Below are 56567 nucleotides of genomic sequence, written 5' to 3'. Positions count from 1 at the left end.
GGCGATCGGGCACAGTTATGGTTCGTTCACGGTGGGCCAGGCAGCTCAGCGCGAGGGAGGAATCCCTGCCGACGACATCATCCTCGTAGGAAGTCCAGGCACGGGAGCACAGAAGGCCGAGGACCTTGGGGTCGGCGCGGACCATGTGTGGGTGGGAGCGGCTGATAGCGATCCTGTCACCCATGCACCTTCCAAAATCGAATCAAGTTTTGGCGTCATAGCTCACCTTGCCGACCCGCATGAATTGTGGTTCGGACAGGATCCAGCCAGCAAGGAGTTCGGCGGAAATCGATTCGGTGTCGCATTCGGAAACCCAGGGGACTCTCATTCTAATTACTTTAAACCCGAGGGTGGCGACTCCTTGGACAATATGGGCGCAATCGTGACCGGTCATCCAGAAAAGGTCACCTTGCAAGGGGAGCGCTGAAACATGATGACTCGACGAAGGTTTCCCGTATCGACTGCTAGCACGATCCTTGCAACCAGCCTCCTTGGAGGTTGTTCGGCCCTACCAGGAGATACCCCCGAGCCAACCATTAATGTGAATCAGGCCGTCAAGCAAGTCAACTCCGTCCTAGATGGAACTGTCGACGCAGTCCGCCCTCAACTCAAGTGGCGAGACGGCCCGGCTCAAATATCGGAGCGCAGGAACTCGTTTACGAATAAGGCAAATGGCCAAGTAGACGTTGGCAGGTATCGGTATGTGCGCACAAAGATCTCACAAAAGAAATTGACCGAGCTGCTTGCAACGGTCACCAAGCATTGGCGCAAGGAGGGGTTCAAGATTGCCGCATCGAACCCCCGAGAGCCTTCAATTTCCGGCAAGACAGCGGATGACCGATTTGCAAAATTCTCGGTGAGCAGCTTCGGCGACGTCGAACTCTACGCCAGCGTTGGCGCCCTGTCTTCCGAGCGCAGTGGTGACGTAAAAGGAGAGGAAGGCGACCACTTTCCTGGGGCACCCAACGGAGGTCCGGACTACACCCCAGATGTGCGGGACCCCTACTGGTCCAAGTGACGTCGACGCCCGGTGTGCATGCGGATGTCGTACACACGGGGGTCGACGGTTGGGTCGTCCGCGTCGCGGCAATCTGAACAGGACATAAAGGCGGCCTGATACCTGAAGATAGCCGTATGTCTTACGCGCGAAACGCCGCAGAGCCGGCCGGTCAAGGGGAGCCGACCACATGAGGGAAGATCAGCGACCGTCCCGTGGTGCCGCACGGGGCTCCATTCTCCGCTCCCTCTGGTCGCGTGCGCGCGGCCAAGCCGAGAAGGACACCGAGGCTGACCGGGCCATCGTGATGCCCCTGCAAGGCGTACGGCCGCCGCTCCGGCAGGTCATGCGACGCCTTGTCATGGCCCTCGTGGTTCTGGTGATCACGACGTTCGTCGTGTGGGCGGACCGCGACGGGTACCACGACAACGCCGGCGGGTCCGTTGGCTTGCTCGAAGCGGCGTACTACGCGACCGTGACACTCTCCACCACGGGATACGGCGACATCACACCAGTCAGCGACGGTGCGCGACTGACCAACATCCTGGTCATCACGCCGCTCCGCGTGCTGTTCCTGATCATTCTGGTCGGTACCACGCTGGAGGTGCTGACCGAACGCACTCGGCATCAGGTCCGGGTCCATCGCTGGCGGTCCCGGCTTCGAAACCACGTCGTCGTCATCGGGTACGGCACCAAGGGCCGTCGCACCGCTCAGACCTTGGTGGGCCAGGGCGTGTCCAAGCACAAGATCGTGGTGGTCGACCCCAAGAAGCAGATGGTGGACGTGGCCAGCAGTGACGGGTTCGTGGGTGTGCTCGGCGACGCGACCCGTTCCGACATCCTGCGCCAGGCCGAGCTGCATCGGGCCGCAAAGGTGGTCATCGCCACCCAACGGGACGAGACCGCCGCCCTGGTAACGCTCACCGCACGCCAACTCAACAAACAGGCCGCCATCGTGGTGGCGGTCCGGGAAGACGAGAACATCCCGTTGTTGAAGCAGAGCGGTGCCGACTCCGTCATCACGAGTTCCAGCTCCGCGGGTCGGCTGCTCGGCATGTCGATGGCCAGCCCAAGCGCGAGCACGGTCCTGGAAGACCTGTTGACCTTCGGCAGCGGGCTGGACATCACTGAACGGGCGGTTACGGAAAGCGAGGTGGGGCGGTCCCCGCGCGAGTCCAGTGACCTGGTCGTGGCCGTCCTACGCGGGGGCAGGGTGCTGGACTACGCCGAGCCGGAGGTGGCGGAGCTTCGACCGACGGACCGGATCATCACCATTCAGCGGGCCGTGGCCAACGGCCATGACGCCTGAAACGTTGTGGTGCATCCGGCGAAGTGTTGACTCCAGCGTTTCAATTGCCACTGCTCGCGGGTGCGTTCGGTCAGCACCTCCAGCGTGGTGCCGACCAGGATGATCAGGAACAGCACACGGAGCGGGGTCACCAGCAGGATGTTGGTCAGCCGGGCACCGGAGCTGTAGGGGACGATGTCGCCGTATCCCGTGGTGGAGAGCGTGACGGTGGCGTAGTAGAAGCAGTCGAGCAGGTCGAGGGGGCCGCCGGCGTTGTCGTGGTACCCCTCGCGGTCGATCCAGACGATGAAGACCGTGGCGACGAGGACCAGCAGGGCCATCAGCAGCCGGCGGGCGACCTGCCGTATCGGGGCCTTCGGGGCGCGGCGGGGCAGCAGCACCCGGTGGGAGCGGTCCTGGGGGATCTCGCGCGCCGCGGCGTCGTGGGACGGGAGCTTCACGCGGTGCCTCCGGCGGGGGCCGCGGGGTCGTACGGGGTGCCGGGGGTCGGCGAGGTGGCCGACCAGCCGGCGGGCCAGGGGAGTTCGAGGAGCTCCACCTCCGTGCCGCGCTCCGCGCCGCCCGGCGGGATGACCGCCAACGCGTCGGCGGCGGCGATCCCGCGCAGCATGGCGGGCCCGTGGAAGTGCAGCGGCGCGGCCGTCTGCCCGCGCCGGGCGTCGTCGCGGTAGGCGACCGGGACGAGCCGGGTGTCGTGCGGGTGCCCCTGAACGGTGGCCGCCAGCGGCAGGCGGCAGGGCGTGGCGGGGCAGCGGGCGGCGAGCGTGCGGAGCAGCGGTTCGGCGAGGGTGAGCAGGCCGGAGACCGCGGCCAGCGGGTTGCCGGGGAGGCCGACGAGGTGGCGGCGCGGGGCGAGGCGGGCCAGCAGCATGGGGTGGCCGGGCCGCACCGCCACGCCGTCCACCAGCAGTTCCGCGCCGAGCCGGCGGAGGGTGGGGTGCACGTGGTCGACCGGGCCGGACGCGGTGCCGCCGGTGGTGACGATCAGGTCGGCGGTGGAGGCGGCGAGGGCGTCGTGCAGCGCCTCGGCGTCGTCGCCGAGGTGCCGGGGGGCCGCCGCCTCGGCGCCCAGCGCCCGCAGCCACGGGACCAGCATCGGGCCGAGCGCATCGCGGATCCGGCCGCCCTCCGGCAGCCCGCTGCGCAGCAGTTCGTCGCCGAGGACGAGCACCTCGACGCGGGGCCGGGGGTGGACGGACAGCTCGTCGTAGCCGGCCGCGGCGGCCAGGCCGAGGACGGCGGGGGTCACCGGCGTGCCGGCGGCCAGCAGATGGTCGCCGGCCCGGCACTCCTGGCCGCGCGGGCGGATGTCCTGGCCCGGGGGCACCGGCCGCGGCGCGTACAACCGGGCTCGGCCGTCGGGGAGTTCGAGGACCTCGCCGTGTTCGCTGCGCAGCACCGCGGTGGCGCCGGCCGGGATGCGGGCGCCGGTGGCGATGGGGACCGCATGGCCGTCGGGGAGCGCCAGGGTGGTGGCGTGGCCGGCGAGGATGCCGGCGCCCCGGCCACGGTCGGCGTCGTCGGACGCGGTGGCGTCGACGCGCCACGGGCCGGGGCCGGCGACCGCCCAGCCGTCCATCGCCGAGGTGTCGAACGACGGCAGGTCGGTGAGGGCGGTGAGGGGGACGGCGAGCGTGCGTCCGAGCGCGTCGGCGAGGTCGGCCGTCCCGGGGGCGGGCGGCTGGCGCACGGCGCGTTCGGCCTGCTCACGGGCCGCGGGCCAGGGCGTATGGGGGTGGTCGGAGGGCCGCGCGCCGGGGTGGGGCGGGGTGGCCGCGGACGGCGCGGGGGCGCCCGGCGCGGTGTGCCCCGCCTCGTGGGGGCCGGTGGGGCGGTCCGGGTCCGGGTCGCCTGCGGAGGCGCCGGGCGGCCGGTCGGCGCGGCCGGACCGTTGGTGGGCCACCGCGGTGTCGTTGGCCAGCGCGAGCGCGTCGGCGAACTCGTCGCTGTACTCCCGTCCGGTCATTGCGCGGGCTTCGCTTCGTCATCCGGGGCGCCGGCGCCGGCCGCCCGGGCCTCCTCGGCCGCGGCCTCGGCGGCCCAACGGTCGGCCAGCGCGGAGGCCCGCCGCGCCAGTTCCGCCACGTCGCCGCCCTGCCGGCCCGCCGCGTAACCGATCAGGAAGGTCGTCAGCGGCGCGGCCGGGCGGGCCACGCCGTGGGCCGCGTCCCGCGCGAGGTCGAGGAGTGCCGCCGTGTCGACATCGAGGTCGATGCCGAGTTCGGCCTTGACTGCCGTGATCCATTCGTCCAACACGTGTCCATGCTCCCTGATCCGGGCACGTGCCGTACCGATGTCCTCCCAGGTGTCGCAGTCGAAGGACGCGGCGGAGGCGGTGTCCGGGACGCGGGCGAGCGCCAGTACGGACAGCAGGGGGCGCAGCGGCAGGCCGCCGAGGGTCCCGTCGTGGGCGGCGCGCAGCCGGTCCAGCGCGCGGCGCAGCGGGGCCGAGCGGTAGGCGGCGACCAGCGGCTGGTCCCGTCCTTCCGCGTCGCGCAGCAGCGCGCCGTCGCGGTGCGAAGTGCCGTCGCCGGCCGCCGCGTTGAGGAGGTCGCGCACGGTCGCGGACGTCAGGAACGGCAGGTCGGCGGAGAGGACCAGCACCGTGGGGGCGGTGGTGTGCCGCAGCCCGGCGTCCAGCGCGGCGAGCGGGCCGCCGCCGGGCGGGTCTTCGAGGGCCTGGACCACCGGGCGGGCGGTCGGGCGCGCGGGGCCGACGACGACGGTGGTCGCGGCGTCGGGGCAGGCGGCCAGGACCCGGTCCAGGAGGGCCCGGCCGCCGACCGGCAGGGCGGGCTTGTCCGCCCCGCCGAGCCGCCGGGCCGCGCCGCCGGCCAGCACGATCGCGTCATGGTCGGTGTGGTCGCTCACCCCTTGAGTATTGCCGGGACGGCGGGCTCGTACCGCCGTCCCGTCGCCCGACGGTCACAGTGCGCGCAGCAGCAGGGCGGGACGCTCCACGCAGTCGGCGACATGGCGCAGGAAGCCGCCGGCGGTGCCGCCGTCGCACACCCGGTGGTCGAAGGTGAACGAGAGCTGGACCACCTGCCGCACCGCCAACTCGCCCTCGTGCACCCAGGGTTTGGCGGCTATGCGGCCGACGCCGAGCATCGCCGCCTCCGGGTGGTTGAGGATCGGGGTGGAGCCGTCGACGCCGAAGACGCCGTAGTTGTTCAGCGTGAACGTGCCGTGCGAGAGCTCGGCGGGGGACAGCTTCCCGGCGCGGGCGGCCTCGGTGAGCCGGGCCATCTCGGCGGAGAGCTGCTCGACCGTGCGCTCCTGGGCGTCCCGCACCACCGGCACCACCAGGCCGCGGTCGGTCTGGGCGGCGAAGCCCAGGTGGACGGCGGGGAGCCGGACGATCTCCTGGGCGTCGGTGTCGATGGTGGCGTTGAGCTCCGGATAGCGGGCGAGCGCGGCGGTGCAGATGCGGGCCAGCAGCGCCAGCAGCGACACCTTGGGGGCGCCGGGGACGTTCATCGCGGCGCGGGCGGCGAGGAGTTCGGTGGCATCGGCGTCCACCCAGCAGGTGGCGTCCGGGATTTCGCGGCGACTGCGGCTGAACTTCTCGGCCGCGGCGCCGCGCAGGCCCTTGAGCGGGATCCGCTCCTCTCCGGGGACGGGGGCTGCCGCCGTACCCGTGGGGCGGGCGGGGCCGGCCGGAGCGGGCTCCCGTTCGCCCAGGGTCCGGATCGCGGACTCCACGTCCGTACGGAGGATCAGGCCGTCCCGCCCGGTGCCCCGGATGGCGCGCAGGTCCAGGCCGTGCTCCCGGGCGATGCGACGCACCAGGGGCGAAATGACGGCCGTGGTGCGGGCGTTGTCGTCCTGCGTGATACGGGAGGGGGCGTTCGCCGTGGTGAGCGCGGGTGTGGCGGGCCGCGCCGCGGGGGCCTCCGGGCCCGCGGGCAGGATCCGGCGCCGCCGGCCGGCGGATTCGCTCGTCCCGTAGCCGACCAGGACGTTCCCCGAACCGGCGTCCGCCGGCGCGGCGCGCTCCGCCTCGGGGCCGGAGGGCGGCGGCTGCGGGGCGATGGCCGGGCCGCCGCCGGTGGCGTTCCCGGCGAGGTCGTTGGGTGCCGCGCCGACCGCGACCGTCACCAGGGGCGCTCCCACGGGGACTTCGGCCCCCGCCTCGCCGAAGCGGGCGGTGACCACCCCGCCGTACGGGCACGGCACCTCGACCATCGCCTTGGCAGTCTCGACCTCCACCACCGGCTGATCGACGGCGACCACCTCGCCGACCTCGACCAACCACTGCACGATCACCGCTTCGGTGAGGCCCTCCCCCAGGTCGGGCAAGGTGAACTCGCGTACCACGGCCATCACGCACCACGCCCTTCGGTCCACCGCGACTCCCACTGGAGGCGGGCGACGGTATCCAGGATCCGGTCCACGCCGGGGAGGTGGTGCCGCTCCAACATGGGCGGCGGGTAGGGGATGTCGAAGCCGGCGACGCGCAGCACCGGCGCCTCCAGGTAGTGGAAGCAGCGCTCGGTGATACGGGCGGCGATCTCGCCGCCGGGGCCGCCGAAGCCGTTGGACTCGTGCACGACCACGGCCCGCCCGGTGCGCCGCACGGACTCGCACACCGTGTCGTCGTCGAACGGCACCAGCGTGCGCAGGTCGAGGACCTCCAGGTCCCAGCCCTCGGCGCGGGCGGCCTCGGCGGCCTCCAGGCAGACGGGCAGCGACGGGCCGTAGGTGAGGAGGGTGGCGCTGCTGCCGCGGCGGCGGATCTCGGCGCGGCCTATCGGGGCCACCGGCGTGGGCGCGTCCGGTGACCAGTCGGCCTTGCTCCAGTACAGACGCTTGGGTTCGAGGAAGACCACCGGGTCGTCGGAGGCGATGGCGGCGCGCAGCAGCCCGTAGGCGTCCTCGACGGTCGCGGGGGTGACCACCTGGAGGCCGGGGGTGGCGAGGTAGTACGCCTCGGAGGAGTCGCTGTGGTGCTCGACGCCGCCGATGCCGCCGCCGTAGGGGATGCGGATGGTCAGCGGCATGGCGACCGCACCGCGGGTGCGGTTGCGCATCTTGGCGACGTGGCTGGCCAGTTGCTCGAACGCCGGGTAGGCGAAGGCGTCGAACTGCATCTCCACGACCGGCCGCAGCCCGTACATCGCCATGCCGACGGCGGTGCCCAGGATGCCGGCCTCGGCGAGGGGGGTGTCGCTGCACCGGTCCTCGCCGAACTCCTGGGACAGGCCGTCGGTGACCCGGAAGACGCCGCCCAGGGCGCCGACGTCCTCGCCCATCACATGGACGGCGGGGTCCTCGGCCATGGCGTCGCGCAGCGCGCGGGTGAGCGCCTGGGCCATGGTGGCCGGCTTGCGCGCGGTCGGTGCGGCGGTGGTCGTCATGGCCTGGCCTCCTGGGCGGGCGTCGCGGCGCCGGCGGCGGTCTCGGGGTGTCCATCGGCCTCGGCGTCCAACTCGGCGCGCAACTGGGCGGCCTGTTCCCGTAGTTGACCGGTCTGCCGGGTGAAGACGTGGTCGAAGAGGTCCATCGGGTCCAGCGGCGGTTCGGCGTGCATCCGCTCCCGGAGGGCGGCGGCGAGCTGCTCGGCGTCGTCCCGGGTGGCGGCCGCGAACTCCTCGGTGAGCAGACCGCGTTCGGTCAGCGTGCGCTCCAGAAGGGCTATCGGGTCGTGCGCCCGCCAGCTCTCGACCTCGGAGTCGGTGCGGTAACGGGTGGCGTCGTCGGCGTTGGTGTGGGCGTCGAGGCGGTAGGTGATGGCCTCGATGAGGGTGGGGCCGCCGCCCTCGCGGGCCCGGCGGACCGCGTCGGTGAGGACCTCGTGCAGCGCGGGGGCGTCGTTGCCGTCCACCAGGCGGCCGGGCATGCCGTAGCCGACCGCCTTGTGGGCGAGGGACGGGGCGGCGGTCTGCTTGTCCAGCGGCACGGAGATCGCGAAGCCGTTGTTCTGCACCAGGAAGACGACCGGGGCCTGCCAGACGGCGGCGAAGTTGAGCGCCTCGTGGAAGTCGCCCTCGCTCGTGCCGCCGTCGCCGACCAGCGCCAGCGCAACCACCTCGTCGCCCTTGAGGCGGGCGGCGTGCGCCAGGCCCACGGCGTGCGGGAGTTGGGTGGCCAGCGGGGTGCACAGGGGGGCGATGCGGTGCTCGTACGGGTCGTACCCGGTGTGCCAGTCGCCCCGGAGGAGGGTTAGTGCCTGCACGGGATCGAGGCCGCGGGCGACGGCGGCGAGGGTGTCGCGGTAGCTGGGGAAGAGCCAGTCCCGCTCCTCCAGGGCGAGGGCCGCGGCGACCTGGCAGGCTTCCTGGCCCGTGGACGACGGGTAGACCGCCAGGCGACCCTGTCGCGTCAGGGCGGTGGCCTGGGTGTTGTACCGACGGCCGCGCACCAGCTCGGCGTAGAGCCGCTTCAGCAGGTGCGGGTCGAGCCGGGCGGCGGCGTCCGTGCCCAGAAGGCGGTAGGGCTCGGGGTCGGGCAGCAGGGGCGTGGGATCGACGCGCGGACGCCAGGCGGGCGGCGGGCCGGTCGGGCCACTGGTGTGCCTGCTGCTGCCGGGCTGCTCAAGGACCGTCATGACGGGCACCTCCTCGTCATCGAAGGGGTGGCGCGATGCGCCTCACGGGCGGACTGGGCTGCCTCCCCCGCGGTGTCTGGGGAGGTCGGGCATGGCGCGGATGTCGGGCGGGTGAGCCCTTCCCTACCGATTGTTCGGTCGCTGATGCATTTTGGCTACAGGCGGGTTCAGCCTGTGGACAAACGGTTCTCCACAGCTTCTGATGAAGGCAGAGAGTCCACAAAGGGGAGGCGGGACGACATGCCGGACGAACAGATGGTCAATCCGGGCGGACCCTCCCGGCGGCCCCCGCCCCCGCGCCCCCGGCCGCCCGCCCCCTCGACACCATCGACCGCGCCATCCTCCGGCTGCTGCGGACCGACGGCCGGGCCTCGATACGCTCCGTCGCCGAGCAGGTGCACGTCTCCCGGGCGAACGCCTACGCACGGATCAACCGGCTGCTCGACGACGGCGTCATCCGCGGCTTCAGCGCCCTCGTCGACCAGGAAAGGGCAGGCCAAGGCGCTTCCGCCTACATCACGTTGAAGATCGTGCAGAACTCCTGGCGGACCGTGCGCAGGCAACTCACCGCGCTGCCCGGAGCCGCCCACATCGCGCTGGTCAGCGGCGACTTCGACGTGCTGCTCCTGGTGCACACCAGGGACAACCGCGAGCTGCGCGAACTGGTCCTGACCCGGATCCAGTCCATACCGGAGGTGCTGAGCACCCGCACGCTGCTGGTCTTCGAGGAAACGGACCTGGGGCTGGAGGAGGAGGGGTGAGGTGGGGGTGGGGGTGGGGGTGGGGAGGCGGCTTTGGGCTCGGCGGGGCCGGGGCTCTCCCCCGCCCCCTCCCCCCTCTCCCCCTTCGGGGGAGGGGGCGGGGGTGGGTTCGGGGGTGGGAGGGGGAGGCCGCCGCCACGCAACCCGCCCACCCAACAACCCCAGTTCAGCGCCCCCGCCCCTCAGTCCTCCCCAGCCCCTCAGATCTTCCGCAGCCCCGCGAACGCCGTCTGCACCACGGCCTCCGCGACCTCATCGCGGCTCGCGGCGCCGCCCCGTCCCGGCCGGTACCACTCGACGATCGAATTGATCATGCCGAAGAGGAGACGCGTGGCCAGCCGGACGTCCAGGTCGTCCCGGAGGTCCCCCTCGGCGGCGGCCTCCTTGAGCAACTCGGCGACCCGGTTGTCGAACTCGCGGCGCCGCTCCACGGCCCACCGCTCGGTGTCGGTGTTCCCCCGCACCCGCAAGAGCAGCGTCACATACGGCAGTTCGTCCATCAGCACCTCGGCCTCCCGCCGGGTGACGTACTCCAGCCGCTCGATCGCCCGCCCCTCCTGGGCGCCCGGTTCCGCCAGCACGCCGAACAGCCCGTCCAGGGCGCGGCTTATCGCGCGGCGGAGCAGCTCTTCCTTGCTGCGCACGTGGTGGTAGATCGACGACTTGGAGATGCCGGCCGCTTTGGAGAGGTGCTCCATGGACGTGCCGTCGTAGCCGCGCTCGATGAACACCTCGACGGAGACCGCGAGCAGCGAATCGGGCGTGTAGGCGTCGCGCTTGGCCATGGTCATGATTAGAGCACCAATTCCTAGAGGTCCGCACGGCGCCGCAGCGCCCGGGACGGTACGTAGCGTCCTCCGGCATTCTGTCCGTGCAGGGAGTCCAGCACCCCACAGACCCAGGGGGCACCGAGTCGATCGGCCCATTCCATGGGGCCGCCGGGGTAGTTCACCCCGAGCCGCATCGCCGTGTCGATGTCCTCGGGTGTCGCGACGCCCCGGGCGGCGGCGTCCACGGCGAAGTCGATGACCATCGCGACGGTCCGGGCGACGATCATGCCGGGGACGTCGTCGATCACGCTGACCCGTTTACCGAGCGCCTGGAAGAGGCCCGCGGCCTCGGCGAGATCCGCCGCGGAGGCGCGCGCCGAGGGGGCGAGCGCGACCCGGGTCGCGGCCCGGTAGTCGAGCGAGAGGTCGAAGCGGATGACCGCGTCCTCGCCCCGGACCGTGGCCGGGGAGCCGTTGGTCAACGCCAGACGGGCCCCGCCGGGCAACCGGAGGAAGCCCTCGGGCTCCCCCGGCGCGCGACCGTCGGTGACCTCGACGCCGGCCTCCTCGATCAGCTCGCGCAACGCCGCCGCGGGGCCGGGGAGTTGGCCGTGCACGGCCACCGAGGAGGGGACGGGTCCGGGCCCGGCGGTGCTCGGTTCGGGCCGGCCGGCGCCCTCGGCGTAGTCGAACCAGCCGCGTCCCGTCTTGCGGCCGTGCTGACCGGACTCCACCAGCCGGCGCTGCGCCAGGGAGGGGGTGAACTTCGGGTCCTGGAAGAAGGCGGTCCACACCGAGTGGGTGACCGCTTCGTTCACGTCCTGCCCGATGAGGTCGGTGAGTTCGAAGGGGCCCATCCGGAAGCCGCTGCCCTCGCGCAGGACGGCGTCGATGGTGGCGGGGTCGGCCGCCCGCTCCTCGTAGGCGCGCAGGGCCTCGGCGTAGAAGGGGCGGGCGACGCGGTTGACGATGAAGCCGGGGGTGTCGGCACAGTGGACGGGGGTCTTGCCCCAGGCCGCGGCGGTGGCGTGGGCGGTGGCCGCGGCGGCCTCGTCGGTCGCGAAGCCGCTGACCACCTCGACGAGGGGGAGCAGCGGCGCGGGGTTGAAGAAGTGCATGCCCACGCAGCGGCCGGGATTCCGCAGGCCGCCGGCGACCGCGGTCACGGACAACGAGGAGGTGTTGGTGGCCAACAGGCAGTCCGCCCGGACGACGTCCTCCAGGGCGCGGAACAGCTCCTGTTTGGCGGGGAGTTGCTCCAGGATCGCCTCGACCACCAGTGCGGCGTCGGCGAGTTCGGCGAGGTCCTCGGCGGGGGAGAGGCGGGCGCCGGCGGCGTCCCGCTCGGCCGCGAGGATCCGGCCTTTCTCCACCAGCCGGTCCAGCCGCCGGACGATGGCCTCGGCGGCCTGCCCGGCTCGGCCCGGGGCGCTGTCATAGAGCCGCACCCGGTGCCCGGCGACCAGCGCCACCTGCGCGATTCCCTGCCCCATGGTGCCGGTGCCCACCACTGCCACGGTGCTGCCCGTGCCGATAGCCGTCATCGCAGCCGATCCTCCCCGAGCGAGTTTTCCACAGGTTGGCCGGACCCCCCTTGCCCCGACCGATCGTTCGGTTACTCTAACTCCGTTGCCGTGTGACTCCCAGTCCCCATCCACTTTCCGCGCAGTCGACGAGGAGTTGGTCATCGATGACCGCCGAAATGACCGCACCGCAGTTGATCGAGAAGCACCGCCCGACCCTCGACAAGGCGCTGGAAGCCATCCGCACCCGCGCGTACTGGTCCCCGCACCCCGAGCACCCCAAGGCGTACGGCGAGACCGGCGCCCAGGACGGCCTGGCCGCGTTCGAGGCGCTGCGCGGCTCCCGTTTCGCGCTCGACCAGCCCGGCACGGACGACTGGGCGGGCGAGGAAGTCTCGCCCTACGGGCCGGAGTTGGGCATCAGCTATCCGCACCCGGACGTCTCGGTGCTGCTGCCGGCCATGCAGGCCGCGATCCCGGTGTGGCGGGACGCCGGGCCCCAGGCGCGCGCCGCGGTGTGTCTGGAGATCCTGGCCCGGATCAGCGCCCGCACCCATGAGTTCGCGCAGGCGGTGATGCACACCAGCGGCCAGGCGTTCATGATGGCGTTCCAGGCCGGTGGCCCGCACGCCCAGGACCGCGGCCTGGAGGCGGTGACGTACGCCTACGAGGAGCAGACCCGCACCCCGGGGAAGGCGTCCTGGACCAAGCCGCAGGGCAAGCGGGACCCGCTGGAGCTGACCAAGACCTTCACGGCCGTGCCGCGCGGCGTCGCCCTGGTGATCGGCTGCAACACCTTCCCGACGTGGAACGGCTACCCCGGCCTCTTCGCCTCGCTGGCCACCGGAAATCCGGTCCTGGTCAAGCCGCATCCGCGGGCCGTGCTGCCGCTGGCGCTGACGGTCCGGGTGGCCAGGGAGGTGCTCACCGAGGCCGGCTTCCCGGCCGACCTGGTGTGCCTGGCGGTGGACAAGCCGGGCGAGGGCCTGGCCAAGACGCTGGCGGTCCGCCCCGAGGTCCGGATCATCGACTACACCGGCTCGACCGCCTTCGGCGACTGGCTGGAGGCCAACGCCCGCCAGGCGCAGGTCTATACGGAGAAGGCCGGCGTCAACACCGTGGTCATCGAGTCCACGGACAACTACAAGGGCATGCTCAGCAACCTCGCCTTCTCGCTGTCGCTCTACAGCGGCCAGATGTGCACCACTCCGCAGAACCTGCTGATCCCCCGGGACGGCATCGCCACCGACGCGGGCCCGAAGACCTACGACGAGGTCGTCAGCGATCTGGCGGGCGCGGTCGGCGGTCTGCTGGGGGACGACGCGCGGGCCAATGCACTGCTCGGGGCGATCGTCAATCCGCAGGTCAGGGAGCGGATCGAGGAGGCGGCCGGGCTCGGCGAAGTGGCGCTGGCCTCCCGCACGGTGGAGAACCCGGAGTTCCCCGGGGCCACGGTCCGTACACCGGTGATCGTCAAGCAGGACGGCGCCAAGCCGGACTCCGAGGCGGCGTATCTGTCGGAGTGCTTCGGTCCGGTGTCCTTCGCGGTGGCGGTCGACTCCGCGGCCGACGCGGTGGCGCTGCTGCGCCGCACGGTCCGGGAGAAGGGCGCCATGACGGTCGGCGCGTACACCACCTCGGCCGAGGTGGCACGGCTGGTCGAGGACGCCTGCCTGGAGGAGTGCGCCCAACTGTCGCTGAATCTGACCGGCGGGGTGTACGTGAACCAGACCGCGGCGTTCTCCGACTTCCACGGCTCGGGCGGCAACCCGGCGGCCAACGCGGCGCTGTGCGACGGCGCGTTCGTGGCGCAGCGCTTCCGGACGGTGGAGGTGCGACGGGAGGCGTGAGATCGGGGGCCCGGGCGGTGGTCCGGGCCCCGTATCCCCGTCGTCCGGTTCGGGTGGATCCCGGCGGGGCGGTGGGTCTAGAGGTCTTGGATCTGCGCGTGCCGTGCGATCCAGGCGTGCATCGCGATGGCCGCCGCCGCCCCGGCGTTGAGGGAGCGGGTCGAGCCGAACTGGGCGATCGAGCAGACCCGGGAGGCGTGCGCGCGGGCCTCCTCGGTCAGCCCCGGCCCCTCCTGCCCGAAGAGCAGCACGCAGCGGCGCGGCAGGACGGTGGTCTCCAGGGGCACCGAGCCGGGGAGGTTGTCGATCCCGATGATCGGCAGCTCCTCGGCGGCGGCCCATGCGGTCAGCGACTCGGTGTCCGGGTGGTGGCGGAGGTGCTGGTAGCGGTCGGTGACCATGGCGCCGCGGCGGTTCCAGCGGCGCTGCCCGACGATGTGGATCTCCTTGGCCAGGAAGGCGTTGGCGGTCCGGACGACCGAGCCGATGTTGAAGTCGTGGCTCCAGTTCTCGACGGCCACGTGGAAGTCGTGGCGGCGGGTGTCGAGGTCGGCGACGATCGCCTCCCGCGTCCAGTAGCGGTAGCGGTCGACGACGTTGCGGCGGTCGCCGTGGGCGAGCAGCTCGGGGTCGTAACGGTCGCCCTGCGGCCAGGGCTGCGGGTGCGGCCCGACGCCGATCTTGGGCGCGTACCCCTCGTCGTACTGGAGGGGCTCGGCGGGGGCGGTTTTCTCGCTGCTCACCCCACGAGCGTATGGCCATCGCCGCCGGAGCGGGCAACGGCCTCCGGCCCACCGCCGTCCGGCGCCGCACCCGGGCCGGGACCGCCGGTGCGCGGGAACAGCCGTCCGCGCAGGCGGGAGAGCCGGCCGCCGAGCCAGGTCAGGAAGTTGGTCGGCAGGAAGACGGCGTCTGCGGTGATCATCGCCAGGGAGAAGAACGGCAGGCCCAGCAGGAACGCGATGGAGAGGTGCTCGCAGATCATCACGACCAACAGCGCGTTCTTCAGGCGCCGGTTGGCGAGGGTGAACGGGAAGGCGACCTGGACGATCACGGTCCCGTAGGTGATCAGCATGACCATCAGGCCGTTGCTGCCCAGCATCTGGGACAGTCCCGGCCAGGGGGAGAAGTAGTCCAGGTGCATCGGGTAGAAGACGGCGGTGCCGTCCTGCCAGCGCGAGCCCTGGATCTTGTACCAGCCGGCGGTGGCGTAGACGAGGCAGACCTCGACCATGATCACCAACAGGGCGGCGTTGTGCGCCAGTTTGGCGAGGGTGTCGAGGACGATCCGGGGCTCCCCTGGGGCGTACCGCCGCACCGCCCACCACAGGCCGTGCGCCGCCCATAGCCCCCACAGGGCCAGGCTCCAGCCGAAGTGCGGGAACGGGCCGTGCCCGAACCAGGTGAGCCCGGGGGCGCCGGTCAGTTGGGCCGCGGCGAGGGCGAGGCCGAGGGCCGCCCACAGGACGATGCCGGTCAGATCGCGGGGTGCGGTCCCGGTTTCCCCCGCGAGCGCCGCCGTCTTGCGGGCGCGGCGGGCATCCAGCGACCACACCTGTCCGCAGCGGGTCAGCACGAGGTACATCGACATCAGGTGGATGACGTTGTCGCCGCCGTCCCCGATGAAGACGCTGCGGTTCTGGAGCGAGAGCACGCCCACCATGAACAGCACCGACATGGTGCGGGTGCGCCAGCCGAGCATCAGCAGCGCGCTGGCCACGATGGCGAGCAGGTAGACGCACTCGAACCAGCCGCGGCCGTCGGACCACAGCAGGACGGAGAAGCCGTGGTTGCTGTCGAGCAACTGGCGCGCCATGCCGAAGTCCCACGGTCCGCCGGGACCGTAGAGCTGCCCCCGGTACGGCCATTCCCGCAGCAGGAACAGCAGCCAGGTGCCGGCGAAGCCGATGCGGATGACGGCGCTCTGGTACGGGGCCCGGGCCCGGTCGGTGACCCAGGCGAAGCCGCGGCCGATGACGCGCTCGATGCGGGTCTCCTGGTAGGCGGCGGGGGTTCCTTCCGGGGCGGCGGGGGCCTGCGGGGCAGTGTGCGGCTGCTGCGGCGTCGGTGACGTCACTTGTTCGTCGCCCCCTCGGGAAGGTCGTTGGCGGTGATCTGCCACCAGGGCAGCACGCGGTAGACGGGCTTGTCGCTGATCTTCTCGGCGCTCCACGGGGGCGGCAGGACGGCGGTGGTGCGCGAGCGGACCTGGACCTGCTCGATCCGGTCGCCGCCCTTGGTCCACTCACCGGACATCCGGAGCATCACGATCCGTCGGAGGTAGCGCGCGAACATCTCGCCGCGCTCGCCGGTGGGGCGGTTCTGCGCGTCGAGGGCGTTGGAGAGCAGCTCCCAACCGCGGCGCAACTGGTTCTGCTGGGTGTGGCTGGGCAGCGGGTTGTGGAGGATGGCCTGCCCGTCGCGGGCGCTCAGGTCGGTCCAGTCGGTGGTCCGCACCGCGCCGTCCCGGCCGCGCAGTTGCGCGCGGACCTGGACGTCGATGTTCTGCTGGAGGGGGTTGGGGGCGAACAGCTTCCAGTTCTGTTCGTACTCGGGGTAGACGTAGTCGCTGATCAGGCCGGACTGCTGCTTGCTGAGCGTGTTCGACGGCGCGACGTGCAGGAACATCATCCCGAGGTGGATCAGGACGGCGACCGCGATGCCGCTGGCCGCCGTGCCTATGACGATCCGCGAGGGCAGCGACAGCGCGGCCAGTGGCCGCGATTCGTCCCCGTATGACTGCATTCCCGCCCCGTTCCCCGTTCCCGTACGGTCGACCCCGCCCCGGAACGGTACCTAGCCGGCCACCCCCGGCACACCCTCACCTGGTTATCCACAAGTCGCTTGACACCCGCGGTCCGCCCACTCACCATTGAACCGAACGATCGGTCGGTCGGGACGAGGGGGCACCACATGACGACGATCGCGCCGGAGGACACGGGCCGGGAAGCCCTGTTCGACGCCACCATCGCCGCGGACGAGCGGATCGAACCACGGGACTGGATGCCGGACGACTACCGCGCCTCACTGGTGCGCCAGATCGCCCAGCACGCCCACTCCGAGATCATCGGGATGCAGCCGGAGGCCAACTGGATCACCAGGGCCCCGTCCCTGCGCCGCAAGGCGATCCTGATGGCCAAAGTGCAGGACGAAGCCGGCCACGGCCTGTATCTCTACAGCGCCGCCGAGACCCTCGGCACCAGCCGCGACGATCTCCTCGACAAGCTCCACAGCGGCCGCCAGAAGTACTCCTCGATCTTCAACTACCCCACCCTGACCTGGGCCGACGTCGGCGCCATCGGCTGGCTCGTGGACGGCGCCGCGATCACCAACCAGGTCCCGCTGTGCCGCTGCTCCTACGGCCCCTACGCCCGCGCCATGGTCCGCGTCTGCAAGGAGGAGTCCTTCCACCAGCGCCAGGGATACGAGCTCCTGCTCGCCCTCAGCCGCGGCACCGAGGCCCAGCACGCCATGGCCCAGGACGCCGTCGACCGCTGGTGGTGGCCCTCCCTGATGATGTTCGGCCCGCCCGACGACGAGTCCGCGCACTCCGCGCAGTCCATGGCCTGGAAGATCAAGCGGCACTCCAACGACGAGTTGCGCCAGCGCTTCGTGGACATCTGCGTCCCGCAGGCCGAGGCCCTCGGCTTGACCCTCCCCGACCCCGAGCTCCGGTGGAACGAGGAGCGGCAGCACTGGGACTTCGGTCCCCTCGACTGGTCCGAGTTCCGCGAGGTCCTCAAGGGCAACGGCCCCTGCAACGACCAACGGATAAACCGCCGTCGCCGCGCCCACGAGGACGGCGCCTGGGTCCGCGAGGCCGCCGCCGCGCACGCCGCCAAGCACGCCACTCGCACGCCCCGCACCGGCACCCACCAGGAAGAGGCGGCCCGATGACGACACCGCGCCCCGCCGAGGCCCCGGCCACGGCCGACGCCGCCACCGGCCCCGCCGACTGGCCCCTGTGGGAGGTCTTCGTCCGCAGCCGCCGCGGCCTGTCCCACACCCACGCCGGCAGCCTGCACGCCCCCGACGCCGCGATGGCCCTGCGCAACGCCCGCGACCTCTACACCCGCCGCTCCGAGGGCGTCTCCATCTGGGTCGTCCCCTCCGCCCAGATCACCGCCACCTCCCCGGACGAGAAGGACGCCTTCTTCGAACCGGCCGGCGACAAGCCCTACCGCCACCCCACCTTCTACGAGATCCCGGAGGGGGTGCACCACCTGTGACGCCGCTCACCGCCACCCCCGCCCTGCCTCTCGGGGACGACGCGCTGATCCTCGCCCACCGCCTCGGCGAATGGGCTGGCAACGCCCCCGTCCTGGAAGAGGAAGTGGCCCTCGCCAACATCGCCCTGGACCTCCTCGGCCAGGCCCGGGTCCTGCTCTCCCTCGTCGGCGACGAGGACGAGCTGGCCTACCTCCGCGAGGAACGCCAGTTCCGCAACCTCCAACTCGTCGAGCAGCCCAACGGCGACTTCGCCCACACCATCGCCCGCCAACTGTATTTCTCCACCTACCAAGAGCTGCTCTACGGCCATCTGGCCACCACCGAAGGCGAGTTGGCGCCGCTCGCAGCCAAGGCCGTCAAGGAGACCGCCTACCACCGCGACCACGCCGCCCAGTGGACCCTGCGCCTCGGCGACGGCACCGACGAGAGCCACGCCCGGATGCAGGCCGCCCTGACCGCCCTCTGGCGGTACACCGGCGAACTCTTCGCCCCCGTCGAGGGGTTGGAGGACGTCCCCTGGCAGCCGCTCCGCGACGAGTGGACCGCCCGCATCACCAGCACCCTGGAGCGCGCCACCCTCACCCTCCCCGAGGGCCCCCAGCGCGGCGGCTGGACCGCCGGCGCCGGACGCCAGGGGCTGCACACCGAGCCCTTCGGCCGGATGCTCGCCGAAATGCAGCACCTCCACCGCAGCCACCCGGGGGCGACATGGTGACGCCCACCGTTCTGGAAGCGGAACTGCTGGCGCTCGCCGGCTCCGTTCCCGACCCCGAGCTGCCCGTCCTCACCCTCGCCGAGCTCGGCGTCCTGCGCGACGTACGGCTCGCCGCCCCCGGCCACGTCGAGGTGACCCTCACCCCCACCTACACCGGCTGCCCCGCCATCGAGGCGATGTCCGCCGACGTAGAGCGCGTCCTCCACGACCACGGCATACCCCGGGTCGAGGTCCACACCGTCCTCAGCCCCCCGTGGACGACCGACGCCATCACCGACGAAGGCCGCCGGAAACTGGCCGAGTTCGGCATCGCGCCGCCCCGCCCCACCGGGCCGGGCAGCGGACCCGTCGCCCTCGACCTCACCATCCGCTGCCCGCACTGCGGCTCCACCGACACCACCCTGCTCAGCCGGTTCTCCTCCACGGCCTGCAAGGCACTGCGTCGCTGCGAGTCCTGTCGCGAACCCTTCGACCACTTCAAGGAGTTGTGATGTTCCACCCGCTCCGCGTGCGGGAGATCGAGCGGCTCACGGACGACGCGGTGGCCGTCACCTTCACCGTCCCGCCCGAGCTCCGCGCGGACTTCCGGCACACCCCCGGGCAGCACATCGCAGTGCGCAGAACGGTCGACGGCCAGGAGATCCGCCGCACCTACTCCGTCTGCACCCCCGCCACCGAGGCCCCCGTCCTGCGCGTGGGCATCCGTCTCGTCGAGGACGGCGCCTTCTCCACCTACGCCCTCAAGGAACTCGCCGTCGGCGACACCGTGGACGTCATGCCCCCGGCCGGCCGCTTCACCCTCGCCCCGCGCCCCGGCCAGTTCGTGGGCATCGTCGGCGGCAGCGGCATCACACCGGTGCTCTCCATCGTCACCACGCTGCTCGCCCGTGAACCCCAGGCCCGGTTCTGCCTGATCCGCAGCGACCGCACCACGGCCTCCACGATGTTCCTGGAGGAGGTGGCCGACCTCAAGGACCGCTACCCCGAACGCTTCCAGCTGGTCCCCGTCCTCTCCCGCGAAGACCGGCAGACCGGCCTGCCCTCCGGGCGCCTCGACGAGGAGCGCCTGCGCACCCTGCTGCCCGCGCTGCTACGCACCGACAGCGTCGACGGCTGGTTCCTGTGCGGCCCCTACGGCCTCGTCCAGGGCGCCGAGCGGACCCTGCGCGCCCTCGGCGTGCCACGCACCCGCATCCACGAAGAGATCTTCCACATAGACAACGGCGCCGCGGCCCCCGTCCCCGCCGCCGCGCCCGCGCACAGCACGGTGACCGCCACCCTCGACGGCCGCTCCGGCACCTGGCCGGTCCACGACGGCGAATCACTCCTGGAAGCCGTGCTCCGCAACCGCCCGGACGCCCCCTACGCCTGCAAGGGCGGCGTCTGCGGCACCTGCCGCGCCTTCCTGGTCTCCGGCGACGTCCGCATGGACCGCAACTTCGCCCTGGAGGCCGAAGAGGTCGACTCCGGCTATGTGTTGGCGTGCCAGTCCCACCCCGGCACGGAACGGGTCGAGCTGGACTTCGACCGCTGAGCGCCGGCCGCCGCCGTCCACACCATTCCCAATTCCTGCAACATGTTCTACCTTGACGCCTCGTCAGACATCGCTCTCTGAATTCCGGCGGCGCGCAGGAGGACGGACCAGTGGACTTCACCTTCACCGAAGAACAACAGGCCGCCCTCGAAGCGGCCCGGGCTGTCTTCGCCGACGTCGCCCCGGACGCCGTCCCCAGCCCGGCCCTCACCCACGGCCCCGTCGCCGACGACTTCGACTGCCCCCTGTGGCGCACGCTCGCCGGCGCCGACCTGCTCGGCCTGCCCGTCGCGGCCGAACACGGCGGCGCGGGCCTCGACCCGATCGCCCTCTGCCTGGTCCTGCGCGCCTCCGCCCGCGTACTCGCCCGCGTCCCCCTCCTGGAGACCTACGCCGCCGCCCACACCCTCCAACGGCACGCCCCCGCCGCCCTCCAGGCCGAGGTACTGCCACGGATCGTCACCGGCGAACTCGTCCTCACCGCCGCCTCCGCCGGCCGCACCGGCCACGACCCGGCCCAACTCGCCGTCAACGCCCGTGCAGACGGGACCACTTGGATACTCGACGGCGCCCAGACCGCCGTCCCCTGGGCCGCCACCGCCGACCGGATCCTGCTCCCCGCCCACGCCGCCGACGGCCGCGCCGTCCTCGCGCTCGTCCCCCGGAGCAGCCCCGACCTCACCCTCAACGACCAGACGTCCACCAACGGCGAGCGCTACGCCGAGGTCCGCCTCGACTCCGTGCGCGTCGAGGCCCGCGACACACTCACCGACCCGGCCGCCTGGGAGACCCTGCGCGACCTGCTCACCACCGGCACCTGCGCCCTCGCCCTGGGCCTCGGCGACCGCGTCCTCGCCATGACCAGCGACTACACCGCAAAGCGCGAGCAGTTCGGCTTCCCCCTGGCCACCTTCCAGGCCGTCGCGGTGCAGACCGCCGACCGGTTCATCGACCTGCGCGCCATGGAGGCCACCCTCTGGCAGGCCGCCTGGCGCCTCACCACCGGCGCCGCGGGCCCCCTACCGCCCGCCGGAGACATCGCGGTCGCCAAGATCTGGGCCGCCGAGGGCGTCCGCCGCGTCGTCCAGACCGCGCAGCATCTGCACGGCGGCTTCGGCGCCGACACCGACTACCCGCTGCACCGCTACCACGCCTGGGCCAAGCAGCTCGAACTCTCCCTGGGCCCCGCCGCCGCCCACGAGGAGGCCCTCGGCGAACTCCTCGCCGCGCACCCGCTGAGCTGACCCGGCGACGAGCCGGAAACGACACGGGGGCGTGACCGTCGGATCCGCCCCCGCGCGACGACCTAGATGACCGCCCCCGCGCCACCCTTGCCGTCCGTCACCGGCCGCCCGTCCGCCTCCCACGCCTGCATGCCGCCCGCGACGTTCACCGCGTCGAGGCCCTGCTGGACCAGGTACTGCGCCACCTGAGCCGACCGCCCGCCGACCCGGCACAGCACAAAGATCTTGCCGTCCTCGGGCGCCGCCTCGGTCAACTCCCCGTAACGGGCGACGAATTCACTCATCGGGATGTGCAGGGCACCCTCGGCGTGCCCGGCCGCCCACTCGTCGTCCTCCCGGACGTCCAGGAGGAAGGCCCCGGGCGTGAGGGCATCGACACCGACCGTGGGAACAGAACCAAATTGCATGCTTCCGACGCTACCCGACCAGTTGAGTGAGGTATGCCTCGCGCTCTCGGACATCGGCCAACAGCTTCTCGGCGATCTCGTCGAGCAGGCCGTCCGGATCGTCCGGCGCCATCCGGATCATCGCGCCGATCGCGCTGCCCTCCAGCTCCGCGACCATCGACGCCAGCATCTCCTTGCGCTCGGCCAGCCACTCCAGCCGGGCGTAGAGCTCCTCGCTCTCGCTCGGCCGCCGCTCGACGGGCGCCGGACCGGCCTCCCACTCCCGGACCAGCGCCAGCAGCACCGCCTCGTCGCCCCGCCCGTACGCGGCGTTGACCCGCGCGATGAACCCGTCCCGCCGGGCCCGCTCCGCATCGTCCCGCGCCAGATCCGGGTGCGCCCGGCGCACCAGATCGCGGTAGATCTTGCGGGCCTCCTCACTGGGCCGCACCTTCTGCGGCGGCTGCACCGGCTGATCCGTGAGCATCGCCTGCGACTCGGGGAACAGCCCCTCCGACCCGAGCCAGCCGTGGAAGAGCTCCTCCACCTCCGGCATCGGCAGCACAGAGGCCCGCGCCTCCCGGGCCTTGCGAATGTCCTCGGGGTCGCCGGTGCGCGCCGCCACGGCCTCGGCGATCTGCGCGTCCAGCTCGTCCAGCCGCGCGTACATGGGGCCGAGCCGCTGGTGGTGCAGCCGGGAGAAGTTCTCCACCTCCACCCGGAAGGTCTCGACCGCGATCTCGAACTCGATCAACGCCTGCTCCGCCGCCAGCACCGCCTTCGCCAACCGGCGGATCGCCTCCTCGTCGCGGGCTCCCTCACCGTCGCCCGCACCCTGTCGGCTCCCTCTCGGGGCAGCGGCGCCCTGGCCGCTCTGCTCCGCGCCCGACGCCTCCCCACGGGCATCCGCCGCCCGCGGTGCGCCCGGGTCACCGGGTGCCCCCGGCACCTCCGGTCGGTCCTGGCCGTCCTGCGCGTTCTCCGCCTGCGAGTTCGTCACTCGGTCAGCGTACGGCCCCACCGGGTCGGGGCACTGGAGCGCGTCTGGGGGGGGTGGGGGTGAGGGAGAGCAGCGCCGAGTCCGTCGGGCCGGTGGGCGGGGCGTGAGAGGCGGGTGAAGGTGAGGGTGGGCGCGCCGGGGAGACAGGCGGTGGCCCGGGGGCGACAGGGTGCGGGCGACGGGCAACGGGCAACGGGCAACGGGCAACGGGCAACGGGCAACGGGCAACGGTACGCAAACCTCACGCCCCGGGGGCCCTCCCCCCGCCCCTCCCCCCGCCCCCTGTCAGATCGCCCCCGCCAGCCGTCGCACCCCCGTAACCGTCACACCCCCGTCTCCGCGGCAATGCGTCCGCTGCGGATCGCCGCGACCAGGTCCGCGTGATCCGCTTCCGTGCGCTCCGCGTAGGCCACCGCGAAGGCCGCTATCGCCTCATCGAGCGCATCCCCCTTCCCGCCGTAGCCGGTCACCACGCGTGGGTCGGCGCTGTGGGCATGAGCACGGGCCAGCAGCGCGCCGGTCATCCGGGCGTAGTCGTCGAGCTGCCCGCCGGACAGTTGGACCGGGTCCACGCTGCCCTTGTGATTGCGGAACTGCCGCACCTGGAACGGCAGTCCGGCGCCCGCACCACCCGGCGTCCCCGAGCCACCCGGCCGGCGACGCCCTCCGACTATCCCCGGTCTGCCACCCGGCTCCTCCTCACCTGCCGATGCCGTCACACGCCCGCCAGCTCCCCGTCCGTCATCTTTCCGTCTGCCTGCTCCTCTCCCGTGCTCGCCGTTCGCCACGCCCTCGTGCACCGTCGTCCATCCCAGCAGCGGGTCGCTGACCACCTGCATCCGCCGCTGGCCGAGCACCACGCGGCGCCCCTCGTGTTCCGTCCGAGGCGTCGGGAGGCCGGCCTTCGCCAGGTAGGGCGCGAGCACCGAGCGCCGGGCCTCCTTCACCTGAAGGACCAGGGGCTCGCCCCGGTGGTCCAGCAGCAGCACCACGTACGACCGCAGTCCGACGCTGCCGGTCCCGACTATTCGGAAGGCCACGTCGTGCACCACATATCTGGCCAGCAGCGGCAGACGGTCCTCGGGCAACGTCTGGAGATAGTCGGCGAGCGAGGCGGCGACCGCCGCAGCCTCGTCGTCCGGCACCCGTCGCAGCACCGGCGGGGCGTCCACGAACCTCAGGTCGCCGTCCGGCCCGCGCTCGGTGGACCTGGCCGCGAACCGCGCGCTGGTGTTCTTACGCGCCTGGGCCTCGGCCCGTTCCAAGGTGTCCAGCAGGTCCCGGGCGTCGCTGTGCGAGCCCAACTCCTCGTCGGCGAGGGCGTTCCAGGCTTCGGTCACCGGGAGCTTCGCCAGCAGCCGCATGGTGCGTCGGTAGGTGCCGGCGGCGTCCCGGGCCGCGGTCCGGCAGTCCTCCTCACTCGCGCCCGCCTCCCGGCCGGCCAGGACCAGCGAGGTCGCGAGCCGTTTGACGTCCCATTCCCACGGGCCGTGAACGGTTTCGTCGAAGTCGTTGAGGTCGATGACCAGTTCGCCGCGGGCATCGCCGTAGAGGCCGAAGTTGGCGGCGTGCGCGTCCCCGCAGATCTGGGCCCCGATTCCCGTGACGGGGCCTTCCGCCAGGTCGTGGGCCATGAGTCCGGCCGCTCCCCGGAGGAAGGCGAAGGGGCTGGCGGCCATCCGCCCGACGCGAATGGGTGTCAGCCCGGGCAGTCGCCCGGCATTGGACGCCTCGACCGCCGCCACCGCGTCGGGTCGCCCGGCGACGATCCGCAGCACCGCCTGTTCCTCGCGCGGCAGTTGCTCCCGCAGACCCCGGCCCACGGCCTTGGCCGACGGCCCCTCCTCGTCCGCCCTTGCGAACCCCGGTACGTATGGCACTCGCGTCATGGCGGGCCACCTCCCCCTTCACGCCCCTGGCTTGATCCCTCACGCCCTTGTCTCACGCGACGGTTCAGGGATGGCCCACACCCCCGACAGCCCCCGCGTCCGTCAGCTCGCCGGTCCTTCCGGCTCGCTGGTCATTGACGTTACCGACATCTGCCCGCGGCCGACCGGGCCTGTGGATAACTTTCCGAGGCGGGACCCACGCCACCCAACACACCGCCGAGAAGCGATACTTGAGCACAGCACGGCCACCTCACCCTCGCCTGAACACACCCAGCAGTCGCTCAAGCTCCCCCCGCCCCGCCCCACTTCGCTTCGTCTCACCCCACACCCACAGTGAAAAGCGCGCCCCTCACGGCTCGAAGGCCAGAGAAAAGGCAGGGCAGGGCAACAAAGCCCCGCCCTGCGCCCCGCTGCCTCACCGATACCCCCACTACACCCCCACGGCCTCCTCCAACTCCTCTTCCGACTCCGCCTGCCCGCGCCCCCGTTCCGGCATGGTCGCCGCCACCGCGGCGGCCGCCACCGCACCGGCATTGGCCACCGCTTCCGCCTCGGCCGCGCGCCGCCGCTTCTCGGTGAGGGCCGCCACGCCGACCACCAGGAGGCCGACGAGCAGCCACGCCACCAGGGTCCAGACGTGCCCGGCGAGGCCGTGGCCGTCGAAGTAGACGTGGCTACGGGTGCCCTCCACGAAGCCGGCGCCGTTCCAGAAGGCGTGCAGGGAGGCGAAGAAGCCGTTCTGCATCTCGGGGCGGAAGATCCCGCCGGAGGAGGTGAAGTTGAGCATCACGAAGAGCGCCATGACGCCGAGGGTGGTCCAGCGCTTGAGGAAGGTGTGCAGGCCGGTGCCGATGAGGAGGATGCCGGCGGAGTACAGCCAGGCCATCCCCCACAGGGCCGCCAGGCCGTGGTCGACGAGGTGGAAGACCGGCCCGGCCAAGAGCGCACCGATGACGCTGACCACGATGGAGGTCCCGATCGCCAGTGCCGCCCGGATACGCATGGGGAGGACGGCGCCGGCGCCGCCGATGACGGCGACCGAGGCGTAGGAGCCGATGCTGAGGGCGACGAGCAGGAAGAAGATGCCCTGTCCGGTCGGATCGTCCTTGGCGGTGGGGGCCACGTCGGTGACCTTCAGGGGCGCGCCCTGTTGCGCGGCGAGCGGGGTGAAGACCTTCTGGACGACGCTGGCGCTGGTGTCGGATCCGGCGGTGGCCACGAGCAGTTCGGGGGCACCCTGCCCGCCCTTACCGGGGGCGGCGGTGGCCCGGCCGGTAGCAGCACCGCCCGTAGAAGTGCTGCCGTGGCCACCGGGTGCGTGGTCGCCGGCCAGGTAGGCGCCGAAGATCTCCTGCTTCTTGAGCTGGTCGATGCCGGCGGCCCGGTCAGGGACGGTGCGGACCTCCAGTTCACCGTGCGCCTTGTCGTTGATCGTCTGGGCGAGCACCTGGGCCTGGGTGCCGTTGCCCACGATGGCGACGGGGAGGTGGTGCGGTGACGGGTTGGCGAACGCGCCGAGGTAGGCGAGCCCCATTCCGATGCACATCAGGAGCGGGGTGATCAGGTGCGTCACCACGTGGCGCAGTTCGCCGGGGCGGACGGTGCGACGCTCGCTCCGGTGGTCGGGACGGTGGTCCGCGGTCATGGGCAAGGCTTCTCCGTGATCGTCCGGGGCGGGCCGGTGGGGCGGCTGCCCGGTCGTGGTGCAGGTGTGGCCGGTGGGGGCCGGGTCTCGGACGGAGGCAGTTGTTGGCTATTACAACTCTCACGCCACGTTGTACTATACAACTACTTCACCGAAAGGCAATCCGTGACCCACCGCGACAACTCCGTCGAGACCATCCAGCAGGAGATGACCGCGTTCGCCCGGCGCGCCCGCGCGACCGCCGCCAGGATGCACCCCGAGCTCTCCCTGGTCTCCTACACCCTGCTCGCCCACCTCGACGACCAGCAGGGCTGCCGCGCCACCGACCTCGCGGCGCACTACTACCTGGACAAGTCCACGGTCAGCCGGCAGATCGCCGCCCTGGAGAAACTCGGCTTCGTGGAACGACGGATCGACCCGGACGACCATCGCGTCCAGGTATTGCACCCCACCGAGGCGGGCGCCCAGGTGCTCGCGAACGTGACCGCCAGCCGCCGCCAGGCGTTCCACGAGCGGCTCGCCGACTGGGACGAGACGGACCTCGACCGCTTCGCCTCGTACCTGGTGCGCTACAACGCCGCCCAGGAGCGGCTCGGTTGACCTACCGGGACGGCGGCGCGCCCCGGATGCCCCGGGACTACTTCCGGAAGCGCTCCGGGCACTGCCCGCCGTCGGCGAGGTAGGTCTCGGCCCAGCGACCCAGTTCCTTGAGCGCGGGCTCCATGGCGCGGCCGGCCTCGGTGAGGCGGTAGGAGACGCGCAGCGGCGGTCCGGCGTCGACCTCGCGGACGACCAGCCCGGTCGCCGCCAGCTCCATCAGGCGGTCGGAGAGCATCCGCTCGCTGATGCCGGGGATGGCCCGCCGAAGATCGGCGAAGTGGACGGGGCCGGGCATGAGGGTGGCCACGATCAGGCCCGTCCAGCGCTTCCCGAACAGCTCGAAGACGCGCGTCATGCCGCCGTCGACCTGCCTGCACATCGCCTCGCCGTGGTCCGCCATGCACCCAGGGTACCGCCCTCCCGTTGGCTACTGCGGAAAAGTAAGTTCCTGTGCTATGAATAGTGACGTACGGAATTCAACTGACTGGCCGGTCCTGCCCGGCCCGTAGCGAAGGACCGATCCCCATGGCCACGCTCCTGCTCATCGACTCCTCCGTCTTCCCCGAGGGCGGCTCCGCCTCCCGTTCGGTGACCGCGGCCTTCCGCAAGTCCTGGGAGGAGCAGCACCCCGACGGCACCGTGATCCACCGCGACCTGGCCGCCGAGCCGCTGCCGCACCTCGACGCCGTCGCCGCCTCAGCGGGTTTCTCCGACCCGGCCACGCACACCCCGGAGCAGCAGGCCGCCTTCGCGCTGCGCACCCAGCTCGCCGAGGAGCTGGAGCAGGCCGACGCCATCGTCATAGGCGCGCCCATGTACAACTTCACGATCCCCTCGACCCTCAAGGCGTGGCTCGACCAGGTGATCATCATGGGCCGCACTGCCGGCGAGAACGCGTCGGCGAAGGGCAAGCCGGCCATCGTGGTCGCCAGCCGCGGCGGCTCCTACGCGCCGGGCACCCCGCGCGAGCCGTTCGAGTACGTCCAGAACTACCTGGAGGCCGTCCTGAACGGCGGCTTCGGCCTCGACGTGGAGTTCATCGTGCCGGAGCTGACCATGGCCCCCAGCAACCCGGCGATGGCCGAGCTGATCCCGCTCTTCGAGACCTCCCGCGCGCAGGCCCACGAGCAGGCCGCGGCCAAGGCCAAGGAGCTGGTCGCGCGCTTCACCGCCTGAAGGGGGCGCGTGGCAGCGCACCGGCCCGGGGACGCGGGCGGGCCCGCCGGCTCGTAGTCCCGCGCCCCGGGCGCGCGCCCGTTCACCTCAGTGCGCCGCCGCGGCCTTCCGGGCCGGGGCCCTGCCCAGCGCCACGGTCAGCAGCGCCCCCACCGCGAGCGCGCCGCCCAGCCAGATCACGCCGCCGGTCCCCCAGCCGTCCGCGGCCTGCCCGCCGGCCAACGAGCCCGCCGCGACGGCCCCGTTGAACACCCCCACGAACAGCGCGGAGGCCGCCTCCCGCGCGTCCGGCGCGGCCGTCATCAACCAGGTCTGCGTGCTCACCGACACGCCCCCGTAGGCCAGCCCCCACACCGCCACCAGGGCCGCGGCGCCCAGCACACCGGCGCTGCGCCCCATCGGGGGCACCAACATCAGCGCGCCCGCCAGGACAGCGCAGATCACCAGCAGCGTGGCCCGCGGGGACCGCGCCGCGACGGCGCCGGCCGCGAAGTTCCCCACCAGCCCGGCGATCCCGAAGGCCAACAGCACGGTGCTGACCTGGCCGGGCTGCGCGCCGGCCACCGCCTCCAGGACCGGCCGCACATAGGTGTACGCCGCGAAGTGCCCCGCCACCAGGAGCACGACCAGGACCAGCCCGGTGCACACCGGCGGCCGCCGCAACAGCCCCAGCACCCCGCCCAGCCGTACGGCACCGGGCGTGGGCAGCGGCGGCAGCAGCACGAGCAGGGCCACCATCACGACCGCGCACACCCCGGCCATCGCCGCGAACGCCGCGCGCCAGCCGCCCAGTTCACCCACGAGCGCGCCGGCCGGCACCCCCAGGACGGACGCCGCGGCGACCCCGCTGAATATCAGGGAGGTGGCCGCGGCCGCCCGTCGCTCCGGCACCAGCCGTACCGCCAGCCCCGAAGCGATCGCCCACACCCCGCCCATCCCGAACCCCACCAACACCCGGGCCACCAGCAGCACCGCGACGTTCGGGGCGTACGTGGCCAGGAGGTTGGCCGCGGTCAACGTGGCCATCAGGGCGGCCAGTACGGTGCGACGGTCCCGGCGCCCGATGAGCAGCGTGAGCACCGGTGCGGCGAGGGCCGCGACCACGCCGGTGACGGTCACCGTCAGCCCGGCCGTCCCGTCCGACACCCCCAGGTCCCGGCCGATCGGCGTGAGCAGCCCCACCGGCAGCATCTCCGACGTCACCACCGTGAAGGTCCCCGCCGCCAACGCCCCGACGGCCGGCCACCCACCACCCGGCCGTCTCAACTCACCATTGCGCACACCCAGTTGACGTTCACTCACATCCGCGACGGCATCCACGGCGTCCCCCGCCCTCTCGCTCTTCGTCATGACCCCAGCCAACGCCCACCCCGGCAGGGGAACAACGGCGAACTCCTCACCCTTCTATGAGCAGGACTCATCGATCGACCACGTCTGGAAGGGACTCATGAGCGGCCCGACCGCCCCCGCCGACCCCGTCGGCGCACCCGGCCTCGAACTCCGCGAGCTGGAGTGCTTCTTGGTGCTCTCCGAGGAGCTGCACTTCGGCCGCACCGGCGAGCGCCTCTACGTCTCGCAGAGCCGGGTCAGCCAGCTACTGCGCTCCCTGGAGTCCCGGATCGGTGCGCGCCTGGTGGACCGCACCAGCCGCCGCGTCCGCCTCACACCCCTGGGGGAGGAGTTCCGCGCGTCCCTGCGCCCGGCCTACGACGCGCTGCGCGCCACGGTGGACAGCGCCCGCACCGCCGCCCGCGGCATCGAGGGCCGGCTCACCGTCGGCTTCCAGGGGACCGCGGACGACCGGATCATGCGGGCCATCGACGCCTTCCACACCCGGCATCCGCGGTGCGCCACCAGGGTCGTGGAGATCCCGCTCTGCGACCCGTTCGGTGCGTTGCGCAGCGGTGCGGTGGACGTCGCGGTGACGCTGCTCCCGGTGGCCGAGCCGGACCTCGTGCTGGGCCCGGTTTTCTCGGCCCAACAACAGACGGTGGCGCTGTCGGTACGGCACCCCCTGGCGTCTCGCCCGTCCCTGAGCGCCGAGGAGCTGGCGGGGCTGCCCCTGATTTCCCCGGACGGGCCGGCGCCGGTGTACTGGCGCACCGCACACGCGCCCGCCAGCACCCCCGGTGGCCGCCCGATTCCCGCCGGCCCCAGGGTCAGCACGCTGCAGGAGGGCCTGACGCTGACCGCGGCGGGCCGGGGCGGGATGCTGCTGTGCCGGCCGACGGCCGAGTACCACGGCCGCCGTGACGTCGTCTTCGTCCCGGTCACCGGCCTTCCGGACTCGACGCTGGGTGTGGTGCACCACGCGGCCCGGGAGACCGCCCGGGTCCGGGCCTTCACCGCCACGGTGCGGGATGTGACGGCAGTCACCCCCATGCCGGCCTGGGGTCGCGACCACCCCTCCCCGTACACGATGTGACGTAGAACTCACGTCTCCCGGGTCACGTGGCGGCCCTCACTTCGGAGTTGACCCCGCGAACCGCCGAGACCCGTGAGGGCAGCGGGAGTTGAGAGAACAAACGAGAGACCCCCGGCCTTCCGGATTTCTCCGGAGACCGGGGGTCTCACTCTGTGCGCGAGGGGGGAGTTGAACCCCCACGCCCTTTCGGGCACTGGAACCTGAATCCAGCGCGTCTGCCTATTCCGCCACCCGCGCATGGGTGCTGCCGGTTTATTCTCTCACGCGATCCGGGCCGTTCGGTCCGGGTCTTGCGGGAGCGCCTTCCGACATCGAGAACATTAGCACGGTGCCGGGGGTGCCCTCACACGCCTTTCCCCCGGTCCCCGGCCTGCGGGGACCGCTGGGGCACTCCGGTGCGCCCCCGCACGTTCGTCGGAGGGGTTCGGGGGTGCTGGCCGGAGTCGGCCCCCGCGCCCGGATGCGGGTCCGCGGTTGCGGGACACTGGTAACGGGGCACATCTACGATCGCAGTGCACAACAAGCGGCATAAGGAGAGCGGCGGAAGGACGACGGTCACCGGGCAACCCTGTGGTGGGCGACACTCGTCCTCCAGGCAGGAAAGGGGAACCAGCCGATTTCCCGGCGCGTGGATACGATCAGTAAGCAGTATCAGGACGACCCTGAAGAAGACTGAGGAAGGAGGTGCCCCGTGGGAGTACTGAAGCGTTTCGAGCAGCGACTCGAAGGTCTCGTCAACGGCACCTTCGCCAAGGTGTTCAAGTCCGAAGTGCAGCCCGTTGAGATCGCCGGCGCGCTGCAGCGTGAGTGCGACAACAACGCCAGCATCTGGAACCGCGACCGCACGGTCGTCCCCAATGACTTCATCGTCGAGCTGAGCACCCCGGACTACGAGCGGTTGAGCCCGTACAGCGGCCAGCTCGGCGACGAGTTGTCGGGCATGGTCCGCGACTACGCCAAGCAGCAGCGGTACACCTTCATGGGCCCGATCAAGGTGCACCTGGAGAAGGCCGAAGACCTCGACACCGGTCTGTACCGCGTCCGCAGCCGCACCCTCGCCTCCAGCACATCCCAGGACCGGCCCGGGCAGGCCGCGGCCTCCCGCGCCACCGGGGCGCCGAGCCAGCCCGGTGGCCATGTGGCCCCGCCCATGCCGTCGTCCCCGCCGCCCGGGGCACCGCCCGCGGCGCGTGCGGGAGCGCCCACCGCCGGTCCGCAGCCCTACGCGCAGACCAGGCGCTGGATCGAGATCAACGGCACCCGCCACCAGATCTCCCGGCAGACCCTGGTGCTGGGCCGCAGCACCGACGCCGACGTGCGGATCGATGACCCGGGAGTCTCCCGGCGTCACTGTGAGATCCGGGTCGGAACGCCCCCCACGATCCAGGATCTGGGTTCCACCAACGGCATCGTGGTGGACGGGCAGCACACCACCCGCGCTAATCTCCGCGACGGCTCGCGGATCGTCGTGGGCAGTACCACCATCGTTTACCGGCAAGCCGAAGGGTGAAGCGGGGGCAATGTCAGAGCTGACCCTCACGGTCATGCGGTTGGGTTTCCTCGCCGTACTGTGGCTGTTCGTCATCGTGGCCGTCCAGGTCATCCGCAGCGATCTGTTCGGCACGCGCGTCACACAGCGCGGCGCCACCCGGCGCGGCGGGCCGGAACCACGTACCCAGCGCCAGGCCGCTCCGCAGCAACAGCAACGCCGCCAGGACCGTCGTCAGGAAGGCGGCCGCGGCGGCGGCCGACAGCGGCGCGGGGCTCCCACCAAGTTGGTGGTCTCCGAAGGCACGCTGGCCGGCACGACCGTCGCTCTCCAGGGCCAGACGATCACCCTGGGGCGGGCGCACGACTCCACCATCGTGCTGGACGACGACTACGCGTCGAGCCGGCATGCCAGGATCTACCCGGACCGTGACGGCCAGTGGATCGTCGAGGACCTCGGATCCACCAACGGCACGTACCTTGACCGGACCCGACTGACGACCGCGACTCCGATTCCTCTGGGAGCCCCGATCCGCATCGGCAAGACCGTCATCGAGCTGCGGAAGTAGTACGACATGAGCGAGCGGAGCGAGCGAGCCGTAACGGTCCACTCGGCGGACCCGGGCGTGCTCCCGACCGGAGGGTGGGCAGTGTGGCTCGTCGAGGAGACCGGCTGTACCCCGAGCCGACGGGTGAGGTGCGCATGAGTCTGTCGCTGCGCTTCGCCGCAGGATCGCACAAGGGCATGATCCGTGAGGGCAACGAGGACTCCGGTTACGCCGGTCCCCGACTGCTCGCCATCGCCGACGGCATGGGCGGCCAGGCCGCCGGCGAGGTCGCCTCGTCCGAGGTGATCTCCACGCTCGTCCAGCTCGACGACGACGTTCCCGGTTCCGACATCCTCACCTCCCTTGGCACCGCCGTGCAGCGGGCCAACGACCAGCTCCGGGTGCTGGTCGAGGAGGACCCCCAGCTCGAAGGCATGGGGACGACCCTGACCGCGCTGCTGTGGACGGGCCAGCGGCTCGGCCTGGTGCACGTCGGCGACTCCCGGGCGTATCTGCTCCGGGACGGCATGCTGACGCAGATCACGCAGGACCACACGTGGGTGCAGCGGCTGGTCGACGAGGGCCGGATCACCGAGGAGGAGGCCACCACCCATCCGCAGCGGTCGCTGCTGATGCGGGCGTTGGGCAGCGGCGACCACGTCGAGCCGGACCTGTCGATCCGCGAGGTGCGGGCCGGGGACCGGTACCTGATCTGCTCGGACGGGCTGTCCGGGGTGGTCAGCCACCAGACGCTGGAAGAGACCCTGGCCGGCTACCACGGGCCGCACGAGACGGTGCAGGAGCTGATCCAGCTCGCACTGCGCGGCGGCGGGCCGGACAACATCACCTGCATCGTCGCCGACGTACTGGACGTGGACGGCACCGAGGCGGCGGCCGGGCAGCTCAACGACACCCCGGTCGTGGTCGGTGCGGTCGCCGAGAACCAGCACCAGCTCAACGACCCCAGCACGCTCCAGACGCCGGCGGCCCGCGCCGCCGAGCTGGGCCGCCGGGACACCCCGGCTCCGGGGGGCGGCTTCGGGCCGCCCGGGAGCGGGGACGTGGAGGTCGACGGGATGCCGCAGGGCTCCTTCGGCGCGTTCACGGACGAGGACTTCCTCAAGCCGCGGCGGCGCGGCAAGTGGCTCAAGGCATCGCTGTTCACCGTCCTCGCGCTGGGGGTGATCGGCGGCGGGCTGTACGCGGGTTACCAGTGGACGCAGACGCAGTACTTCGTCGGCGCCAAGGACGACCACGTCGCGCTGTACCGCGGCATCAGCCAGGACCTGGCCTGGATCAAGCTGAACTCGGTCGACGAGGACCACCCCGAGATCGAACTCAAGTACCTGCCGGTGTACCAGCGCAATCAGGTCAAGGAGACCATCGCGGTCGACAACCGCAACCAGGCCAGCGAGAAGGTCACCGAGCTCGGCAAGCAGGCCAACGCCTGCCTGGCCAAGGAGCAGCGGGAGGCCGCCGAGCGGGCCGAAGCGGCCAACAAGGGCAAGGGCGGCAAGCCCGGTAAGTCCGGCACACCCCCGGCCGGCGAGAAGACGGGCACGGCCGGCACCGGCACCGGCGTGGCCGGTGCGCTGTCCACCGCGGCAGGTTCCACTCCCACTCCCACCCCCACCCAGGCTCCCTCCGAGGAGCAGCAGAAGCTGGAGAAGAATTGCAGCACCCAGCAGTGAGGGCGTAGGGGGCCGGAGATTTCATGAGCAGTACCACGACCACGACGACCGTGGGCACGTTCACCGCCCCCAGCCGTCGCAACACCGAGCTGGCCCTGCTCGTCTTCGCGGTGCTGATCCCGGTGTTCGCGTACGTCAACGTCGGCCTGGCGAAGGGCGGTTCGGTGCCGCCCGGGGCGCTGGGCTACACGCTGGGGCTGGGACTGCTGGCCGGGGTGACGCATCTGGTGATGCGCAAGTGGGCCCCGTACGCGGACCCGTTGATGCTGCCCATCGGGACGCTGCTGAACGGCATCGGCCTGGTCTTCATCTGGCGGCTGGACCAGGAGCCCTCGCTGGGCCGGGCGATGGCGCCGAACCAGCTCATGTGGTCGACGCTGGGCGTCGCGCTGTTCCTCGCCATCCTGTTCTTCCTCAAGGACCACCGGGTCCTGCAGCGTTACACCTACATCTCGATGGTGATCGCGCTGGTGCTGCTGATCGCGCCGGTGTTCTTCCCGGGTGTGAACGGCGCGAAGATCTGGATCACCATCCCGGGGTTGGGGTCGCTCCAGCCGGGCGAGTTCGCCAAGATCATCATCGCGGTGTTCTTCGCCGGCTACCTGATGGTGAAGCGGGACGCGCTGGCGCTGGCCAGCCGCCGCTTCATGGGGCTGTACCTGCCGCGCGGCCGGGACCTCGGGCCGATCCTGGTGGTCTGGGCGCTGAGCCTGATGATCCTGGTCTTCGAGACCGACCTGGGGACGTCGCTGCTCTTCTTCGGGCTGTTCGTGGTGATGCTGTACGTCGCCACCGAGCGCACCAGTTGGATCGTGTTCGGCCTGCTGCTCAGCGGCGGCGGCGCGGTGGCGGTGGCGATGTTCGAGCCGCACGTCCAGGTCCGGGTCCACAACTGGCTCCACCCGCTGGATCTGCTCAACGGCGGGGTCACCGAGACCGCCCAGGCGATGTACTCCTTCGGGTCCGGCGGGCTGCTGGGCTCCGGCCTCGGCCAGGGCTACTCCCGGCTGATCCAGGGCATCGCGCCGAAGAGCGACTACATTCTCGCCACCGTCGGCGAGGAGGTCGGCCTGGCCGGGCTGATGGGCCTCCTGCTGCTGTACGGTCTGCTGATCGAGCGCGGCATCCGCACGGCGCTGGGTGCCCGCGACCCGTTCGGGAAGCTGCTGGCCGTCGGCCTGTCGGGCGCCTTCGCACTCCAGGTCTTCGTCGTCGCCGGCGGCGTGACCGGGCTGATCCCGCTGACCGGCATGACGATGCCGTTCCTGGCGCAGGGCGGTTCGTCCGTCATCGCCAACTGGGCGCTGGTGGCGATCCTGTTGCGGATCAGCGACACCGCGCGCCGCCCCGCCCCCACCCCCGCCCCGTCCACCGACGCCGAGATGACCCAGGTGGTCCGCCCGTGAACAAGCCCCTGCGACGGGTCGCGGTCTTCTGCGGCCTGCTCGTCCTCGCCCTGCTCATCCGCGTCAACTGGGTGCAGTTCGTCCAGAGCGACCAGCTCAAGAACGATCCGCACAACCGCCGGGTGGCGATCGAGCGGTACAGCACGCCGCGCGGCAACATCATCGTCGACGGCAAGGCCGTCACGGGGTCGACGACCACCGACATCGGTGACTTCAAGTACAAGCGCACGTACAAGAACGGCGCGATGTGGGCCCCGGTGACCGGCTACGCCTCGCAGGCGTTCGACTCCAACCAGTTGGAGAAGCTGAACGACGCGATCCTGACCGGCACCGACGACCGCCTCTTCTTCAGCCGCACCGTGGACATGTTCACCGGCGGCAAGCAGAAGGGCGGGAACGTGGTGACCACCCTCGACGCCAAGGCGCAGAAGGCGGCCTTCGACGGGCTCGGGAAGAGCAAGGGCGCCGTGGTGGCGCTCAACCCGGAGACCGGGGCGATCCTGGCGCTGGCGAGCACGCCGTCCTACGACCCGTCGACGTTCGCGGGCATGAGCAACAAGGACGCCGAGGCGTACAACGCGCTGCAGAAGAAGAACGACCCGGACGACCCGATGCTGAACCGGGCGCTGCGGCAGACGTATCCGCCGGGCTCGACGTTCAAGGTGGTGACCGCCGCGGCGGCGCTGGAGAACGGCCTCTACACCGACCCGGACGCCAAGACCAACTCGCCCGACCCGTACCTGCTGCCGGACACCGCGGGCCTCCCGCTGCACAACGAGGGCAGCATCCCGTGTGAGAACGCGACGATGCGGGTGGCGCTCCAGTGGTCCTGCAACACGGTCTTCGGCAAGATCAGCGCGGACCTCGGCAACGCGAAGATGAAGGCCGAGGCGGAGAAGTTCGGCTTCAACAACGGGAAGATCGACACCCCGGTGCGGGCCGCGGAGAGCATCTTCCCCAAGGACAACCGGCCGCAGAACGCGCAGGCCGGCATCGGCCAGGCGTCGAACCGCGCCACGCCGCTCCAGATGGCGATGGTCGCCTCGGCGGTCGCCGACGGCGGCAAGCTGATGAAGCCGTACATGGTCGAGCAGTTGGTGGCGCCGAACCTCAACGTGGTGCAGCAGCACACGCCGCAGGAGCTGAGCCGGCCGCTGAAGCCGGAGAACGCGCAGAAGCTCCAGAGCATGATGGAGACCGTGGTCAAGGAGGGCACGGGCAAGACCGCGCAGATCGACGGGGTGACGGTCGGCGGCAAGACCGGTACCGCCCAGCACGGTGAGAACAACAAGGACAACCCCTACGCCTGGTTCATCTCGTACGCGAAGACCGCCAAGGGCACCCCGGTCGCGGTCGCCGTCGTGATCGAGGGGTCGGACACGCTCCGCGACGACATCGCCGGTGGCAAGCTGGCCGCCCCGATCGCGAAGAACGTGATGAAGGCGGTCATCGAAGGCGAGCGGTGAGACGGGTGAGGGCGGTACCGGTCACGTATCAGGTTGCGGCTCCGGTCCGGTCCGGTACGGCGTGCCGGGTACGGTATGCCCGGACAGCACACCGCCGGACCACACACGGGTGCGGTCGGGACTGACGGAGAGGGCTGGAGAAGCTTATGGAAGAGCCGCGTCGCCTCGGCGGCCGGTACGAGCTGGGCTCGGTGCTCGGCCGTGGTGGCATGGCGGAGGTCTACCTCGCGCATGACACCCGCCTGGGCCGCACCGTGGCGGTGAAGACGCTGCGGGTGGACCTCGCCCGCGATCCGTCCTTCCAGGCCCGGTTCCGCCGTGAGGCCCAGTCGGCCGCCTCGCTGAACCACCCGTCGATCGTCGCGGTCTACGACACCGGCGAGGACTACGTCGACGGGGTGTCGATCCCGTACATCGTCATGGAGTACGTGGACGGGTCCACGCTGCGTGAGCTGCTGCACTCCGGGCGGAAGCTGCTGCCCGAGCGGTCGTTGGAGATGACCACCGGTGTGCTGCAGGCGCTGGAGTACTCGCACCGCGCCGGGATCGTGCACCGCGACATCAAGCCGGCCAACGTGATGTTGACCCGCACCGGCCAGGTCAAGGTGATGGACTTCGGCATCGCCCGGGCCATGGGCGATGCCGGGATGACCATGACGCAGACCGCGGCGGTGATCGGTACCGCGCAGTACCTGTCGCCGGAGCAGGCCAAGGGCGAGCAGGTCGACGCCCGCTCCGACCTCTACTCGACGGGCTGCCTGCTCTACGAGCTGCTGACGGTGCGGCCGCCGTTCGTCGGGGACTCCCCGGTCGCGGTGGCCTACCAGCACGTGCGGGAGGAGCCGCAGCCGCCGAGCACCTTCGATCCGGAGATCTCCCCGGAGATGGACGCGATCGTCCTGAAGGCGCTGGTCAAGGACCCGGACTACCGCTATCAGTCGGCCGACGAGATGCGGGCCGACATCGAGGCGGCGCTGGACGGGCAGCCGGTCGCGGCGACCAGCGCGCTCGGCGCGGTCGGCTACGGCGAGCAGGACCAGCCGACGACGCTGCTGCGGGCGCAGGACCCGGGCGGTCCGAAGACGTCGATGATGCCGCCGATAAACGCGGACGACGGCGGCTATGACGACCGCGGGGACCGGCGGCGCGGCGGCCAGAAGAAGAGCAACGTCTCGACGATCCTGCTGGTGCTGGCGGCGGTCCTGGTCCTGGTCGGCGCGATCTTCATCGGCAAGGCGATGTTCGGCGGCGGGAACAAGAGCAACAGCATCTCGGTGCCCAACCTTGAGGGCAAGACGCTGGCCGAGGCGAAGTCCTACGGCGAGAACAGCTCCTTCAAGGTCGTCAAGGGCGGCAGCAAGCAGTGCGACAACGCCCAGAAGGGTCAGGTCACCGAGCAGGAACCGGCGGCCGACACCAAGATCGACAAGGGCGGCACGGTCACCGTGACCATGTGCACGGGCGCGGTGAAGGTCGCGGTGCCCGATGTGCGGGGCATGCCCTACGACGAGGCCGTGAAGCAGCTCAATGACAAGGGCTTCAAGAACGTCACCAAGACGGAAGAGGTGTCCGACCGGACGCCGAACGTCGTCACCAAGCAGAATCCCGACGCGCAGTCCCAGTCGGCCAAGGACGCCCAGATCACGCTGACGGTGGCCAAGGCGGCACCCAAGGCGACCGTCCCGGACGTCACGGGCCAGGGCTACGACGCGGCGAAGAAGCAGCTGGAGGACCAGGGCTTCACGGTCAACCGCACCGACCAGAACGTCAACGACCCGTCGCAGAACGGCAAGGTCATCTCGCAGTCCCCGACCGGCAACTCGCAGGCGGAGCAGAAGTCCACGGTCACGCTGACGGTGGGCAAGGCGTCGCAGGCGCAGGTGCCGAGCGTGATGGGCCAGAAGGTGAAGGACGCCAAGAAGGCCCTTCAGGACGCCGGCTTCACCAACATCCAGTTCGCCGACGGCAGTTCGCAGGACGACAACGCCATGGTCATGGCCCAGGACCCGCAGCCGGGTACCCAGGGCGACCCCGCGTCGACCACCGTGAAGCTGACCACCGTGGGCGGCAACAACGGTGACAACGGCAACCAGAACGGCGGCGGCATCTTCGGCGGCCCGTTCGGCTGGGGCAAGAAGCACTAGCCCGGGACGGCCCCGTACGACGAAGCCCCGGCGGCCCTTGGCGGGCGGCCGGGGCTCCGTCGTGTGCGGGCCCTAGCGGAGTTCCTCGGGGGGCGTGCGGTCCGCGTCGACCTTCTGGGTGCGGACCAGTTCGCCCCAGACGATGTAGCGGTACTCCGAGGTGAAGACCGGGGTGCAGGTGGTGAGGGTGATGTAGCGGCCGGCCTGGTGCTTGCCGGAGCCCGCGGGGACCTTGTCGAGGACGTCGACGTTGTACTTCGAGGTCTGCGGGAGCGTCGCGTAGACCTTGTAGACGTACCAGGTGTCCTTGGTCTCGAAGACGATCGGGTCGCCGACCTTGATCTTGTCGATGTTGTGGAACTTCGCGCCGTGGCCGTCGCGGTGCGCGGCGAGGGTGAAGTTGCCCTTCGTGTCCTGCGGCAGGGCGGACTTGACGGGCTTGGTGTAGTAGCCGGCCACCCCTTCGTTGAGGACATCGGTGTCGGTGCCCTTCTTGACCAGCACGTCGCCGTTGTTCATCGCCGGGACGTGCAGGAAGCCGATGCCGTCCTTGGTGTCCAGCTCCCCCGGCCCCTTGGGTCCCGGTTTCGCCGCCCAGTGCTTACGGACCTGGTCGCCCTGCTTGTGCGACTCCCGGTCCGCCAGGACGTTGGTCCACCACAACGAGTAGGCGACGAAGAGGCCGAGGATCAGCCCGGCCGTGATGAGCAGTTCACCGACGACGCTGACGACGGAGGCGAGGATCCGCCACCCCCGACGCGGCTCCGGTGACGGCGCGGACCGTTCGGTCCCCTCATCGATTCCGCTGGCAGTCACCGCGTAGCTCTCCTCCAGTTGTCCGCTCAGCCGCCGGCGAGCGCTTCCGGTTGGCCCTTGCTGCGCGGCCGTTCGTCGACCATCTTGCCCCAGACGATCAACCGATAGGTACTGGTGAATTCCGGAGTGCAGGTGGTCAGGGTGAGGTAGCGCCCGGGCTTGGTGAAGCCCGATCCGGGCGGTACCGGGCTGATCACGCCGGTGTTGCTCGGAGAGGTCTGCGGGAGGACGCTCTCCATCTCGTACGTGTAGTAGGCGCTCTGCGTCTCCACGACGATCTTGTCGCCCTTGGTGAGGCGGTTGATGTAGCGGAACGGCTCGCCGTGGGTGTTGCGGTGGGCGGCGACGGCGAAGTTGCCGGTGCGGTCCCAGGGCATCGCGGTGTTGATGCCGCTGTCGGCGTCGTAGTGGCCGACCATGCCGTGGTCGAGGACGGAAGTCTTGTCGACGCCCTGGGCGATCGGGGCCTTCACGTCCAGCTTGGGGATGTACATGATTCCGAAGCGCTCGCCGGCCGCGAGGTTCTTCTTCTCGCCGCCGCCCTGCTCCCACTGGTGCTGGAGGTTGTTGGCGGCGCCGCCGGCCTCCTCGTCGGCCCGGACGTTCGTCCACCAAAGCTGGTAGGTGACGAACAGCAGCATCAGCACGCCGAGCGTGATGAAGACCTCGCCCAGCGCCCGGCTGGCGATCAGGCCGGGGCTGTCCTTGGCCGCGCGCTGGGCTCGGCGGGCCTCGACGCGGGTCATGGGCTTGGACGGGTCGGCGGCCGGCGCGGCGGCAGCGGAGGGGGCGCGGCGACGGCCGTGGCGTCCGCCGCGCCTGGCGGCCTCCTGGGCGGCCTTGCGTCGGGCCGCGCGCCCGCCCGTCGCCAGGGCCGCCGGAGTTTCACGTGAAACGGCGGTGGCGTCGTCGGCATCGGTTTCACGTGAAACAGCGCCCCCGCCGTGCCGGCCGGGCTGGCGGAGCGCCATGGTCTGCTCGTCCGACCCCGGCGAGGCGTCGAACGGTGCGGAGCGCGGGTGCCGCGGGGACCGTGAGGGAAGCAGCGGGGGGATGGTGGGGAGGGGCGTCGTGAGGGCCTCCGTGATCCCCGAGGGTCCCGGTATCGGCTCGGTGGGCCGGGCGTAAGTGCCGTGTCCGAAGCCGCCGTTCACCTGGCCGTAGGCGTCGGCCTCGGGGCCGGAGCCGTGCGACGGGCGGGGCGCGAAGGGACTGCCGTCGGGGCCGGCGGGTCTGCGGTGCCGGGCCGGCGGACGCGGCGGGGCCGGCGCCTCCGGCCGGGCAGCGGGCCCCGCCGAGTCCTGGCGGGGCCGGAACCACGGGGAGCCCTCCGCGGCCGCTCTCCCGTCGGCCCGGCCCGCCCGGCCGCCCTGCGCGTACGGGTCCGGGCGCGGGGCCTCCGGCCGGCCCGGGAGGGGGTCGTTCAGCGGGTCGCTGAGCCGTCCCACCGCCGCCTCGAACGCGTCGTCCGGCCCGTAGGAGTCGGCCTCCGCCGCGTACGGCTCGTGCGGCTGCTCCTCGTACGGCTCGTAGGGCCGCCCTTCGCGCTCGGGGCGCAGCGCGGTCACGCCCCGGCCTTGCCGACCACCGGGGCAAGCCCCGCCGAACGCTCCACCGCCCCCTTGTCGCCGCACTCCACCAGCCAGTTGGCGAGCATCTGGTGGCCCCACTCCGTCAGCACCGACTCGGGGTGGAACTGCACGCCCTCCACGGGGAGTTCGCGGTGCCGCAGCCCCATGATGATCCGGCCGCCGGGGGCGTCGTCGGCCTCCGTCCAGGCGGTGACGGCCAGTTCGTCGGGGACGGTGTCCGGCTCGACGGCCAGCGAGTGGTAGCGGGTGGCGGTGAACGGCGAGGGCAGCCCGGCGAAGACGCCGACGCCCTCGTGGAGGACGGGCGAGGTCTTGCCGTGCAGCAGCTCGGGGGCCCGGTCCACCACCCCGCCGTAGGCGACCGCCATCGACTGGAGCCCCAGGCACACGCCGAAGACCGGGACGCCGGTGTTCGCGCAGTGCCGGACCATCTCGACGCAGACGCCGGCCTGCTCGGGCGTACCGGGGCCCGGGGAGAGCAGCACGCCGTCGAAGCCGTCCTGGGCATGGCGCGGTGCGACCTCGTCGTTGCGCAGCACCTCGCACTCGGCGCCGAGTTGGTAGAGGTACTGGACGAGGTTGAAGACGAAGCTGTCGTAGTTGTCGACGACGAGAATCCGTGCGGTCATCGGGTGGCTGCCATCCCTTGGTCGACAGTGACGTCATTGAAGGGGAGCAGCGGCTCCGCCCACGGAAAGACCCACTGGAAGAGCACGAAGACCACCGCCAGGACGAGCACCGCGGAAATCAGCGCCTTCACCCACGTGGTGCCCGGCAGATGCCGCCAGATCCAGCCGTACATGCTGTCGCTGTCCCCTTGCCGATGCCGTTGACGATGTCGATTGCGACACCAGAGTACGGGGAGAGGCTGTAGGCGGGGGCTCAGCCGGCCAAAGCCGACGGCCTTCCCTGGGCGACGGGTTGGGTGGCGTCGAGGTGGGCCCAGGCGATCAGGCGGTGGCTGTGACCCCACTCCGGTTCGCAGGTGGTCAGGGTGAGATAGCGGCCTGGGCCGGTGAAGCCGGATTCCCGCGGGACCGGGTCGATCACGCCGATGTCGGTGGGCAGGGTCGTGTACGGGTGGTTGTCGATGCGGTAGGTGAACCAGGTGGTGCCGTCGGTGAGGATCACGGCGTCCCCGGGGCGGAGTTGGGGGAAGTCCTTGAAGGGGTCGCCGTAGGTGCGGCGGTGGCCGGCCACGGCGAAGTTGCCGGTCGCGCCGAGGCGGGCGGTGCCGTCGTAGTGGCCCAGGCCGCGCTGGAGGACGTCGGTGCCGGTGCCCTCCAGGACGGGTTTGGCCCAGTCCCGGCCGAAGCGCGGGACGTACATCACGGCGAAGGACCGGCCAGGCTCATAGCGGCGGGGCGGGGCGGTGGCCGTGGGGGCCGGTTGGGCGGCGGCGACCGGGCCGGTGGACCACTGGTCCTGCAGCCTGCCGATCTCGCCGTCCATCGCGCTGTCGGCCCGGACGCCGGTCCAGTAGAGGAGGTAGACGACGAAGAGGACGATCAACGTCCCGGTGGTGAGGCAGATTTCGCTGATCGTGCGGACGATCCACCGCGCCGTCATCCGGCCGCCCCTCCCCGCCGGCCCGCGGGATGCGGGCTACGGCTTCACAGGCTGTGCGTAGTGGAGGTCCACTGTGCCGGAGTAGCCGGGCAGAGTCACCGCCTCGTGCTGGTCGACTTTCCAGCCGAGGCCGTAGGCGTTGACGTACTGGAGGTAGTTCTGGAGGGCGGGGGACGCGGTGAGCGCGCGGTTGAGCGCGTCCCGGTCGCCGACCGCGGTGATCTTGTAGGGCGGTGAGTAGACCTGCCCCTGGAGGATCAGGGTGTTGCCGACGCAGCGCACCGCGCTGGTGGAGATCAGCCGCTGGTCCATGACCTTGATGCCCTTGGCGCCGCCGTGCCAGAGGGCGTTGACGACGGCCTGGAGGTCCTGCTGATGGATGACCAGGTCGTTGGGCTGCGGATCGGGGATGCCGGGGATCTTGGCGGTGGCGTTCGGCGGGGCGTCGGTGAGCGTGACGGTCAGGCCCGGGCCGGACAGCGCCTTGGTGCCGGCGCTCTTCTCCAGCCCCCTGAGCCTGGTGTCGTCCCCGACGGAGGCGCTGTTGTCGCGGCGGGCGAGGGCGTCAACCTCCGCGCGCAGGCCGGCGTTGCTGTCGTCCTGGGCGCCGTTCTTGTGGCTGCGCTCCTGGATGAGGTCGGAGAGCCGGAGCATCGAGTCGTCGGAGCGGAGGTTGGTGCCGCGGGCGGTGTCGAAGCTCAGCCAGAACAGCAGACCGGCGAGGGCGAAGACGAGGAGGGTGAGGAGCCGGACGGGCCGCAATCGGGGCCGTAGCGGACGCCCGGAGGAGCCGGCGGATGTGCTCAACGTACCCTTACTCCTTACGACGCCGCGGAAGCACTACGCTAACGGACGCCGGGAAGGAAATCCGTTCCCCTGTGTCCGTACCCTGGCTCCCGACCCGCGCCCCCTCCGGGCGGAGGGGGACCGCCCGCTCACCGTGGAGAGCGGGGGAGCAGCACATCGACAGGAGAGTTCCTCGTGCCGAAGTCACGGATCCGCAAGAAGGACGACTTCACGCCGCCGCCGGCGAAGACCACCAGCTTGAAGATGAGTTCCGGCCGCGGCTGGGTCGCGCCACTGATGCTGGCGATGTTCGTGATCGGACTGGCGTGGATCGTGCTGTTCTACGTGTCCGAGGGCGATCTACCGATCAAGGCGATGGGCAACTGGAACATCGTCTGCGGCTTCGGCTTCATCGCGGTGGGCTTCGGCGTCTCCACGCAGTGGAAGTAGCGGCAGCGGGCGGGGCGCGCCCGCTTTCCCGGCGGAGTTAGCGCAAGCCCTGCCCAAGGCCATCCACACAGTTATCCACAGCCGGGGAAAACTTCAGAAGATCTGTGGATAACCCTCGGGAGGTTGACGCCGGTGTGACCGGCGGTGACCCTCGCCACCGGCCCTCGCTCCCGCCCCTTCCTGCGGAAACGTCGATCGACGGGGCGCGGGGCCGGTTTCTGCACAGCATGCACAAGATCCTTCACGGACTGTGGACAACGTGCTGCGCGGAGCGTCGCGGGGCCGTCAGCCCAGCAGTTGGGCGGTCCGTACCCATACCACCGCGACGATCGCGAGCAGCGTCACCGCGCACGTCCCGATGTGCACCAGCGTCCGGTGCTGCCGCGGCGCGTGCACCATCCCGAACGCCACCGCGGCACCCACGACCAGCCCGCCGACGTGCGCCTGCCAGGCGATGTTCGGCCACAGGAACGTGAAGGCCAGGTTGATGCCGAGCAGGATCAGCACCGGCTTCATGTCGTACTGGAGCCGGCGCATCAGCACGGCCGTGGCGCCCAACAGCCCGAAGATCGCGCCGGACGCCCCGAGCGAGGGCTGGTTCTGCGCGGTGACGAGGTAGGACAGGGCGCTGCCGCCCAGGCCGGCGAGCAGGTAGAGCGCGGTGTAGCGGAGCCTGCCGAGCGCCGCCTCCAGCGGCGGGCCCAGCCACCACAGCGAGAGCATGTTGAAGCCGATGTGCGCGAACTGCTGGTGCAGGAAGACCGCGGTCAGCAGGCGGTACCACTCGCCGTGCGCGACGCCGACGAGTTGGTAGCGGCTGGGGTCGACGGCGAGGCCGAGCATGTCGAGCCGGTCGACCAACCACCCGCCGAAATACTGCTCGTTGAGCAGCACCGCGACGAAGACGGCGACGTTGAGGCCCAGCAGGATCTTGGTGACCAGCCGGGGATCGGCGGTCACGGTGCCACCGGCCATCGTGCGCGGCGCGCTGGCCCTCGGCGCCGGGCCGCTGCCGCCGCCGGTGCGCACGCAGTCCGGGCACTGGAAGCCGACCGAGGCGCTGATCATGCACTCCGGGCAGATCGGCCGGTCGCAGCGGGTGCAGCGGATGCCGGTCGAGCGATCCGGGTGGCGGTGGCAGCCGGGCAGGCCGTCGTGGCCGTGCGCCTGCTGCGGCTCCTGCGGGCTGCCTGGCTGGTCCATCGGTCCCCTCGTCCTCGTCTCACCGGGGCGCCTGCCTGTGTGGACGGGCCGCCCCTCCGCGCCCGGCGCCTCGACCGGCCGCGCGCCCTCCAGCCCGCCTCGAACGAGCCTCGCGCCCCGTCTCAATCTACGACTGGACGGGGCGCGATGGTTCCCCGGATCGGACCGGGGCACGAGATCCGGGTCAGCGGGTCTCGATGACGACCGACTCGATGACGACGTCCTGCACCGGACGGTCGGTGCGCGGGTTGGTCTGCGTCTCGGCGATCGCGTCCACGACCTTCTTGCTGGCCTCGTTGGTGACCTCACCGAAGATGGTGTGCTTGCCGGTCAGCCAGGCCGTCGGGGAGACGGTGATGAAGAACTGCGAGCCGTTGGTGCCCGGGCCGGCGTTGGCCATGGCCAGCAGGTACGGCTTGTTGAACGCCAGGTCGGGGTGGAACTCGTCGGCGAACTGGTAGCCGGGGCCACCGGTGCCGTTGCCCAGCGGGTCGCCGCCCTGGAGCATGAAGCCGCTGATCACCCGGTGGAAGACCGTGCCGTCGTAGAGCGGGGCCTGGGTCGGCTGGCCGGTCTTCGGGTCGGTCCACTCCCGCTCGCCCTTGGCGAGCTCGACGAAGTTCTTCACCGTCTTCGGAGCGTGGTTCGGCAGGAGCCGAAGTTCGATGTCGCCCTGGTTCGTCTTCAGGGTGGCGTAGAGCTGCTCAGCCACGATCTACCTTCCATAAGTCTTCACTGACGGTCCCCGATCCTCGCACGAAGCGGTCGCCGGCCGCCGGGCCGCCACCTCTTGACGGGACTTCGTACTGATTTCCCGCGCGGGCGGCGCCGCCGCATGGCATCGTCGTCACGAGGGGCCCCGGAAAGTCCCGGATGACCCGGATGCCCGCGCACACATGCCGTGCGTCCGGCAAGCGGGCATGCTCGTCAATCGGGTGGACAGGCGACACAGCAGAGGTGGGGGAGCAGCCCCCAGACCCGGACCCCACCGAGGAGGAGGATCCCCGTGACCCGCAAGGACAGCGTGCGCGCCGCGACCCATTCGGCCAAGGACGGCGTGCGGCACGCAGCGGAGGTGGTGGCTCCTTATGCCGGTACGGCCAAGGACACCGCTGTCCACTACACCCAGGAGGCGCGCGCCCGGCTCGCTCCCAGGGTCGCCGGGGCGGCCCAGCAGGCCCGGGCCCAGTACGACACCCGTCTTCAGCCGCGGATCGAGCACGCCCGTGGGTCGCTGCCGCCCAAGGTGGACGCGGCCGCGACCCGGGCCGCCGTCCGCACCCGGCAGGCCGCCCGGCAGGCCGCCGACTACACCAGCCCGCGGCTGGAGAACGCCGTGGTCACCGCCCGTGCGGCGGCCGAGCCGGTGCGCGAGGAGGCGCTCGCCCGGGGCGCCGCGGCGCTGGCCGCGCTGCGCGGGCAGGTGACGGCCGCGGAGATCGAGAAGCTGCAGAAGAAGCAGTGCCGCCGGGCCGCCTGCGGCAAGGCCGCCAAGCGGCTGGCGCTGCTGGGCGTCGTCGTGGCCGGCGCGGTCGCCGCCTGGAAGTGGTGGGACAAGCAGGCCAACCCGGACTGGCTGGTCGAGCCGCCGGCGCCCACCGAGGTCGGCGACCGCGGCCACCTGAGCTCCGTCGAGGGCGGCCAGGGCGCCCCGCTCGACCCCGAGGTCCAGGCCAAGCAGGCAGACCCCGACGAACGGCGCGGCGACGACGCCTGATCCCCTACCGCCCCGCCCCCGGGCCGCGTCCCTCCACCAGGGCGCGGCCCGGCCGCGTGTCGGGGGGGGGGACGGCGTCATGCGTCCAATGCGTGGGGAGGGAAGGGGAGTTCGGCGGGCGAGCGCCGAGCGTGCCGGGCTCGCCGCGGCGGTTCCCTTGCGGGACGGGCGCCCCAGCACCGAAGGTCCGCCGCCGTCGCCACCGCCGACCGCAAGCCCGTCCACGGCGGTGCGGAAGCGGGCACAAAAAATCCCCTCCGGCCGCGTTTGTGCAGGTCGGAGGGGGATTGAAGTGGAGCCTAGGGGAGTCGAACCCCTGACATCTGCCATGCAAAGACAGCGCTCTACCAACTGAGCTAAGGCCCCTTCGCCGAACAGGGTACCCGGTGTCGGGCCCCTTTCCCGACCGGGTATCGCCGCACACGGTCGCTCTCCGTAGGATGCTTCGCGAGATTCGCGGCAGCGAAGCGCGATCGGGGAGACAGGGGAGACGGCATGGATGCAGCACAGCAGGAAGCCACCGCACGGGCCCGGGAGCTCCAGCGCAGTTGGTACGGGGAACCGCTGGGCGCGCTGTTCCGCCGTCTCATCGACGACCTCGGGCTGAACCAGGCCCGGCTGGCCGCGGTGCTCGGCTTGTCCGCGCCGATGTTGTCGCAGCTCATGAGCGGGCAGCGCGCGAAGATAGGCAACCCCGCCGTGGTCCAGCGGGTGCAGGCGCTCCAGGAGTTGGCCGGTCAGGTCGCGGACGGCAGCGTCAGCGCCGCCGAGGCCACCGACCGGATGGAGGAGATCAAGAAGACGGCGGGCGGCTCGGTGCTGAACAACACCGCGCAGACCACGTCGTCGACGGGGGCCACCACCGTGCGCCGGGTCGTGCGGGAGATCCAGTCGCTGCTGCGGTCGGTCTCCGACGCCGGCGAGATCATCGACGCGGCGAACAGCCTCGCCGCCAGCCACCCCGAACTCGCGGAGTTCCTGAGGGTCTACGGTGCCGGCCGCACCTCCGACGCGGTCGCCCACTACGAGGCGCACCAGAGCTAGCCAAGCGCGGTCGGCCATCGGGGAGTTGGCCTCAGGAGTCGTGATCCAGCAGCGGACGGGGCGCAATGGGTGAGATCTTCGCCGGCCGGTACGAGCTCGTGGACCCGATCGGCCGGGGTGGCGTGGGCGCGGTCTGGCGGGCCTGGGACCACCGGCGCCGCCGTTACGTGGCGGCCAAGGTGCTGCAACAGAGCGACGCGCACACGCTGTTGAGGTTCGTCCGCGAGCAGGCGCTGCGGATCGACCATCCGCACGTACTGGCCCCGGCGAGCTGGGCCGCGGACGACGACCAGGTGTTGTTCACCATGGACCTGGTGCACGGCGGCTCACTGGCCCATCTGACCGGGGACTACGGCCCGTTGCCGGCGGGGATGGTGTGCACGCTGATGGACCAGTTGCTGGCCGGGCTGACCGCCGTGCACGCCGAGGGCGTGGTGCACCGGGACATCAAGCCGGCCAACATCCTGCTGGAGGCCACCGGCACCGGCCGCCCGCACCTGCGGCTGTCCGACTTCGGCATCGCGATGCGCAAGGGCGAGCCGCGGCTGACCGAGGCCAACTACGTGGTGGGGACGCCGGGTTACTTCGCGCCGGAGCAGATGCTGGGCGCCGAGCCGGACTTCCCCGCGGACCTGTTCGCCGCCGGGCTGGTCGCGCTGAGCCTGATCACCGGGGCCAAGCCGGACGCCGAGGCGCTGATCCGGCGGTTCGCGGAGCAGGGGATACCGCGGGCGCCGGAAGACGTTCCGGAGCCGCTGTGGCAGGTGCTGGCGTCGCTGCTGCACCCGGATCCGGAGGCCCGCTTCAAGACCGCGACGGGGGCGCGGAAGGCGTTGCTGGCGGCCGCCGAGCTGCTGCCGGAGGCGACGCTTGAGGACGAGGTCATCGAGGTCTTCGACCACATCGGCCCGCTGCCGGCCGGGTTCGGCCCGGACGGGCCGCTGCACCCGTCGAAGGGCCGGCACGGCGCCGCCCCCGGGCCACCGGCGGCCGGGAGCGGTGGTGCGGCTCCGGGCCCCGCGTCCATGTCGGACACCGGCAGCTTCCACCTCGCGCCGCCGACCCCGCCCGTTCCACCGCCGCCGAGCACCCCGCCGCCGATCCCGCCGGCCGGCCCCCCGCCGCTGGGCACCCCGCCGCGCGGCACCGTCCCGGCCCCGCCGACCACCCCACCCCGGACGCCTCCCCCGGAACCCATCGAGCCGACGGACATCGTGCCGACCTCCTCGGTGCGCCCGCAGGCGGCCGCGACCCGTCCGTACACCTCCGGTCAGCCCCCGCTGCCGGCGCACTCCCCGACCGGCGGCGGCCCGGGAGCACCGGCGGTGCCGCCCCCGGCCGCCCCGGTACGCACACCGGGACCGCCCCCGAAGGTCGCGGTCCCGGTCCTGATCGTGGCGCTGCTGTGCATCGCCGTCGGGGTGTGGGCGCTGCTCGCCGGCTGAACCGGCCGCGCGGCCCGGCACACCGCTCCTGACGCGCGCGCCGGCACCCCGGCGCCCTCAACCACGACGGCGCTACCGCCCGGTGGCACCCTCACTCACCGCGCGCCTCCCCGGTGTCCGCGCCCCGCGGCCACGGCCCCCGGCCGGCCCGCGCGTACGCCGCCCCCAACCCGGCCAGCAGCAGGACGCCCACCACGCCGACGGAGACCCCGGCGATCCGGAGCGCGGGCCAGTGGCCGCCCCCGGAGCCGATGGCCCCGGAGCCCGAACCACCGCCGGACGCCTCGTCCTTGACGGACATCGCATCGGCCTCCGGCCCGGCCTTCGCCCGGCCCAGGACGGCGACCCGCAGCACCACGCCGATCCGCGGGTTCTCCGTGATCTGCGCGGCCCGGGCCCCGAGGGTGACTGCGATGTAGAAGTTGCCGTTGGCGTGGACGGGGGCGACGTTGGAGTGGGTCTCGTAGCGGTTGGTCCAGGAGACCGGGACCGTTCCCATGCTCAGCGAGGCCGATCGCCCGGTGTACGGCACCTGTGGGGTGAACTCGCCGGTCCCGCTGCCGACCGGAGCGCGGAACGGCGTATAGACCTGGGTGCTGCCGAACGAAACGTGGGAGGCGGCCCCGGACCGCGGTGCGGTGCCGAACTGGACGTCGTAGCGGAGCTGTTGGCCCCAACTGACCGGCACCTTGTACCAACGGGTCTGCGCGGGAAGGATCGTGTCCCGCCAGGCACCGGTGCCCAGCTCGCGGGCATCGTTGAAGCCGGTGCCGCCGGAGACGTCCTGGGGCGCGGTGTTGGGCAGCGTGGCGTCCTTGCCGCCGGCACCGTACTGCGGGGTCGCCTGCGCGGGGGTGACGCCCTTCCTCAGCGGATGTTCCACGTGAAACATCAGCTCGACCGGCCAGCGCGTGGCGTCCGAGCCGGTGGCGGCGCGGCGTTCGACGGCCAGCCAGTACCGGCCCGCCTTGTCGCAACGGGCGGTACCGCCGCGCGACGGGATGCGGCTGACGCTGGCGGTCAGCGGTGTGGCCGCCTCCCGCTGGCCGAAGCGCGCGGTGGAGGACTGGCAACTGCCGCCCGTGCCCTGGACGATGCGGGCGCTGACGGTGTCGAGGAGGTCCACCGAGGCGCCGGACGGGGGCACCGCGGTGGCCGAGAAGTCGGCGGTCGAGGCCGCGTCCAGATCGGTGGCGTAGTAGCGCACCTCGTTGGGGCCGATGCTGTCCAGGTACTGCCCCGGGGCGAGGACGGGCGCGCCCTTCTGGTCGTCAGTGCCGTGGATCTGGGTGCCCCGGAACCGGTAGCTGTCCGCGGCGAGTTGACCGGCGCGCTGCACCTGATGGGAGAGCGACGCGGCGTCAGGAGCGTCGTAGTACTGGCCGTTGCCGGACTTGGCGATGCACTGGAGCTGGGGGCGGTCCTTGGCGGCCGGGTGGAGGCCGACGACGTCGATGTGCAGATCGGCGCCGGAGGAGGCGAGTTGGGCGGCAACCTGGCAGGGGGGCGGGGTCTGGCAGGCGCTCTGGCCGTCGGAGATCAGCAGGATGGTGCGCTTGCCGGGGGCGCCGGCCGCGGCCTTGGGGAGGTCCTGGGCGGCCTTGGTCAGCGAGAGCCCAATGGGGGCGTCGCCCTTGGGCGTTAGGCCCGCCACGGCCCGCGTGAGGCCGCCGCGGTCCAACGGGCCGACGGGCTGCGCGAGACGGGTGTCGTCGCAACCCTTGGGCTCGTCCGCGCCGTAGACCCGCAGACCGGTGGGATAGCCCTCGGGCAGCGCGTCCGCGACGCCGCCGACGGCCTTGCGGGCGGCGGCGATGAGGGTGCCGCCGGCGCCGTCGCTCCCGGCCATCGCGCGCGAGGAGTCGAGGACCATCACCAATCCGCTGCCGTCGGCCGCCGGCGTCGCCCGGGGGGCCGCCGAGGCCGGCAGCACCGCCGCGGTGAGCGCCAGTAACGCCGTCCCCCAAGTCCCCCGGGCTCTCCACTTCGTTCGCGCCGTGGAGGCCCCCGCCTCCGGCACCGCCGCCCGCCTGCGTGGTGGTCGTGCCATCTCTCGTCCCCCTCGCGTCCCACCGGTCACCACCCGGTCATCGGCCTCACGACCAGCGGATTTGCCACTGCAATCCATGGGTGTGCGATAGCAAAATCAGGGGCCCTCTGCCCGCCCCCGACACGTACGAAACCCCGGCCGCCCTTGGGGCGACCGGGGTCCATACGAACTGTGCTGTGCGTGTGGTCTCACACACCGGAACCTGCGGGCACGGAGTCGGTCGCCTCCGTCCACAGATCCTGCTCGGCGCGATCCGCCTGGATCTGGCGGTACACGAGGAGCCCGCCGATGGCGGCCAGTGCGACCAGGATCAGCTTCTTCACCGCGCGACCTCGTCTTTCGTTGACGTAGGGGACCTCTATGTCGGCCGATGATACACACCGGCCGATATCGATCGGTTATCTAGCCCGCACTCGGCAACACCCCGTCCGGAGGCACCGAAGGAGCCCAACTCCCGCTTCTTCACAACGAATCGCGCCCGGCTTCGGTTCCCGGGACCGGAAAGTGTCGACAAAGGCATCGGCCCGGTCGGAGAAACCTCCGACCGGGCCGATACTGCGGTGCGGCTACCAGGACTTGAACCTGGGGCCTCTTCCTTATCAGGGAAGCGCTCTAACCGTCTGAGCTATAGCCGCTCGCTCGCTGCACCAGAAGATTAGCGCACTTCAGAGGCGTTCCCAAAATCGGTTCCGGAGGCCCTCAGCACGCCCGGTGCGGACGGCCCGCCGGCAGCCCTCACTCGTCCTCCGCGAGCGTCAGCTCCACGCCACCGACGAAGCCCGCCGACAGGTTGTAGATGAAGGAGCCGAGGGTGGCCAACGCGGTCGCCAGCACCACGTCGATCACCGCGATGACGGAGGTGAACAGCAGCACCCGCGGCAACGAGAGGAACGACTGGAGGTCGAAGCCGCCGCCCTCGGCGGAGCCGGTCGCCTCGCTGATCGTCTTGCCGACGGTGGAGAAGACGCCCATCGCGTCCATCACCATCCACAGCACCGCCACCGCCACCACGGTGCAGATGCCCAGCGCGACGGAGAGCAGAAAGCTGACCTTCATCACCGACCAGGGGTCGGTGCGCGCCACCCGGAGGCGGGCCTTGCGGGTCCGCGGTGCCGTGCTGGCGCCCGTACGCGGCTTGCGCACGGCCTGTTCGGCACCGGGGCCCCCGGCGCCCGTGTGGTACGCCTGGGGCGGCTGGTAGGGCTGCTGGGCGCCGCCCTGTGGTTGTCCCTGGCCGGCGGCCTTCGTCTGCGGCCGGGACTGGGGTTGTGGCTGGGGTTGCGGCTGACGGGTGTTGCTCACGGTTCCCCCCTCGTGGACGCCCTTCTCCCGGGCGCCGTCGGACGCGACGGAGCCACGGGCGCTGCGTTCCTTCGTTGCGGGCTCCGCCGCGGAGTCCGAGGTGACTCCCGCCTTGCCCGTCGCAGCGCCCGTGGCTCCCCTCACGACCTACTCCTCGTGTTACTCCGCCGCGGGCTGCTCGCCCTCGACTGCGGTGGACCCGGACTCCTCGGCCGCGCCGGTCTCCTCGACCCCGTCGGGCCCGTCGACCTCCTCGGCCTCCCGGCCGGCCTCGGCGTTGCGCGCGATACCGACGACGGCATCTCGCTTGCCCAGGTTGATCAGTTGGACGCCCATGGTGTCACGACCGGTCTCCCTGACCTCGCTGACCCGTGTCCGGATCACGCCACCGCTGAGCGTGATCGCGAGGATCTCGTCGGCCTCCTCGACGATCAACGCGCCGACCAGCGAACCGCGGTCCTCGACGATCTTCGCGGCCTTGATGCCGAGGCCACCGCGGCCCTGGACGCGGTACTCGTCGACCGCGGTGCGCTTGGCGTAGCCGCCGTCGGTCGCGGTGAAGACGAAGGTGTCCGCGCGGACCACGTTCAGCGAGAGCAGCTCGTCACCCTCGCGGAAGCTCATGCCCTTCACACCGGAGGTGGCCCGGCCCATCGGGCGCAGCGCCTCGTCGGTCGCGGTGAAGCGGATCGACTGGGCCTTCTTGCTGATCAGCAGCAGGTCGTCGGTCTCCGAGACCAACTCGGCGCCGATCAGCTCGTCATCGCTGCCGTCCGCCTGCTCGCGCAGGTTGATCGCGATCACGCCGCCGGAGCGCGGCGAGTCGTAGTCCTTGAGCGGGGTCTTCTTCACCAGACCGGCCTTGGTGGCGAGGACCAGGTAGGGCGCCGCCTCGTAGTCGCGGATCGCCAGGATCTGCGCGATCTGCTCGTCCGGCTGGAAGGCCAGGAGGTTGGCGACGTGCTGACCGCGTGCATCCCGTCCCGCGTCCGGGAGTTCGTACGCCTTGGCGCGGTAGACCCGGCCCTTGTTGGTGAAGAACAGCAGCCAGTGGTGGGTGGTGGAGACGAAGAAGTGGTCGACGATGTCGTCTTCCTTGAGCTTGGTGCCCCGCACGCCCTTGCCGCCGCGCTTCTGCGAGCGGTAGTCGTCGGTCTTCGTCCGCTTCACATAGCCGCCGCGGCTGATGGTGACGACGATGTCCTCTTCGGCAATCAGGTCCTCGATGGACATGTCGCCCTCGAACGGCACCAGCTTGCTGCGCCGGTCGTCGCCGAACTTCTCGACGATCGCGGCCAGTTCCTCGCTGATGATCTGGCGCTGGCGCTCCGGGGAGGCCAGGATCGCGTTGTACTCGCTGATCTTGCGCTGGAGTTCGTCGTGCTCGGCGGTGATCTTCTGGCGCTCCAGGGCGGCCAGCCGGCGGAGCTGCATCTCCAGGATCGCGTTGGCCTGGATCTCGTCGATCTGCAGCAGGCCCATCAGGCCCTCGCGGGCCACCTCGACCGTGTCGCTGCGCCGGATCAGCGCGATGACCTCGTCGATGGCGTCCAGCGCCTTGAGCAGGCCGCGCAGGATGTGGGCCCGCTCCTCGGCCTTGCGCAGCCGGAACTTCGTCCGGCGGACGATGACCTCGACCTGGTGCGTGACCCAGTTCCGGATGAAGGCGTCCAGGGAGAGGGTGCGCGGCACGCCGTCGACCAGCGCGAGCATGTTCGCGCCGAAGTTGGTCTGCAGATCGGTGTGCTTGTAGAGGTTGTTGAGGACGACCTTGGCGACCGCGTCCCGCTTGAGGACGATGACCAGCCGCTGGCCGGTGCGCGAGGAGGTCTCGTCACGGACGTCCGCGATGCCGCCGATCTTGCCGTCCTTGACCAGGTCGGCGATCTTCTGCGCGAGGTTGTCCGGGTTGACCTGGTAGGGGAGTTCGGTGACCACCAGGCACTGGCGGTTCTGGATCTCCTCGACCTCGACGACCGCGCGCATCGTGATGGAGCCACGGCCGGTGCGGTACGCCTCCTCGATGCCCTTGCGGCCCACCACCAGCGCGCCGGTGGGGAAGTCGGGGCCCTTGATCCGCTCGATCAGCGCGTCCAGCAGCTCCTCGCTGGACGCCTCCGGGTGCGCCAGCGCCCACTGCGCGCCCTCGGCGACCTCGCGGAGGTTGTGCGGCGGGATGTTGGTCGCCATGCCGACCGCGATGCCGGCCGAGCCGTTGATCAACAGGTTGGGGAAGCGGGCCGGCAGGACCGTCGGCTCCTGGTTCCGGCCATCGTAGTTGTCCTGGAAGTCGACGGTCTCCTCGTCGATGTCCCGGAGCATCTCCATCGACAGCGGCGCCATCTTGCACTCGGTGTACCGCATGGCGGCGGCCGGGTCGTTGCCCGGGGAGCCGAAGTTGCCGTTGGAGTCGACCAGCGGCATCCGCATCGACCACGGCTGCGCGAGGCGGACCAGCGCGTCGTAGATGGAGGTGTCACCGTGCGGGTGGTACGTACCCATGACGTCGCCGACGACGCGGGCGCACTTGTAGAAGCCCTTCTCGGGGCGGTAGCCGCCGTCGTACATCGCGTACAGCACGCGGCGGTGCACCGGCTTGAGGCCGTCGCGGATGTCGGGCAGCGCACGCGAGACGATGACGGACATCGCGTAGTCGAGGTAGGAGCGCTGCATCTCCGTTTCGAGCCCGACGGGCTCGACGCGCATTCCGACGCCTTCGATGGTGGCGGGCGCGCCCTCGGCGGTCACGCCGTCCGGGGTCACAGGGGGGTTCTCGTCGGCCATGGTGGTTCAAAGTCCTTTCGAGCTGCGGCTGTTGTGCGGGCCGACAGGGCTCAGATGTCGAGGAAGCGGACGTCCTTGGCGTTGCGCTGGATGAACGAGCGGCGCGCCTCGACGTCCTCGCCCATGAGGACGGAGAACAGGTCGTCCGCGCGGGCCGCGTCGTCCAACGAGACCTGGCCGAGCACCCGGTGGTCGGCGTCCATGGTCGTCACGCGCAGCTCCTCGGCGTTCATCTCGCCGAGACCCTTGAACCGCTGGATGGAGTCCTCGCGGATCCGCTTGCCGTTCTGCTTGCCGCGCTCAAGCAGCACGTCCCGCTCCGGGTCGGAGTAGGCGTACTCGAAGTCGTCCCGGCCCCACTTGATCTTGTACAGCGGGGGGCGGGAGAGGTAGACGTGGCCGGCCTCGACCAGCGGGCGCATGAAGCGGAACAGGAAGGTCAGCAGCAGGGTGTTGATGTGC

The 56567-nt window shown here is 71.4% G+C and carries 52 protein-coding genes, 3 tRNA genes and 2 pseudogenes (2 of these 57 only partly in view); 24 read left to right on the top strand and 33 right to left on the bottom strand.

All coding sequences use genetic code 11. The annotated features are described in order from the left end of the window. The 3 genes from PV796_RS20175 to PV796_RS20165 form a co-directional block, all read left to right on the top strand. Positions 1–427, top strand: the 3' end of a protein-coding gene (locus PV796_RS20175; protein ID WP_274914696.1) for an alpha/beta hydrolase. 1211 nt of this gene lie to the left of the window's left edge; the window shows 427 of its 1638 coding nt (coding positions 1212–1638); the start codon falls outside the window, past its left edge; the stop codon is at positions 425–427. Between the two features lie 276 nt (positions 428–703). After that, on the top strand, positions 704–1018 hold the full coding sequence (locus PV796_RS20170; protein ID WP_274914695.1) for a hypothetical protein: 315 nt from the start codon (positions 704–706) through the stop codon (positions 1016–1018). A gap of 286 nt (positions 1019–1304) precedes the next feature. Continuing rightward, positions 1305–2306: a potassium channel family protein gene (locus tag PV796_RS20165; RefSeq protein ID WP_446750693.1), complete on the top strand. Its 1002-nt coding sequence runs from the start codon at positions 1305–1307 to the stop codon at positions 2304–2306. 32 nt (positions 2307–2338) lie between these two features. Here PV796_RS20165 and PV796_RS20160 read toward each other — a convergent pair. From PV796_RS20160 to pdhA, 6 genes and pseudogenes are all read right to left on the bottom strand, one after another. Then, positions 2339–2746 (bottom strand): annotated as a pseudogene (locus PV796_RS20160) (potassium channel family protein); the annotation flags it as partial. Continuing rightward, complete coding sequence (locus PV796_RS20155; protein WP_274914693.1) at positions 2743–4272, bottom strand: molybdopterin molybdotransferase MoeA; 1530 nt, start codon at positions 4270–4272, stop codon at positions 2743–2745. The pseudogene PV796_RS20160 and the gene PV796_RS20155, both read right to left, overlap by 4 nt. Continuing rightward, the gene (locus PV796_RS20150; protein ID WP_274914692.1) at positions 4269–5177 is read right to left on the bottom strand and encodes an NTP transferase domain-containing protein; all 909 of its coding nucleotides are present in this window, start codon (positions 5175–5177) and stop codon (positions 4269–4271) included. The genes PV796_RS20155 and PV796_RS20150 overlap by 4 nt, the downstream gene beginning before the upstream one ends. 54 nt (positions 5178–5231) lie before the next feature. Continuing rightward, positions 5232–6632 (bottom strand): dihydrolipoamide acetyltransferase family protein, encoded by a 1401-nt coding sequence (locus tag PV796_RS20145; protein WP_274914691.1) that lies wholly within the window; start codon positions 6630–6632, stop codon positions 5232–5234. Then, entirely contained in the window at positions 6632–7666 is a 1035-nt protein-coding gene (locus PV796_RS20140; protein WP_274914690.1) for an alpha-ketoacid dehydrogenase subunit beta, read from the bottom strand. The genes PV796_RS20145 and PV796_RS20140 overlap by 1 nt, the downstream gene beginning before the upstream one ends. Beyond that, the gene (gene pdhA, locus PV796_RS20135) at positions 7663–8856 is read right to left on the bottom strand and encodes a pyruvate dehydrogenase (acetyl-transferring) E1 component subunit alpha (protein WP_274914689.1); all 1194 of its coding nucleotides are present in this window, start codon (positions 8854–8856) and stop codon (positions 7663–7665) included. The genes PV796_RS20140 and pdhA overlap by 4 nt, the downstream gene beginning before the upstream one ends. A 240-nt stretch (positions 8857–9096) precedes the next feature. On the opposite strand from pdhA, the pseudogene PV796_RS20130 reads away from it, so the two are divergent. Beyond that, positions 9097–9617, top strand: a pseudogene (locus PV796_RS20130) (Lrp/AsnC family transcriptional regulator). A gap of 200 nt (positions 9618–9817) precedes the next feature. Here the strand turns inward: PV796_RS20130 and PV796_RS20125 are convergent. Both PV796_RS20125 and PV796_RS20120 read right to left on the bottom strand, forming a co-directional pair. Further along, a complete protein-coding gene (locus PV796_RS20125) occupies positions 9818–10408 on the bottom strand; it encodes a TetR/AcrR family transcriptional regulator (protein WP_274914688.1) in 591 nt (196 codons plus the stop codon). A 17-nt stretch (positions 10409–10425) separates the two neighbouring features. Beyond that, positions 10426–11931, bottom strand: a complete 1506-nt coding sequence (locus PV796_RS20120; RefSeq protein WP_274914687.1) for a 3-hydroxyacyl-CoA dehydrogenase — start codon at positions 11929–11931, stop codon at positions 10426–10428. 146 nt (positions 11932–12077) lie between these two features. On the opposite strand from PV796_RS20120, the gene paaN reads away from it, so the two are divergent. Further along, the gene (gene paaN, locus PV796_RS20115) at positions 12078–13760 is read left to right on the top strand and encodes a phenylacetic acid degradation protein PaaN (RefSeq protein ID WP_274914686.1); all 1683 of its coding nucleotides are present in this window, start codon (positions 12078–12080) and stop codon (positions 13758–13760) included. Positions 13761–13837: 77 nt separating this feature from the next. On the opposite strand, the gene PV796_RS20110 is transcribed toward paaN, so the two are convergent. The 3 genes from PV796_RS20110 to PV796_RS20100 are packed head-to-tail and all read right to left on the bottom strand — an operon-like array spanning position 13838 to position 16505. Then, positions 13838–14503, bottom strand: coding sequence for a TrmH family RNA methyltransferase (locus tag PV796_RS20110; RefSeq protein ID WP_274914685.1), 666 nt, complete (start codon positions 14501–14503; stop codon positions 13838–13840). Next, positions 14500–15837, bottom strand: coding sequence for an HTTM domain-containing protein (locus PV796_RS20105; protein ID WP_274914684.1), 1338 nt, complete (start codon positions 15835–15837; stop codon positions 14500–14502). The genes PV796_RS20110 and PV796_RS20105 overlap by 4 nt, the downstream gene beginning before the upstream one ends. Beyond that, positions 15834–16505 carry a DUF5819 family protein gene (locus PV796_RS20100; protein ID WP_274914683.1) on the bottom strand — a complete coding sequence of 224 codons (672 nt, stop codon included), beginning with the start codon at positions 16503–16505 and terminating at the stop codon, positions 15834–15836. The genes PV796_RS20105 and PV796_RS20100 overlap by 4 nt, the downstream gene beginning before the upstream one ends. A 168-nt stretch (positions 16506–16673) precedes the next feature. Between PV796_RS20100 and paaA the strand changes: the two genes are divergently transcribed. The 6 genes from paaA (at position 16674) to PV796_RS20070 (ending at position 21483) form a co-directional block, all read left to right on the top strand. After that, positions 16674–17657, top strand: a complete 984-nt coding sequence (paaA, locus tag PV796_RS20095) for a 1,2-phenylacetyl-CoA epoxidase subunit PaaA (protein WP_274914682.1) — start codon at positions 16674–16676, stop codon at positions 17655–17657. Beyond that, on the top strand, positions 17654–17989 hold the full coding sequence (gene paaB, locus PV796_RS20090; protein ID WP_274914681.1) for a 1,2-phenylacetyl-CoA epoxidase subunit PaaB: 336 nt from the start codon (positions 17654–17656) through the stop codon (positions 17987–17989). The genes paaA and paaB overlap by 4 nt, the downstream gene beginning before the upstream one ends. Continuing rightward, positions 17986–18705, top strand: a complete 720-nt coding sequence (gene paaC / locus PV796_RS20085; protein WP_274914680.1) for a 1,2-phenylacetyl-CoA epoxidase subunit PaaC — start codon at positions 17986–17988, stop codon at positions 18703–18705. Before paaB ends, paaC begins: the two co-directional genes overlap by 4 nt. Beyond that, positions 18699–19196, top strand: a complete 498-nt coding sequence (paaD, locus tag PV796_RS20080) for a 1,2-phenylacetyl-CoA epoxidase subunit PaaD (protein WP_274914679.1) — start codon at positions 18699–18701, stop codon at positions 19194–19196. The genes paaC and paaD overlap by 7 nt, the downstream gene beginning before the upstream one ends. Continuing rightward, entirely contained in the window at positions 19196–20239 is a 1044-nt protein-coding gene (locus PV796_RS20075; RefSeq protein ID WP_274914678.1) for a 2Fe-2S iron-sulfur cluster-binding protein, read from the top strand. Before paaD ends, PV796_RS20075 begins: the two co-directional genes overlap by 1 nt. A 110-nt stretch (positions 20240–20349) precedes the next feature. Continuing rightward, positions 20350–21483 (top strand): acyl-CoA dehydrogenase family protein, encoded by a 1134-nt coding sequence (locus PV796_RS20070; RefSeq protein ID WP_274914677.1) that lies wholly within the window; start codon positions 20350–20352, stop codon positions 21481–21483. Positions 21484–21545: 62 nt separating this feature from the next. On the opposite strand, the gene PV796_RS20065 is transcribed toward PV796_RS20070, so the two are convergent. The 4 genes from PV796_RS20065 to PV796_RS20050 form a co-directional block, all read right to left on the bottom strand. Then, on the bottom strand, positions 21546–21890 hold the full coding sequence (locus tag PV796_RS20065; protein WP_274914676.1) for a rhodanese-like domain-containing protein: 345 nt from the start codon (positions 21888–21890) through the stop codon (positions 21546–21548). A 10-nt stretch (positions 21891–21900) separates the two neighbouring features. After that, positions 21901–22869 (bottom strand): J domain-containing protein, encoded by a 969-nt coding sequence (locus PV796_RS20060; protein WP_274914675.1) that lies wholly within the window; start codon positions 22867–22869, stop codon positions 21901–21903. Positions 22870–23192: 323 nt separating this feature from the next. After that, positions 23193–24758: a DUF2252 domain-containing protein gene (locus tag PV796_RS20055; protein ID WP_274914674.1), complete on the bottom strand. Its 1566-nt coding sequence runs from the start codon at positions 24756–24758 to the stop codon at positions 23193–23195. A 430-nt stretch (positions 24759–25188) separates the two neighbouring features. Further along, positions 25189–26403: an ABC transporter permease gene (locus PV796_RS20050; protein WP_274914673.1), complete on the bottom strand. Its 1215-nt coding sequence runs from the start codon at positions 26401–26403 to the stop codon at positions 25189–25191. Positions 26404–26568: 165 nt separating this feature from the next. Here PV796_RS20050 and PV796_RS20045 point away from each other — a divergent pair, with 165 nt between their 5' ends. Further along, complete coding sequence (locus tag PV796_RS20045; RefSeq protein ID WP_274914672.1) at positions 26569–27003, top strand: MarR family winged helix-turn-helix transcriptional regulator; 435 nt, start codon at positions 26569–26571, stop codon at positions 27001–27003. A gap of 37 nt (positions 27004–27040) precedes the next feature. Here the strand turns inward: PV796_RS20045 and PV796_RS20040 are convergent, their stop codons facing one another. Then, a complete protein-coding gene (locus tag PV796_RS20040; RefSeq protein ID WP_039634792.1) occupies positions 27041–27403 on the bottom strand; it encodes a winged helix-turn-helix transcriptional regulator in 363 nt (120 codons plus the stop codon). Positions 27404–27528: 125 nt separating this feature from the next. Between PV796_RS20040 and PV796_RS20035 the strand changes: the two genes are divergently transcribed. Beyond that, on the top strand, positions 27529–28179 hold the full coding sequence (locus PV796_RS20035; RefSeq protein ID WP_274914671.1) for an FMN-dependent NADH-azoreductase: 651 nt from the start codon (positions 27529–27531) through the stop codon (positions 28177–28179). 87 nt (positions 28180–28266) lie between these two features. Here the strand turns inward: PV796_RS20035 and PV796_RS20030 are convergent, their stop codons facing one another. After that, entirely contained in the window at positions 28267–29529 is a 1263-nt protein-coding gene (locus PV796_RS20030; protein ID WP_274914670.1) for an MFS transporter, read from the bottom strand. 97 nt (positions 29530–29626) lie between these two features. Here PV796_RS20030 and PV796_RS20025 point away from each other — a divergent pair, with 97 nt between their 5' ends. Beyond that, positions 29627–30604, top strand: a complete 978-nt coding sequence (locus tag PV796_RS20025; protein ID WP_274914669.1) for a LysR family transcriptional regulator — start codon at positions 29627–29629, stop codon at positions 30602–30604. 153 nt (positions 30605–30757) lie between these two features. On the opposite strand, the gene PV796_RS20020 is transcribed toward PV796_RS20025, so the two are convergent. Then, a tRNA-Leu gene (locus tag PV796_RS20020) sits at positions 30758–30841 on the bottom strand. A gap of 454 nt (positions 30842–31295) precedes the next feature. Here PV796_RS20020 and PV796_RS20015 point away from each other — a divergent pair. The 6 genes from PV796_RS20015 (at position 31296) to pknB (ending at position 39347) form a co-directional block, all read left to right on the top strand. Next, complete coding sequence (locus PV796_RS20015; RefSeq protein ID WP_274914668.1) at positions 31296–32114, top strand: FhaA domain-containing protein; 819 nt, start codon at positions 31296–31298, stop codon at positions 32112–32114. Positions 32115–32124: 10 nt separating this feature from the next. Beyond that, positions 32125–32661 (top strand): FHA domain-containing protein FhaB/FipA, encoded by a 537-nt coding sequence (locus PV796_RS20010; RefSeq protein ID WP_274914667.1) that lies wholly within the window; start codon positions 32125–32127, stop codon positions 32659–32661. A 134-nt stretch (positions 32662–32795) separates the two neighbouring features. Next, positions 32796–34331 carry a PP2C family protein-serine/threonine phosphatase gene (locus PV796_RS20005; RefSeq protein ID WP_274914666.1) on the top strand — a complete coding sequence of 512 codons (1536 nt, stop codon included), beginning with the start codon at positions 32796–32798 and terminating at the stop codon, positions 34329–34331. A gap of 23 nt (positions 34332–34354) precedes the next feature. Then, entirely contained in the window at positions 34355–35737 is a 1383-nt protein-coding gene (locus tag PV796_RS20000; RefSeq protein WP_274914665.1) for an FtsW/RodA/SpoVE family cell cycle protein, read from the top strand. Beyond that, positions 35734–37203 carry a peptidoglycan D,D-transpeptidase FtsI family protein gene (locus PV796_RS19995; RefSeq protein WP_274914664.1) on the top strand — a complete coding sequence of 490 codons (1470 nt, stop codon included), beginning with the start codon at positions 35734–35736 and terminating at the stop codon, positions 37201–37203. Before PV796_RS20000 ends, PV796_RS19995 begins: the two co-directional genes overlap by 4 nt. Before the next feature lie 146 nt (positions 37204–37349). Continuing rightward, complete coding sequence (gene pknB, locus PV796_RS19990) at positions 37350–39347, top strand: Stk1 family PASTA domain-containing Ser/Thr kinase (protein ID WP_274914663.1); 1998 nt, start codon at positions 37350–37352, stop codon at positions 39345–39347. 72 nt (positions 39348–39419) lie between these two features. Here the strand turns inward: pknB and PV796_RS19985 are convergent, their stop codons facing one another. The 6 genes from PV796_RS19985 to PV796_RS19960 all read right to left on the bottom strand — a co-directional run bounded on the left by PV796_RS19985 (position 39420) and on the right by PV796_RS19960 (position 44131). Beyond that, positions 39420–40163, bottom strand: coding sequence for a class E sortase (locus PV796_RS19985; RefSeq protein WP_274914662.1), 744 nt, complete (start codon positions 40161–40163; stop codon positions 39420–39422). Positions 40164–40189: 26 nt separating this feature from the next. Continuing rightward, positions 40190–41731, bottom strand: coding sequence for a class E sortase (locus tag PV796_RS19980; protein ID WP_274914661.1), 1542 nt, complete (start codon positions 41729–41731; stop codon positions 40190–40192). Beyond that, entirely contained in the window at positions 41728–42384 is a 657-nt protein-coding gene (locus PV796_RS19975; RefSeq protein WP_274914660.1) for an aminodeoxychorismate/anthranilate synthase component II, read from the bottom strand. The genes PV796_RS19980 and PV796_RS19975 overlap by 4 nt, the downstream gene beginning before the upstream one ends. Beyond that, complete coding sequence (locus PV796_RS19970) at positions 42381–42557, bottom strand: hypothetical protein (RefSeq protein WP_274914659.1); 177 nt, start codon at positions 42555–42557, stop codon at positions 42381–42383. The genes PV796_RS19975 and PV796_RS19970 overlap by 4 nt, the downstream gene beginning before the upstream one ends. 80 nt (positions 42558–42637) lie before the next feature. Further along, positions 42638–43324 (bottom strand): class E sortase, encoded by a 687-nt coding sequence (locus tag PV796_RS19965; RefSeq protein WP_274914658.1) that lies wholly within the window; start codon positions 43322–43324, stop codon positions 42638–42640. 36 nt (positions 43325–43360) lie between these two features. Then, complete coding sequence (locus PV796_RS19960; protein ID WP_274914657.1) at positions 43361–44131, bottom strand: DUF881 domain-containing protein; 771 nt, start codon at positions 44129–44131, stop codon at positions 43361–43363. Positions 44132–44305: 174 nt separating this feature from the next. Between PV796_RS19960 and crgA the strand changes: the two genes are divergently transcribed. Then, positions 44306–44560, top strand: coding sequence for a cell division protein CrgA (crgA, locus tag PV796_RS19955; RefSeq protein ID WP_274914656.1), 255 nt, complete (start codon positions 44306–44308; stop codon positions 44558–44560). 285 nt (positions 44561–44845) lie between these two features. On the opposite strand, the gene PV796_RS19950 is transcribed toward crgA, so the two are convergent. Then, positions 44846–45763, bottom strand: a complete 918-nt coding sequence (locus PV796_RS19950) for a rhomboid family intramembrane serine protease (RefSeq protein WP_274914655.1) — start codon at positions 45761–45763, stop codon at positions 44846–44848. A gap of 184 nt (positions 45764–45947) precedes the next feature. After that, complete coding sequence (locus PV796_RS19945; RefSeq protein WP_274914654.1) at positions 45948–46475, bottom strand: peptidylprolyl isomerase; 528 nt, start codon at positions 46473–46475, stop codon at positions 45948–45950. A 294-nt stretch (positions 46476–46769) separates the two neighbouring features. Between PV796_RS19945 and PV796_RS19940 the strand changes: the two genes are divergently transcribed. After that, positions 46770–47480, top strand: a complete 711-nt coding sequence (locus tag PV796_RS19940) for a DUF5324 family protein (RefSeq protein ID WP_274914653.1) — start codon at positions 46770–46772, stop codon at positions 47478–47480. 293 nt (positions 47481–47773) lie between these two features. On the opposite strand, the gene PV796_RS19935 is transcribed toward PV796_RS19940, so the two are convergent. Then, positions 47774–47846: transfer RNA gene (locus PV796_RS19935), tRNA-Ala, on the bottom strand. A gap of 129 nt (positions 47847–47975) precedes the next feature. On the opposite strand from PV796_RS19935, the gene PV796_RS19930 reads away from it, so the two are divergent. Beyond that, positions 47976–48524: a helix-turn-helix domain-containing protein gene (locus PV796_RS19930; protein ID WP_274914652.1), complete on the top strand. Its 549-nt coding sequence runs from the start codon at positions 47976–47978 to the stop codon at positions 48522–48524. Between the two features lie 65 nt (positions 48525–48589). Next, complete coding sequence (locus PV796_RS19925) at positions 48590–49969, top strand: serine/threonine-protein kinase (RefSeq protein ID WP_274914651.1); 1380 nt, start codon at positions 48590–48592, stop codon at positions 49967–49969. Between the two features lie 91 nt (positions 49970–50060). On the opposite strand, the gene PV796_RS19920 is transcribed toward PV796_RS19925, so the two are convergent. From PV796_RS19920 to gyrB, 6 genes are all read right to left on the bottom strand, one after another. Beyond that, the gene (locus PV796_RS19920) at positions 50061–52019 is read right to left on the bottom strand and encodes a vWA domain-containing protein (RefSeq protein WP_274914650.1); all 1959 of its coding nucleotides are present in this window, start codon (positions 52017–52019) and stop codon (positions 50061–50063) included. A gap of 188 nt (positions 52020–52207) precedes the next feature. Continuing rightward, complete coding sequence (locus tag PV796_RS19915) at positions 52208–52342, bottom strand: DLW-39 family protein (RefSeq protein WP_016472047.1); 135 nt, start codon at positions 52340–52342, stop codon at positions 52208–52210. 238 nt (positions 52343–52580) lie between these two features. Then, positions 52581–52654, bottom strand: a tRNA-Ile gene (locus PV796_RS19910). A gap of 100 nt (positions 52655–52754) precedes the next feature. Continuing rightward, the gene (locus PV796_RS19905) at positions 52755–53465 is read right to left on the bottom strand and encodes a DUF3566 domain-containing protein (RefSeq protein WP_274914649.1); all 711 of its coding nucleotides are present in this window, start codon (positions 53463–53465) and stop codon (positions 52755–52757) included. 15 nt (positions 53466–53480) lie between these two features. Further along, complete coding sequence (gene gyrA / locus PV796_RS19900) at positions 53481–56105, bottom strand: DNA gyrase subunit A (protein WP_274914648.1); 2625 nt, start codon at positions 56103–56105, stop codon at positions 53481–53483. 50 nt (positions 56106–56155) lie between these two features. Continuing rightward, positions 56156–56567: the end of a DNA topoisomerase (ATP-hydrolyzing) subunit B gene (gene gyrB, locus PV796_RS19895; protein WP_274914647.1), read on the bottom strand. It continues 1643 nt past the right edge of the window; only the last 412 of its 2055 coding nucleotides appear in the window; its start codon lies off the right edge, out of view; it ends in the stop codon at positions 56156–56158.

It is taken from the genome of Streptomyces sp. WZ-12 (genome assembly GCF_028898845.1).
Lineage (GTDB): Bacteria > Actinomycetota > Actinomycetes > Streptomycetales > Streptomycetaceae > Streptomyces.
The sequence above is the reverse complement of the archived record's forward strand: the minus strand, read 5'-3'. Positions and strand labels throughout refer to the sequence as shown.

Bases quoted from the DNA above. Each gene is read 5' to 3' on its own strand.
- PV796_RS20165 (WP_446750693.1), top strand. From the start codon at position 1,305: ATGCCCCTGCAAGGCGTACGGCCGCCGCTCCGGCAGGTCATGCGACGC.
- PV796_RS20155 (WP_274914693.1), bottom strand. From the start codon at position 4,272: ATGACCGGACGGGAGTACAGCGACGAGTTCGCCGACGCGCTCGCGCTG.
- PV796_RS20145 (WP_274914691.1), bottom strand. From the start codon at position 6,632: ATGGCCGTGGTACGCGAGTTCACCTTGCCCGACCTGGGGGAGGGCCTC.
- PV796_RS20140 (WP_274914690.1), bottom strand. From the start codon at position 7,666: ATGACGACCACCGCCGCACCGACCGCGCGCAAGCCGGCCACCATGGCC.
- pdhA (WP_274914689.1), bottom strand. From the start codon at position 8,856: ATGACGGTCCTTGAGCAGCCCGGCAGCAGCAGGCACACCAGTGGCCCG.
- PV796_RS20125 (WP_274914688.1), bottom strand. From the start codon at position 10,408: ATGACCATGGCCAAGCGCGACGCCTACACGCCCGATTCGCTGCTCGCG.
- PV796_RS20120 (WP_274914687.1), bottom strand. From the start codon at position 11,931: ATGACGGCTATCGGCACGGGCAGCACCGTGGCAGTGGTGGGCACCGGC.
- paaN (WP_274914686.1), top strand. From the start codon at position 12,078: ATGACCGCCGAAATGACCGCACCGCAGTTGATCGAGAAGCACCGCCCG.
- PV796_RS20100 (WP_274914683.1), bottom strand. From the start codon at position 16,505: ATGCAGTCATACGGGGACGAATCGCGGCCACTGGCCGCGCTGTCGCTG.
- paaA (WP_274914682.1), top strand. From the start codon at position 16,674: ATGACGACGATCGCGCCGGAGGACACGGGCCGGGAAGCCCTGTTCGAC.
- paaB (WP_274914681.1), top strand. From the start codon at position 17,654: ATGACGACACCGCGCCCCGCCGAGGCCCCGGCCACGGCCGACGCCGCC.
- paaD (WP_274914679.1), top strand. From the start codon at position 18,699: ATGGTGACGCCCACCGTTCTGGAAGCGGAACTGCTGGCGCTCGCCGGC.
- PV796_RS20075 (WP_274914678.1), top strand. From the start codon at position 19,196: ATGTTCCACCCGCTCCGCGTGCGGGAGATCGAGCGGCTCACGGACGAC.
- PV796_RS20065 (WP_274914676.1), bottom strand. From the start codon at position 21,890: ATGCAATTTGGTTCTGTTCCCACGGTCGGTGTCGATGCCCTCACGCCC.
- PV796_RS20055 (WP_274914674.1), bottom strand. From the start codon at position 24,758: ATGACGCGAGTGCCATACGTACCGGGGTTCGCAAGGGCGGACGAGGAG.
- PV796_RS20050 (WP_274914673.1), bottom strand. From the start codon at position 26,403: ATGACCGCGGACCACCGTCCCGACCACCGGAGCGAGCGTCGCACCGTC.
- PV796_RS20040 (WP_039634792.1), bottom strand. From the start codon at position 27,403: ATGGCGGACCACGGCGAGGCGATGTGCAGGCAGGTCGACGGCGGCATG.
- PV796_RS20035 (WP_274914671.1), top strand. From the start codon at position 27,529: ATGGCCACGCTCCTGCTCATCGACTCCTCCGTCTTCCCCGAGGGCGGC.
- PV796_RS20030 (WP_274914670.1), bottom strand. From the start codon at position 29,529: ATGACGAAGAGCGAGAGGGCGGGGGACGCCGTGGATGCCGTCGCGGAT.
- PV796_RS20025 (WP_274914669.1), top strand. From the start codon at position 29,627: ATGAGCGGCCCGACCGCCCCCGCCGACCCCGTCGGCGCACCCGGCCTC.
- PV796_RS20010 (WP_274914667.1), top strand. From the start codon at position 32,125: ATGTCAGAGCTGACCCTCACGGTCATGCGGTTGGGTTTCCTCGCCGTA.
- PV796_RS20005 (WP_274914666.1), top strand. From the start codon at position 32,796: ATGAGTCTGTCGCTGCGCTTCGCCGCAGGATCGCACAAGGGCATGATC.
- PV796_RS20000 (WP_274914665.1), top strand. From the start codon at position 34,355: ATGAGCAGTACCACGACCACGACGACCGTGGGCACGTTCACCGCCCCC.
- pknB (WP_274914663.1), top strand. From the start codon at position 37,350: ATGGAAGAGCCGCGTCGCCTCGGCGGCCGGTACGAGCTGGGCTCGGTG.
- PV796_RS19975 (WP_274914660.1), bottom strand. From the start codon at position 42,384: ATGACCGCACGGATTCTCGTCGTCGACAACTACGACAGCTTCGTCTTC.
- PV796_RS19970 (WP_274914659.1), bottom strand. From the start codon at position 42,557: ATGTACGGCTGGATCTGGCGGCATCTGCCGGGCACCACGTGGGTGAAG.
- PV796_RS19965 (WP_274914658.1), bottom strand. From the start codon at position 43,324: ATGACGGCGCGGTGGATCGTCCGCACGATCAGCGAAATCTGCCTCACC.
- PV796_RS19950 (WP_274914655.1), bottom strand. From the start codon at position 45,763: ATGGACCAGCCAGGCAGCCCGCAGGAGCCGCAGCAGGCGCACGGCCAC.
- PV796_RS19930 (WP_274914652.1), top strand. From the start codon at position 47,976: ATGGATGCAGCACAGCAGGAAGCCACCGCACGGGCCCGGGAGCTCCAG.
- PV796_RS19925 (WP_274914651.1), top strand. From the start codon at position 48,590: ATGGGTGAGATCTTCGCCGGCCGGTACGAGCTCGTGGACCCGATCGGC.
- PV796_RS19920 (WP_274914650.1), bottom strand. From the start codon at position 52,019: ATGGCACGACCACCACGCAGGCGGGCGGCGGTGCCGGAGGCGGGGGCC.
- gyrA (WP_274914648.1), bottom strand. From the start codon at position 56,105: ATGGCCGACGAGAACCCCCCTGTGACCCCGGACGGCGTGACCGCCGAG.